This window comes from Nonomuraea sp. CX421 (assembly GCF_059358955.1).
Genome location: NZ_JCADBK010000013.1, coordinates 113720 through 170706 on the forward strand (window position 1 = coordinate 113720; position 56987 = coordinate 170706).

The window sequence follows — 56987 nt, forward strand, 5'->3', positions numbered from 1 at the left end:
CTGCTGATCCGCCCCCTGGAGGCATGATGGCCCAGATCATCGAGACCGCGACGGAGCCGCTCGCCCGCGTCGCCGTCGATCCCATCACGCTCGACATCGTCGAGAACGCCCTGCGCAACGCCCGCTACGAGATGGACGAGGTGCTGTTCCGCACCGCGCTGTCGCCCGGCATCCGCGAGCAGCACGACGAGTTCCCGTTGATCGGCGACCCGACCGGGCGCATGGTCGTGGGCCAGTTCGGGCTGTCCATCCCCGCGCTGCTCGACCGGTTCGACGGGACCATCGAGGAGGGCGACGTGCTGCTCACCTCCGACCCCTACTCCTGCGACGGCGCCATCAGCCACGCCAACGACTGGCTGGTCGTCATGCCCATCTACGTCGACGGCCGGGTCGTCGGCTGGTCGTCGATGTTCGGCCACATGTCCGACGTCGGCGGCAAGACCGCCTGCTCGATGCCGACCGACGCGCGCACCATCTACGAGGAGGGCGTGGTCATCCCGCCCTTCAAGCTCTACTCCAAGGGCGTGCTCAACGAGGCCGCGCTGGGCATCATCCTCAACCAGGTGCGCCAGCCCGACTGGAACCGGGCCGACCTCAACGGCATCGTGGCCGCCTGCCGCACCGCGTCCCGGCGGATCCAGGAGCTGTGCGCCCGTTTCGGCGCCGACACCTACACCTCCGCCCTCGACGCGCTGCTGCAGCGCAACTACGACGCGATGAAGGTGCTGCTCGCCACCCTCTTCGAGGACGGCGAGACGCTCACCTTCTCCGACTACATCTGCGACGACGGCCGGGGCAACGGGCCGTACAAGCTGACGCTGTCGCTGACCCGCACCGGCGAGAAGGTGCTGCTCGACTTCTCCGGCAGCGACCCGCAGGCCGAGGGGCCGATCAGTTACTTCCTGAACGAGAACCTCGCCAGGATGTTCTTCGGCATCTACCTGATCACCGTGGCCGACCCGCAGATCCTGTGGAACGACGGCTTCTACCCGCTGGTGGACGTGCACATCCCCGAGGGCAGCTTCTGGAAGCCGCGCTTCCCGGCCGCGCTCAACGGCCGCAACCACGGCATCGGCCGGCTGTTCGACCTGTTCGGCGGGCTGCTCGGGCAGAAGACGCCCGACCTGCTCAACGCCGCCGGCTTCTCCTCCTCACCCCACTTCATGTACGCGGGGGAGGGGTTCCAGCTCTACTCCATCGGCTTCGGCGGCATCCCCGGCAGGCCGATCGGCGACGGCCCCGACGGGCACTCGCTGTGGCCGTCGTTCACCAACATCCCGTGCGAGTTCCTGGAGTCGTACTATCCGCTGCGGATCGAGCGGTGGGAGACGGTCGCCGACACCGGAGGCGCCGGCCTGCACCGGGGCGGCAACGGCGTGGACGTCGCCTACCGCTTCCTGAAGCCGGGCACGATCGCCATCCACGACGACCGCTGGCTCACCTACCCGTGGGGCGTCAACGGCGGCGAGCCCGGAGCGCGCGGCCGCAAGTGGATCGAGCGGGCCGACGGCGGCGTCGAGATCCTGCCGAGCAAGGTGCACGACGTCGAGGTGCATCCGGGCGATCTGCTGCACTTCGTCACCTGGGGCGGCGGCGGGTGGGGCGACCCGCTGGCCCGCGACCCCGAACTGGTCGCCCTGGAGGTCAGGCGCGGCCTGGTGACCGCCGACGGGGCGCGCCGCTTCGGGGTGGTGTGCGCCGCCGACGGCACGCTCGACGCCGAGGCCACGGCCGAGCTGCGCGAGCGGCTGCGCGCGGACCGGGGCGAGCTGCCGGTGTTCGACATGGGCCCGCCGCTGGAGGAGCTCCTCGCCCGCTGCGAGGACGAGACCGGCCTGCCCGCTCCGACGCCGCCGGCGCGCGTGTGACCAGGCCCCACGAGGAGGTGTTCGGGCGCTCGCTGGAGTTCGGCGAGCGCCCGGCGCTCATCCTCATCGACCTGATGCGGGCCTACTTCGAGCCGGGGGCCGAGCTGTACATGGGCTCGCGCGACTGTCTCGACTCGGCGGCCCGCGTGCTGTCCGCCGCCCGCGCGGCCGGCGTGCCGGTCGTGCACACCCGGGTGGCGTTCGGGCCGGGCGGCGTCGACGGCGGGCTGTTCTTCCGCAAGGTGGCGCCGTTGCGTCACCTGGTCGGCGACGGGCCGCTCGGCGAGCTGATGCCGGAGGTCGCGCCAGAGCCGGGCGAGCTGGTGATCGTCAAACAGTACGCCAGCGCGTTCTTCGGCACCTCGCTCGCCTCGACGCTGACCGCGCTGCGGGTCGACACGCTGGTCATCGCCGGGGTGTCCACCAGCGGGTGCGTGCGGGCGACGGCCGTGGACGGCATCCAGCACGGGTTCGCGCCGATCGTGGTGCGGCAGGCCGTCGGGGACCGTGACCCGGCGCCGCACCAGGCCAACCTCTTCGACATCCAGGCGAAGTACGGGGAGGTGTGGGACGAGCCCGACGTGATCGCCAGGCTTTGACCCCCGGCCCCCGACCCCCGACCCGCGCCCCCGGCCGGAGGCACGGCCGGTGATCGCCTGGCTGGGCCCGTCAGTTGCGGCGTAGCAGCAGCATCGCCGCGTCGTCGAGCAGCGGGCCGCCCACGTGCGCGACCAGGTCGCCCCGCACCGTGTCGAGCGCGGTCTGGGGGTCGTCCTCCTTCAGCAGCACGCGGGCCCGCTCGGTCAGCGGGTAGAAGGTGCCGTCGCGGTCGCGCGCCTCGATGACGCCGTCGGTGTAGAAGAGGATCTGGTCGCCCTCGCCGAAGGCGACCCGGTGCGGCTTGGTCCGCTCGGTGTTGAGCGAGCCGAGGCCGAGCGGCAGGGCCGCCTCCGGCGGCTCGGCCAGGCTGACCCGCCCGTCGGGGGAGATCAGCAGGGGCGCCGGGTGGCCGCAGTTGACCAGGGAGATCTCGTCGTCGTGCACCTCCGCGACGATCGCGGTGACGAACTGCTCGCCGCCCAGGTGCCTGGTCAGGCTCACCTCCAGCCGCTCGCCGACGTCGGCGAGGTCGGCCTCGTCGTACGCGGCCTCGCGGAAGGCCCCCAGCACCCAGGCCGCGGTCTCGACGGCGGACAGGCCCTTGCCCTGGACGTCGCCGACCAGCAGCCGCACGCCGTGCGGAGTGGTGACGACTTCGTACAGGTCGCCGCCGATCCGCGCCTCGGCCGCGGCGGAGGTGTAGGACAGGGCCACCCGCAGGTCGCCCGCCCGGCGAGGCACGGGGCGCAGCAGCACCCGCTGGGCCGCCTCGGCGACCCGCCGCACGTTGGCCAGCTCGCGCTCGCGCTTGAGCCGCAGATGGCTGGCCACCATGCTGGCCGCGGTCACGCTGACGATCGTGGCGATCGTCAGGTTGTTCTGCCAGGTGAGCAGCAGGTCGAAGTGGTAGGCGAGAGGAACGCAGATGGCCAGCGCCGCCACGCCGACCATCGCGGTGCGGCGGACGCTGCCCGACACGGAGGCGAACGTCGGGCCCAGCGTGAGCAACGGCAGGAAGCCCAGGGCCGGCCCGGCGAGCAGGTCGGTCAGCGCCACAGCGAGCATGACGGCGAACGGCAACCAGCGCAGGGCCTGCTGCGACCTCATCCGGCGCTCCCCGACGCGGCGTGCGGTGTCTCTCGTGCCGCCAGCACTGTCCTCCCCCGTGCGCCGATCAAAGGCCATCGCGGGGGCGACGGCCGAACAGTCAATATGGGTCTCGCGTGGGCGCCGGGGGGCAGGCGGATGTCATTCTCTCAGCTTCCGCACCGCCTCGCACCCCCGGCGAGGTCCGATTCCCGAGCTCTATTCTGCACAACACAAGATCTCCTAGGAAGTGCGCGAGGCGGCCACCGCCTGGGATCACGGCGGCAGGCGGGCGTTGAAAATTTCATGGATCAGCCGATAATTTCAGTGCCCCAACTGCGGAGACGAGGTCGATCGTGAGCCGGCATTGACCGGCCTTCCAGCGGGTCAATAGCGTCCGGGTGGATCCCTGAGGGATAGAAACTTTCGGAAACGCTGCCCCGGAGGTGGAAGGCCCGTGTCACCGTCCCCGCTCATCACCCCGCCGGTCCGGATCAGGACCTTCGCGGCGGTCGCCCTGCTCGGGCTGCTCGCCGTGTTCCTCCTGCCCAGCGCCCCGGCCGACGCCTCGGCGTCGCTGCGCCAGCACGCCGCCGCCCGGGGCAAGTTCATCGGCGCCGCGTTCGCCACCTCCCCACTCGCGAACGAGGCCGCGTACCGGACCATCGCGGCCACCGAGTTCAACCAGGTCACCGCCGAGAACGCGATGAAGTGGGACGCCACCGAGCCCAGCCAGGGCCAGTTCACCTTCGGCGGCGCCGACGCCGTCGTCGGCTTCGCCACCCAGAACGACCAGCAGGTGCACGGCCACACGCTCGTCTGGCACAGCCAGACCCCCGGCTGGGTGCAGAGCCTCGGCGCCACCGCCATGCGCTCGGCGATGCAGAACCACATCAGCCAGGTCGTCGGCCGCTACGCGAACAACCCGGCCGTGGTCTCGTGGGACGTGGTCAACGAGGTCTTCGACGACAACGGTAACCTGCGCACCTCGTTCTGGTACAACACGCTGGGCCAGAGCTACATCGCCGACGCCTTCAGGGCCGCCCGCGCCGCCGACCCCGACGCCCGGCTGTGCATCAACGACTACAACGTCGAGGGCGTCAACGCCAAGAGCACCGCGATGTACGACCTGGTGCGGTCGCTGCGGCAGCAGGGCGTGCCGGTCGACTGCGTGGGCTTCCAGGGGCACCTCGCCATCCAGTACGGTTTCCCGGCCCAGGTGCGGCAGAACATGCAGCGCTTCGCCGACCTCGGCGTGCAGGTCAGGGTCACCGAACTGGACGTGCGCATGACCCTGCCGAGAGACACCGCCAAGGACGCCACGCAGGCCACCTACTACCGCGACGTGGTCGACGCCTGCCTCGCGGTCAACGCCTGCGCCGGGGTGACCGTCTGGGGCTTCACCGACAAGTACTCGTGGGTGCCCGAGACCTTCCCCGGACAGGGCGCCGCGCTCCTCTACGACGAGAGCTACCAGCGGAAGCCCGCGTACACGGCGGTCCACGACGCGCTCGCGGGCGGCGCGAGCCCCGACACCACCCCGCCGACCACCCCCGGCGCGCCGTCGGCGAGCGGCGTCACCGCCGGCTCGGCCACGCTGACGTGGACGGCGTCCACCGACTCCGGGGGCAGTGGCCTGGCCGGCTACGACGTCTACCGCGAGCAGGGTGCCACCGACCCCGTGCTCGGGCGGAGCGGCACCAACTCGATCACCCTGACCGGGCTCAGCGCCGCCACCCAGTACCAGGTGTACGTGCGGGCGCGGGACGGCGCGGGCAACCTGTCCGGCAACTCCGCCACGGTCACCTTCACCACCACGACCGGAGGCGGCGGCGGGCCGTGCTCGGCCACCGCGACCGTGCAGACCCAGTGGAACAACGGCTACGTGGTGCAGCCGGTGACGGTGGCCAACACCGGCACCTCGACGCTGGCCGGCTGGACCGTCACCTTCACCCTGCCCGCCGGCCACAGCCTGACCGGCTCCTGGAACGCCACCCTGACCACCAGCGGGCAGACGGTCACCGCCCGGAGCATGGGCTACAACGGCACCCTCGCGCCCGCCGCGAGCACGAGCTTCGGCTTCCAGGCCGCCCGTCCCTCCGGCGACACCCAGACGCCGTCCGGCTACACCTGCGCTTCCCCCTGAACGTCTCCTTTGACGATCTCCCCTGACGTACGCCACCGACGTACGCCACCGACGTGCGCCACCGATGGCGCCACCGATGGCGCCACCGATGGCGCCACGGACGTACGCACGGACGACGAGGCACGGCATCGGTGGATGCCGTGCCTCGTGCAGGTTTTCGAAAATTTCCCTCTCGGGCGATGAGTCTCGGGCCGCTCGCAGGTCTGGACGGGTAACAACACCACGATTCCGGGAGGAAACCATGAAGCGTCCCAGCCTGGACAGCATCCTGCTCGCGAGCACCGACCCCGAGCGGCTGCGCGCGTGGTACGCCGCCGCGCTGGACCCCGAGGAGAACACCGACGTCGACGGCTACGGCGTCCTCAAGTTCGGCGGCTTCCACCTGCTCATCGACAGCCGCGGCGACATCTCCGACAAGAACCCGGAGCCCGGGCGGATGGTCCTCAACTTCGACGTGGCCGACGCCCGTGCCGTGGTCGCGCGGCTGGAGACGCTGGGCGTGACCTGGCTGGCCGAGCTGGAGGACCGCCACGGCAGCCAGTTCGCCACGGCCGTCGACCCCGACGGCAACTACGTGCAGATCATCCAGCTGAGCGACGAGCATCGCGCGGCGATGTGACCACGGAACACCAAGGAGAAGATCATGTTCGGTTCGACGAAGGCGTTCAGCGGGTTCGCCGTGGACGACCTCGACGCGGCCAGGGCGTTCTACGGGGAGACGCTCGGACTCGACGTGACGGAGGAGCACGACCTGCTGACGCTGCGCATCGCGGGGGCCCGCGACGTCCTGGTCTACCCCAAACCCGATCACACCCCCGCCACGTACACGATTCTCAACTTCCCGGTGGACGACATCGAGAAGACCGTGGACGAGCTGGTGCGGCGCGGGGTCCGGTTCGAGCGCTACCCGCAGATGGAAGCTGATGACAGGGGCATCTTCCGTGGCGGGGGTCCGCTCATCGCCTGGTTCACCGATCCGGCGGGCAACATCCTGTCCGTCCTGCAGGAGCAGTAGGCCGCTCCTGCGGGAGCGGCGGGCCGGTCCCGCGGGAGCAGCAGGCCGCGGTCCTGCGGGGGTGGCGGGCCAGGAGAGCACATGGGTGTCCGCTGCCCTGCCCATGCCGCGTGACCGGGAAGTGACCGGCCTGTCAGCGGTCCTGAGCATCCTTCGAAAGGCCGGGCTCGCCGCCCGCGCCGCCGGCGACGGGGACGCCGGCGGACGGCGTGGCGATCCGCCCGGCGTCCAGGTCACCGCGATCCCGTGGTGCGTATCGAAGGAGCGGACACCAGTGAATCGATCTCGACTGGGCGAGAGCGCCAGGACCATGACCCGCGCGACCGGCCGCCGGTGGGCCCTGACGGCCACGACCGTCAGGGCGGCCGGGCTCCGGCGGGCTCTGACGGCCGGGGCCGTGCTGGCCGGCGCCGTCGCGCTGGGCGGAGCGCCCGCCGCCGCCACGACGGGCGCCGTCGCGGCGAAGGAGGCGGCCACGAGCGCCGTCGCGTGCGGCCTCTACCGCGATGAGGACGCCGCGTTGTACAAGAACTGCACCGGCGGCGGGGAGAACATCTTCGTCACCTACATCTGGTCCGCCAACACCTACTACTGCGTGCCGGCCGGCGAGACCAAGCACCTGGGCCGCTGGAGCAACGTCTTCCGGGTCTACAACCGAGGCGGCTGCTAGCGCGGGCACCTTGGCCGGCGCCATACCCACCGTTGCCTTCTGATTACAATCAGTTGTGCGCGGTGGGGGTTTCGAGTTCAAGGTTCTGGGGCCGATCGAGGTGCTGCGCGAGGGCGCCCGGCTGACCGTCCGGGCGCCCAAGCTGCGGATCCTGCTCGCCTCGTTACTCCTCGACGCCGGGCGGGTCGTCACCGTCGAGACACTGGCGGAGCACCTGTGGGGAGACGACCCGCCCGATGGCGCTCGCAACACCTTGCAGAACTACGTCCTGCGGCTGCGCCGCCTGCTTGGCGGCGCGGCGGAGCACGTCCCCCTGGTGACCCGTCCCCAGGGCTACCTGATCGAGCCGGCACCAGGCGCGCTCGATCTGCACCGGTTCGACGCGCTGGTGAGGCGGGCGAGGACGGCCGCCGCCGCCGACGAGATGGGGCAGGCGTCCGCGCTGCTGGAGGAGGCGTTGCTGCTGTGGCGGGGGGAGGCGCTCTCGGACGTTCCGTCGGAGGTGCTACGCCGAGACGTCGCGCCCGTGCTCCACGAGCGCCGGCTGGACGCGATCGAGCTGCGCGTCGAGGCCGATCTGGCTCTGGGCAGGCACGAGAGCCTGGTCGCGGAGCTGCACGAGCTGACCACGGCGCATCCGCTGAGGGAGCGGTTCTGGGCGCAGCGGATGGTGGCGCTCTACCGGTCCGGCCGTCAGGGCGACGCCCTGCGATGCCACCGGACGGTCCGGGATCTCCTGGCCGAGGAGCTCGGCGTCGATCCCGGCGCGGAGCTCCGCGAGCTGCACCAGCGGATCCTGACCGCCGACCCGGCGCTGCTGTGTACGAGAGCGCCCGGCGACCGGGGCAACCTGCCGGCGGAGGTGACCACGTTCGTCGGCCGCGAACGGCAGCTCGCCGAGGTCGGGCGGCTCCTGGCGGCCAACCGCCTGGTCACGCTCACCGGTGTGGGCGGCGTGGGCAAGACCAGGCTGGCGCTGCGGGCAGGCGCGGAGCTGTGCGGCGGGTTTCCCGACGGCGTGTGGCTGTCCGACCTCACCTCGCTGGCCGAGCCCCGACTGCTCGACCAGATCGTGGCGGAGGTCTTCGGCATCCGCGACCAGTCGGCGCGCCGCACCGTGGACATCCTGGTCGAGCACCTGCGCGACAAGCGGCTGCTGCTGGTGCTCGACAACTGCGAGCACGTGGCCGGCGCGGTCGCGGCGCTGGTCGACGTCCTGCTGAGAGCCTGCCCCGGCCTGCGGGTGCTGACCACCAGCAGGCACCGGCTCGGGCTGCAGAGCGAGCACTCCCTGCTGGTGCCCCCGCTAGCGCTCCCGCCGGCGACGGCCACCGGCGCCTGCCGGCCGCTCACCGGCTACGACGCGGTCTCGTTGCTGGCCGCCCGCGCGGCGGCCTCGGCCCCGGGCTTCCGCGTCACGCCGGGCAACGAGGAGTCCGTCGCCCAGCTGTGCAGGCGTCTCGACGGCATCCCGCTGGCGATCGAGCTGGCGGCGGTCAGGCTGGGCACGCTCTCCGTCGAGGAGATCCTGGAACGCCTCGACCACCGGCCCCAGCTTCTGGCCACCACCAACCCCCACGTCACGCCCCGCCACCATCAGACCCTCCATGACGTGATCACCTGGAGCCACGGCCTGTGCACCGAGCCCGAGCGGCTGCTGTGGGCGCGGCTCTCGGTCTTCTCCGGCGGGTTCGACCTGGAGGCGGCCGAGGAGGTGTGCCACGGACCCGGCCTGCCCCGGGCCGACATCCTGGATCTGCTGGCCGGTCTGGTGCACAAGTCGATCCTGATCGTGAGCGCCGGTGGCCGCCGGACGCGCTACCGGCTGCTGGAGACGATCCGCCAGTACGGCCGGCGGCGCCTGGCCGACCTCGGCCTGCACGACGCGGTACGGCTCCGCCACCGTGACCACTACCAGCGGCTGGCCGCCCGCGCCGCGACCGGCTGGTGCGGTCCCGACGAGGTCGAATGGCTGTCGACACTGCGGCGCGAGCTGCCCAACCTGCGGGCCGCCCTGCGCTTCTGCCTCACCCGGCCGGGCCAGGCGGGTCACGGGCTGGAGATCGCCGTCAACCTGACCCGGACCCGGATCTGGTTCTTCAGCAGCACCATCGGTGAGGGGCGCCTCTGGCTGGAGCAGATGTGCGCGGCCCCTTCTCCAGCCCCTTCTCTGGCCCTTTCGGCGCCCTCTTCCGGGCCCTCTTCCGCGCCCTCTTCCGTGTCCCCGGAGCCGCGGCGCGAGGCGGCCGCCGCCCTCCTGGTGTGGATCGCGCTCTGCCAGGGTGACCAGGAGGCGGCCGGGGTGTTCCTGACCCGGTGCCGAGCCCCGAGCGTCCGGCCGTCCGGCGGCGACCTGTCACCGGTCGCCGCCTACATCGAGGGCGCCCACGCACTGCTCGTGCACGGCAGCGACCGCGCCATCGCCCTGCTCGCCCGGGCGCGCACGGCGTTCCGTCACGCCGGAGCGCAGGGCGACGCCCACATGGCGACCATGATGTGGGCGATGGCCTGCGCCTTCCTCGGCGACCGCGCCACCGCGCTCGACGCCGGCGCCGCCTATCTCGCCGAGGCCGAGGAGAGCGGGGGAGCCTGGGCCTGCACGTGGGCGCTGTGGACCCACGGGCTCACCGAGCTGCGGCACGGCGACCCCGACAGGTCCACCGGCCTGTTCCGCGAGGCCCTGCGCCGCCAGTACGACATCGACGATCGCTGGGGGCCCGTGTGGGGTCTCGAGTCACTCGCCTGGGCCGTCGCCGCCACCGGCCGGCACGTCCACGCCGCCGAGCTCCTCGGCAGCGCGTACGCCCTCCGGCAGGTCACCGGGGTGGCGCTGATCGGGCTGCGCCCCTTCCACGACGCCCACGTCGCGGCCGTACGGCTGACGCGCGAGGTCCTCGGGGAGCAGGCGTACGAGGCCGCCTTCGAACGAGGAAGCCAGGTGGACGACATCCTCACGTTCGCGACCACGCGGCAGCAGGGTGATGACGAACCCCCTCGACCGGCCGGTGCGTGACCCTCTCGCCACGCTTGGCGACCCCCACTCCCTGTGTCATGGTGAGCGCAGAGAGTTCACTTCCCCCTGTGAGGTCGATGTGGGCAAGAAGAAGCGCGAGTACGGTGTGATCGCGGAGACGGCCGGAACCCTCGCCAAGGTCGCGCCGCCGGTGATCGGAGCGCACACTCCGCATCCGGTCGCCGGTGCTCTGGCGGGAGCCGCGATAACCGCGAAGTACGGCGACAAGATCGAGAAGGTGGTGAAGGACGTCACCCAGGATCTCGTGGACCACTCCAACAAGGAGTGGGAGAAGCTCACTCCCGAAGATCTCCGGCAGATCGCCCTCAACCAGCAGCTCTACTAGCGACCGCCCGTTCCCGGCGTGAGCGGGGGGCGGCCGTTTCCGGTCGCGCGCGCCCCTCACGCCGAATCAGCTCACCGGCCCTCCTCCGGCGTCACGCGGGGGAGGGCCGGTGCTGCCACGGGGGACGAGGCGGGGGCGCGGTCCTCGACGGCGCCCACCCGCTCGCCGGCGATCAGCGACAGGAGCGTCCGCGCCGCGTGCGCCCCGTAGGCGGGAACTCAACGACTGCTGGCCGGTCACCTCCTGGTCGGCCGTCGACGGCGACGGCCGGCGCAAACCGCTGCGGTACGCGCTGCGCCGCGCCTACGCCGACCGGCTGCTCACCGTTCAGGACGGCGAGCAGGGCGCCGAGGTGGCCGTGGTCAACGACGCCGACCGGCCGTGGCAGGGCGAGCCGCTCGTCGCCCGGCTCGGAGACCGGCGCGCCGTGTCGTTCTTCGCCGAGGACACCGCCGTGGCCTACCCCCGCGCCGCCTACGACGCGGCGGCCGAACCGGTCGAGGGCGGCTACCGGGTCACGGTGACCGCCCGGACGCTGCTGCGCGAGCTGGCCCTGTTCCCCGACCGGCTCGACCCGGCCGCGTCCGTGGACGACCTGCTCCTCACGCTGCTGCCCGGCGAGGTCGCGGCCTTCCACGTCGCCACCGAGCGGCCGCTGGACCCCGGGGCGCTGACCACGCCTCCCGTCCTACGCTGCGTCAACGAAGCCGGAGTCGACGGGGCCGGAGTCGACGGGGCCGGAGTCGGCCGGGCCGGGCCGTGAGGCGACCTCCACCCGGCCGCCGCTGACCCGCGTCGCGTAGGTCGGCACCACCACCCCCGGCTGGTCCAGGCAGACACCGGTGACCAGCGAGAACACCTGCTTGTGCAGAGGCGAGGCCACGGTCGGCTCGTCCTCTCTGCTGCCCACGATGCCGCGCGAAAGCACCTGGGCCCCGCTGAACGGGTCCAGGTTGCCGATCGCCCGCACCGAGCCGTCGAAGACGCGGAACACGGCCACCTGCCGGCCGTCCACCAGCGCGCACACGCCACGCTCGGGCAGCAGGAGGCCGTAGTCGCACACCGGAACCCAGGAACTCATCGGACCACCGCCGGCTTGATCTGGTCGCGTTCCCGCTCGAACACGATCGACGGGTCGGGGACGCCCGGCGCGTTGACGAAGCTGACGAAGCGGCTCAGCTTCTCGGGGTCCTCGATGGTCGCCCGCCACTCGTCCTCGTAGCCGGCGACGTGTTGCCGCATCCGTTCGTCCAGCTCGGCGCACAGGCCCAGCGAGTCGTGGACGATCACCTGGCGGACGTGCTCCAGGCCGCCCTCGATCGACTCGATCCAGGCGGCGGTGCGCTGCAGCCGGTCGGCCGTGCGGATGTAGTACATGAGGAACCGGTCGATGGTCGTGACCAGCTCGCCGGTGGTCAGGTCGGCGGCGAACAGGTCGGCGTGCCGCGGCCGGAACCCGCCGTTGCCGCCGACGTACAGGTTCCAGCCCTGCTCGGTGGCGATGATCCCGAAGTCCTTGGAACGGGCCTCCGCGCACTCGCGGGCGCAGCCGGACACGGCCGACTTGAGCTTGTGCGGCGCCCGCAGGCCGCGGTAGCGCAGCTCCAGGGCGATGGCCAGGCCGACCGAGTCCTGCACGCCGTAGCGGCACCAGGTGGAGCCGACGCACGACTTCACCGTGCGCAGCGCCTTGCCGTAGGCGTGCCCGGACTCGAAGCCGGCCTCGACGAGCCGTCGCCAGATCTCCGGCAACTGTTCGACCCGGGCGCCCAGCAGGTCGATCCGCTGCCCGCCGGTGATCTTGGTGTAGAGGCCGAAGTCGCGGGCCACCTCACCGAGCACGATCAGCCGGTCCGGCGTGATCTCACCGCCCGGGACGCGCGGCACGACCGAGTAGGTGCCGTTCTTCTGGATGTTGGCCAGGAAGTGGTCGTTGGTGTCCTGCAGAGCGGCCCGTTCCCCGTCGAGCACGTGCCCGTTGTGCAGCGAGGCCAGGATGGAGGCGACCGCGGGCTTGCACACGTCGCAGCCCCGGCCCCGCCCGTGGGCGGCGATCAGCTCCGAGAACGTGCCGATGCCACGCACCCGGACGATGTCGAACAACTCCGCCCTGGAGTGGGCGAAGTGCTCGCACAGCGCCGTGCCCAGCTCGACGCCCGACGTCTCCAGCAACCGCCGCAGCATGGGCACGCAACTGCCGCAGGCGCTGCCCGCCCGGGTGCACGTCTTGACGCCCGCGACGTCGGTGAGGCCCTCGTCCGCGATGGCGGTGCGGATCCGGCCCGCGCTGACGTTGTTGCACGAGCACACCTGCGCGTCGCCGGGCAGCTCCAGGTCCGCGCCGGCGCCGCTGAACAGCAGGTCCGACGGCGGCGCGGGCAGCGGCTTGCCGACGAACGGGCGCAGCGCGCCGTACGGCGAGGCGTCGCCGACGCAGATGCCGCCGAGCAGCGTCCGGGCGTCGTCGCTGATGAACAGCCGCTTGTAGACGCCGCCCACCGGGTCGGTGTAGGTGACGTCGAGCGCCCCCTCCATGGCGCCGAACTGCGCCACCTCGACCCCGAGCAGCTTCAGCCTGGTCGACAGGTCGGCCCCGTCGAAGGTGGCGGCCCCGCCCAGCACGCGGTCGGCGGCCACCTCGGCCATGGTGAAGCACGGCCCGGCCAGGCCGTACACCAGGCCGCCCGCCAGCGCGCACTCGCCGATCGCGTAGATCGCCGGGTCGGACGTGCGCATGCCCGCGTCGACCACGACGCCGCCCCGCTCGCCCACCTCCAGCCCGCACCCTCGGGCCAGCTCGTCACGCGGCCGGATCCCGGCGGAGAAGACGACGAGCTGCGCGTCGATCAGCGTGCCGTCCGGTTCGCGCAGCCCGGTCACGCCGCCGGCCTCACCGGTGACGATCTCCTGGACGCCCGAGCCCGCGTGCACGCTCAGCCCGAGGGCCTCGATGTGCCGCCGCAGCACCGCCCCGCCGCCCTCGTCGACCTGCCGGGGCATCAGCCAGGGGCCCATCTCGACGATGTGGGTGCGCAGACCCAGCCCGCGCAGCGCGTCGGCGGCCTCCAGGCCGAGCAGCCCGCCGCCGACCACGACGCCCTCCGTCGCGTCCTTGGCCGCCGTCCTGATCGCGTCGAGGTCGTCGATCGTCCGGTAGACGAACGCGTGCTCGGCCCCCGGCACCGATGGCACGAACGGCGCCGACCCGGTCGCCAGCACCAGCACGTCGTACGGCTCCGCCGACCCGTCGGCCAGCGTGACCGTGCGGCCCGCCCGGTCGATCCCGGTGACGCGCACGCCCAGCCGGGTCACCGCCCCGGCGGGCGCCGGATAGCTGAGCTCCTCGACGCCGGTCCCCGACAGGTAGGAGGTCAGCGCGACGCGGTCGTAGGCCGGCCGGGGCTCCTCCCCGATCACCGTGATCCGGCCGCCGAAGCCCCGCTCCAGCAGGGTCTCGACGAACCGGTGGGCTGCCGGGCCGTAGCCCGCCACCACGATCCTGGTCACGTGGCCTCCTGCGCCGATGAGTTCGTTCCGTCCGGTCACGCCGGCACTCCTTCCTGCTCGCACAACCAGCCGACGAGGCCGGCCACGGCGTCGCGGCAGCTTCCGCAGCCGGTCGTGGCCCTGGTGCCGGCCGCTATGCCCGGCACGTCGCGGGCGCCGGCCTCCCAGCAGGCCCGGATCCGGCCCTTGGTCACGTTGTTGCAGTGGCACACCGTGGCCGCGTCGGGCATTAGCGTCGGGTTGTCGGCGACCGGCGCGGCCGACAGGCCCGGGAACAGCAGCCCGGCCCGATCACCCGGCACCGGCCCGCCTCGGTCGAACAGCTGGGTGAGCGTGCCGACCGCGTCGCTCTCGCCCAGCAGGATCGCGCCCACCAGCCGGCCGTCCCGGATGACCAGCTTGCGGTAGGTGCCCCGGGCCCGATGGCTGAAGCGCACCACCTCGGCGTGTTCCTCGGTGAGCTGGGTCTCGCCCATCGCGGCCAGCTCCACGCTCGTCGCCTTCAGCCTGGTCACCAGCCGCGAACCCCGGTAGAGGAGCTTGCCGCCGGTGATGACGGCGGCGGCCACGGCCGCCTGCTCCCACGCGGGCGCGACCAGGCCGTACACGGTGCCGTCGTGCTCGGCGCACTCACCGATGGCGAAGATCGCCGGGTCGTCGGTGCGCAGCTCGTCGTCCACGACGACGCCCCGCCGCACCTCCAGGCCCGCGTCGGCGGCCAGACCGGTCACCGGCCGGACCCCGCAGGCCAACACCACCAGGTCGCCTTCGACCAGCTCGCCGCCCGCCAGCCGTACGCCCTCCTCCAGCACCGCCTCGGCGGCCACGCCGGTGCGGGTCTCGACGCCCAGCCCGGCCAGCGTCTCGCCGAGGACCTCTCCCGCCTCGACGTCGAGCTGCCGTTCCATCAGATGGCCGGCCAGGTGCAGCAGCGTCACGGGCAGGCCGCGCCCGGCCAGCCCGCGGGCCGCCTCGACGCCGAGCAGCCCGCCGCCGATCACCACGGCCCGGCGGCTCCGCTCCGCCGCCGCGAGGATGCGCCGGCAGTCGCCGAGCGTCCGGAACGGGATCGCCCGCTCCACGCCGGGGATCGGTGGCACGACCGCCTCGCTGCCGGTCGCCAGGACCAGCACGTCGTACGGCTCGCGCCGCCCGTCCGCCGTCAGCACCGTCCGGGTGTCCCGGTCGATCAGCTCGACCGGGCTGCCGAACACCGCCCGCACCCGGTGCGTGCCGTACCAGGAGGGGTCGAGCAGCCGTACCTGCTCGGGCCGGGTGGTTCCGGCGAGCACGTTCGACAGCAGCACCCGGTTGTACGGCGGGCACGTCTCCGCGCCGAGCACCGTGACGTCGATCCGCGGATCGCGCGCCCGCACCTCGCTCACCAGCCGCGAGCCGGCCATGCCGTTGCCCACCACGACGAGCCTCATGTGACCCTCTCCACCCTGACCGCGCAGACCTTGAACTCCGGCATCCGGGACGTGGGGTCGAGCGCCGGGTTGGTCAGCCGGTTGACCCCCTCCCAGTGGAACGGCATGAACACCGTGTCCCGCCGGATCGCGTCGCTGATCCGGGCCACGACCTGCTCCTCGCCCCGCCGGCCGCGGACCCGCACCAGGTCGCCGGCGACGATCTCCAACTGCTCGGCGAGGTCGGGATGGAGCTCGACGTACGGCTCGGGCACGGCCTCGGCCAGCGGCCCGATCCTGCGCGTCTGCGCGCCGCTCTGGTAGTGGGCGAGCACCCGCCCGGTGGTCAGATGGACGGGGTAGTCGTCGTCGGTCTCCTCGGCGGGCGGCCGGTGCTCGACGGGCACGAACCTGGCCCGGCCGTCGGGCGTGGCGAACCCGTCGAGGAACGGGCGCGGCGTGCCGGGATGGCCGGGCGCGGGACAGGGCCAGAACACGCCCTTCTCCTCCTCGATCCGTTCGTAGGTGATGCCGGAGTAGTCGGCGGGACCGCCCGCGCCGGCCCGGCGCAGCTCGTCGAACACCTCGCGCGGCTCGGCCGCGAACCGGTGGCCGAACCGCGCGGCCAGCCCTTGGATGACCTCCAGGTCGGTGCGGACGTCCGGGGGCGGCGCGACGGCGCGGCGGCGCAGCAGCACCCGTCCTTCCAGGTTGGTCATCGTGCCGGTCTCCTCGGCCCACTGCGTTACCGGGAACACCACCTCGGCCAGCGCGGCGGTCTCCGACAGCACCACGTCGGCCACGACCAGCAGGTCGAGCGCGCCGAGCCGGCCCGTCACGTGCGCCGAGCGGGGCGCGGACACCACGGGGTTGGAGCCGAACACCAGCAGCGCCCGCGGCCCGGCCGGCCTGCCGAGCGCGTCCAGCAGCTCGTACGCCGAGCGTCCGGCCCCCGGCAGGTCGCGGGGATCCACGCCCCACACCGCGGCGACGTGCTCGCGGGCCGCCGGATCGTCGATGCTGCGGTAGCCGGGCAGCTGGTCGGCCTTCTGGCCGTGCTCCCGGCCGCCCTGCCCGTTGCCCTGCCCGGTCAGGCAGCCGTAGCCGGAGCCGTGCCGGCCAGGCAGACCCAGCGCCAGCGCCAGGTTGATGTACGCGGTGACCGTGTCGGTGCCCTTGGCGTGCTGCTCGGCGCCCCGGCCGGTGAGCACCACCGCCCGGCGGGCCGCCGCCAGGGCGCGTACGGCCTGCCGCATCCGGGGGACCGGCACCCCGGTGATCCGCTCGACCCGCTCCGGCCACCACGACGCGAGCGAGGTGCGCACCTCGTCGAACCCGGCGGTCCGTTCGGCCACGTACGGCTCGTCCACCAGCCCTTCGGCGACGGCCAGGTGCAGCAGGCCGAGCGCGAGCGCGAGGTCGGTGCCGGGCGCGGGCTGCAGGTGCAGCCAGGCCGGCCGCGCCGTCGGCGTGCGGCGCGGGTCGACGACGATGAGCCGCTCGGCCGGCAGGTGGCGGACGAACGGCGGCATGGTCTCGGCGACGTTGGCCCCGGCCAGCAGCACCACGTCGGCCTCGGCCAGGTCCGTGATCGGGAACGGCAGCCCGCGGTCCATGCCGAACGCCCTGATCGAGGCGGCCGCGGCCGACGACATGCAGAAGCGGCCGTTGTAGTCGATCTGGCTGGTGCCGAGCACCACCCGGGCCAGCTTGCCGAGCTGGTAGGCCTTCTCGTTGGTGAGCCCGCCGCCGCCGAACACGGCCACGGCGTCGGGGCCGTGTTCGGCGCGGATCGCGGACAGCCGGGCCGCCACGTGGTCGAGCGCCCGCTCCCACGAGGCCGGCCGGCCGTACAGGAGGGGGGTGGTCAGCCGCTCGCCGTTGGTCAGCAGCTCGGCCGCGGTCCAGCCCTTCTGGCAGAGCGCGCCGGCCGCGTTGGCCGGGATGTCGGTCCGTGGGGCGATGGCGAGGTCGGCGCCGATCGTCATCCCGCACTGCAGGGCGCAGTAGGGGCAGTGGGTCGCCACCGGGCCGGTCGCGGGGCCGACCGCGAGGCTGGTCGCAGGGCAGGTCGCGTGGGCTGTCACGGGAGGTGTCACACCCGGGCGTGGGCGAGGCTGGCCACGCGGGAGACGCCCACGGTGCGCACGTAGCACCCCCAGGTCAGGGCGAAGCACGCCAGGTAGAAGACGCCGAACGCGGCGAACGCCGTCGCCGGGCCGCCGGTCGCCGCGAACGACATGCCGAACGCCCGGTTGATGAGGAACCCGCCGAGCGCGCCGACCGCCGAGATGATGCCGATCGCCGCGGCGGCCTGACGCTTGCCGTGCAGCAGCGCCTCCTCGCTCTCGCCGCGCTCGGCCACCGCCTTGGCCTGGAAGATCGCCGGGATCATCCGGTAGGTGGACCCGTTGCCGATGCCCGCCGTGAGGAACAGCGTCAGGAAGGCCAGGAAGAACAGCCAGAACGCGCCCGAGGCGCTGCCCAGCCAGACCAGCGCCACGCCGGCGCCCATGGCGGCGAAGTTCCACAGCGTCACCGGCGCCCCGCCGAGCCGGTCGGCCAGCCAGCCGCCGACCGGCCTGATCAGCGACCCGGCCAGCGGGCCGGCGAACGCCACGGCCGCCCACGGCGAGCCGGGGAACAGGCTCTTGCTCAGCAGCGGGAACGCCGTCGAGTAGCCGATGAACGAGCCGAACGTGCCGATGTAGAGGAACGACATGATCCACGTCTGGACCCGCCCGGCCACCGCCAGCTGCTCACGCGAGCTCGTCCGGGCGCTGGTCAGGTTGTCCATGAAGAACCACGCGCAGGCCGCGGCCAGCACCACCAGCGGCACCCAGAACCAGCCCGCCGCCGCCAGCCCGAACCCGCCGATCACCAGCGGCATGACCAGCTGCACCGAGCTGACCCCGATGTTGCCTCCGGCGGCGTTCAGTCCGAGCGCCACGCCCTGCTGGGAGCGCGGGTAGAAGTAGGTGATGTTGGCCATGCTGGAGGCGAAGTTGCCGCCGCCGACCCCGGCCAGCGCCGCGATCAGCAGGAACATCCAGTACGGCGTGCCCGGGTCGCTGACCGCCACCCCCAGCAGCACGGCGGGGACGAGCAGCAGCAACGCGCTGACCGTGGTGAAGTCGCGTCCGCCGAACCGGGCCGGCCCGAACGTGTAGGGCACGCGCAGCGCCGCCCCGATCAGGTTGGGCAGCGCCACCAGCCAGAACAACTGGTCGGTGGAGAAGTCGTAGGCGCCCATCTGGGCGGCCACGATGCTCCACAGGGTCCAGACCGTGAAACCGAGATGCTCGGCGAAGATCGAGAAGATCAGGTTGCGCCGGGCGATCCTCTTGCCTGTCGTCTCCCAGAAGGTCTCGTCGTCGGGGTGCCACTCGTCTAGCCAGCGCGCCATCGTGCCCTCCTACGCTCCGCTTCAGGACCGTGAGCGTAGGAAGGGCCGGTTACGCGCGCTGACGCCGCGTGGCCGTGCCCCCGTTACCGGTGACGCACCGCTGTAACGAGCGACACACATGCATCACAGGGGAAACACACCCGTAAAGAACGGGTTGTGAGAACTTTCTCTGCCGCTTGCGTCTCACGTGGCCTCCGGCGTGAGCAGGTCGCTGCTGACGTGCGAGACGACGATGTGCGCGAGGCCGCCCTGGAGGCCGCGACTGCAGACCTGGGCACCGGCGGCCGAATTCATCTCGCTGACCTCTTCACTGTCACGACCTTGCCTCGCTCCGTATTCTCGGTCAGCAAGCTCCGCACCTGCTCGAAGATCGGGGCGTCTCGCGACCATACCTGGACCTCGATGTAACGCCCGAGCTCCTTACCGTCGAGATGTTCGGGAAAGCCGCCGGTGTCGATGATCGCTCTCATCTCCCCGGCGTTGAGAACGTGCGAAGCCGGAGGTTCGTCAGATCAACCTGATCCCTGCGCGTGGGATCCCTCAGCATGTAGTTGAAAAAGCTGTCCTCGATCGTCATGGTCATGTGCTCGGCCGGTATGGCCTCAGCCGGTATGTTGATGGTCACGAATTCGTCGCCAAGGCTGCCCGAGGGTCGTGAGTTCAGCATGAAATACAGGGGTGGAATGTCGCCGTTGAGCTCCTGTCCTTTTTTTCGCCCTTCATTTATCAGCCACTCCTCTATCATGCGGCGATATTCTAGATAATCGCCGTCGAATTTCTTTCCTGTCGCCGCGACGAGTTTTTCCGCGTCTCCTCGATTCGCGAACTCCGTGATGGATCTGAATGGGTCGAGCCCGTTGCCTGAGAGAGATCTGCGGGTGAGCCACAGTCCTGCCAAGGGATGGATGTCTCTTGGCAGGTCTGCGGAGGCCGTCTCCACCGAGGAGCGATGGGGGCCCGAGGCGCTGAGGATGCGGCGGAGGCGGGCTTCAATGCGGCACGAAAGGGTTTCGCCGAAGAACCGTTCGAGTGCGTGCCGAGTGACGGTCGCCCAACGCTGGACGATCCAGCGCAGGACCCTGAGGTTCGTCCGTATGACAAGTACGGCGATGCCTCCGGCGAAGGCCGTGGTCAGCAGGATGGCCACGGCCTTGGCGGCGGTGACAAGGGAGTTCTTGAGGGCCTCGACAAGGTTGGCTGCCTGATGGTGACCGTCGGCGAGTGCCCTCAATATGGTGGTGAGGCTGGGTAGGTAGGAAGTGTCACACGCGTCGTCTTGATACTTGGCCCAAAATACCTCGAGCGCGTCGATGTCGTTTCCTGCGTTGTGGGCTCTCACGTGCTGGACGGCGCCGTGCGCGGTTGGAGTGACATCGGCGGCAAGTGTGGTAGCGCAAGCTCGATAAGAGTCCGCGCACTGGCGTAACCCATCTTCGTTCTGACTGGGCCACGGTATGCCCAGCACCCCGAATGCGACCTCCAATTCCGCTGGAAGCATCACCGCCAATGGTCTGGCCTCCCGCGGCTCTCCACGATCAGCGCAGTCGGGCTCATCTGTGAGAGGTCGGCATGCCTCACGGGAGGAACGAGTGGCCCGGCTCGGGCCGAGCCCCGTGCAGGGGGGAGTCCGCGTGCTGGTCGATGGGCGGGAAGAGGGCGGTGGAGGCCTGTTCGCCGGTGCTGTGATGTTCACGCATCGCCTCGATGCATGTGCTGCTCTGGTGGAGACGGGTGGACAAGTGGCGGCACGCCTGGCCCACCATCTCGTTGATCTGGTTCATGACGATGCCGATGGTCCCGTCTCCCCAAGGGGAATTTCCACCACCGGCGACGGCGGACATGAGCACGTCGGTGTCGCTCGCGAAAACTCCGGCTGCATCCCGCATGCCCCGCGCGGCTTTGGTCAGCGACGTCCTGTCGACTCTCAGTTCCGCTTCCACGTCCCTCCAGCAGTGCAACCGAGCCGCCAGGGCATAAGTTATCACCCGCTTCGTGCTTGCTGGAGCCTGGCTAATACCCCTGCTGACGTGCATGGATAGAGCGAAAAGAAATGCCGTACAGCTTGTCGCGCTTCCTGGAGGCCCAGAGGCCGCTGTCAGGTCGATCATGCCCAGAGGGTGACAACCGAGCGTCGCGCCGCGCGGTCACGAGCCAGTCGCCGCTCCTCAGTCGATGCGGCCGCGCAAGCGGTCCGTGGCGATGATCACGACGGCGCCGAGGACGGCCAGGGCCAGGTTCGCGAAGAGCGGGTACGCGGCCAGGAGGTCGACGCGGGGGATGACAACGCGGTTGAAGAGGTTGAGGACCGCGCCCATGAAGGGCTGCGCCCACAGATGGTCGATGGCGCCGCTGACGCCCTGCAGGACCATGACGAACCCGGCGAACTGGATGGCTTTCTGCATGATCAGGACAGTACGGATTCGCCACCCGTCACGGATCGGTCCTCGGCCTGCGGGCCACCCTACTTCGGTAGCCGGAACAACCGACCAAAGGAGGGGCCGTATGGAGCCTGTGGCGGCGGGCAGGGTGGCCGGATGAACGTGGTGGTGCTGTCCGACACGCACGCGCCCCGCCGGTGGCGCTCCTGCCCGCCCCGGGTAGCCGAGCACCTGCGCGGCGCCGACATGATCCTGCACGCCGGAGACGTGTGCGTCGCCTCCGTGCTCGACGAGCTGTCCGCGTACGCGCCGGTCCACGTGGTCAAGGGCAACAACGACGGTCCTGACGTGGCCGCCCCCGAGACGCTGGAGCTCACCCTCCACGGCCTCCGGATCGCCATGATCCACGACAGTGGCCCCGTCCAGGGCAGGCTGCGCCGGATGCGCCGCCGTTTCCCCGAGGCGGACCTGGTGGTCTTCGGCCACTCCCACATCCCGATGGACGAGACGGGCGAGGGCCTGCGCATCTTCAACCCGGGCTCGCCGACCGACCGCCGCCGTCAGCCGCACGGCACCCTGGGCCTGCTCACCATCGAGCACGGCGCCCTGCGGGAGGCGAGGATCGTCCCGGTCACCTAGAGCCGGGCTCGTCCGGCATGGTGCGGGAAACCGCCATGGGAGTCGGCGGATCGCCCCCATGGCGGGCGGAGGGCCGGTTTCCTAGCGTGGACCACGTGATCAGCCTTGACCGACTCAGCAAACGCTATGGCGACCGGATGGCCGTCGACGGCCTGACGCTCCGGCTCAGGACCGGCGCCGTCACCGGCTTCCTCGGCCCGAACGGCGCCGGCAAGTCCACCACGATGCGCATGATCCTCGGGCTCGACCGCCCGACCGAGGGCCACGCGCTGATCGGCGGCCGGCCGTACCACGAGCTGGAGAACCCGCTCCGGACGGTGGGCGCCACTCTGGACGCGCGAGCGGTGCACCCGGGCCGCTCCGTCCGCGCGCACCTGCTCGCGCTGGCCCGCGCCAGCGGCATCGGCCGGGCCCGGGTGGCCGAGGTGCTGGAGATGGTCGGCCTCGACGCCGTCGCCGGGAAGCGGGCGGGGACACTGTCGCTGGGGATGAGCCAGCGGGCCGGCATCGCGGGCGCGCTGCTCGGCGATCCCGAGGTGCTGATGTTCGACGAGCCCGTCAACGGGCTCGACCCCGATGGCGTGCGCTGGGTGCGCCGCCTGATGCGCTCGCTGGCGGCCGAGGGGCGGACGGTGTTCGTCGCCAGTCACCTGATGAGCGAGATGCAGCTCACCGCCGACCACCTGGTGATGATCGGGAAGGGGCGGCTGATCGTGGACGCGCCCCTTAAGGAGGTGCTGGCGGCCGGCGCGGTGCTGGTCCGCAGCCCGCACGCGGGCGACCTCGCGCTGCTGCTGGCCGCCGAGGGCGTCGCCGTCGAGCGGCGGGCCGAGAACGAACTGGTCGCCACCGGCGCGCCGATCGAGCGGATCGGCGACCTGGCGCACGAGGCCGGGATCCGCCTGCACGAGCTGAGCGCGCGCGAGGCGTCCCTCGAACAGGCCTACCAGGAACTGACCGCGAACAGCGTCGAGTACGGGAGCGCGCGATGAACGAGGCGGGGATCGAGGAGACGGCGGCGCCCCCGGGGCCTCCGGCCTCGGCGGGCGCGCGGGCGGGCGTGGTGGTCGCGGTGTCACGGGGCGTGGCGGCGGAGTGGGGGAAGTTGTGGTCGGTGCGGTCGACCTGGTGGTGCGTGGCGGGCACGGTCGCGCTGACCGTCCTGGCCGCGCTCACGCTCGGCGGCTCACGGGTGACGGAGCTGCTGCGCGACGGCGTCACGACGGTCCGCCTGCCCGCCACCGACGCGGCGATCTCGGCGATGGTGTTCGCCCAGCTCACCCTGGTCGCCCTGGCCATGCCGGCGATCACCTCGGAGTACGCGTCCGGCTCCATCCGGAGCACGCTGCGGGCCACCCCGATCAGGGGCCGGATGCTGGCCGCGAAGGCCCTGGTGGTCGCGCCGGCGGCGTTCGTGATCGGCGTGTTGTCGGGCGTGGCCGCGGCGGCCGCCGCCTACCTGGTGCTGTCGGCCCCGATCTTCGGCGGGCTCGTCACGCTGCCCGCCGGGCGCGCCGCCGTGGACCTGCTGCGGCTCGGCGTGTTCTGCGCGCTGGTGTCGGTGCTGGCGCTCGGCCTCGGCACCGCGTTGCGGAACGCGGCCGGCACGCTGACCGTGGTGTTCATGCTGCTGCTCGGGCTGCCGCTGCTGCTGCTCATGTCGGGCGCGCCGGTCGCGATGGAGCTGGCGCTGCGGCTGCCGATGTTCGCTGGGCTGGCGTTCATGGAGAGCGCCGACAACCCGACCGGCGGTCCGCTGCCCTACGGGTCGTGGGAGGGCCTGGCCTGGCTGGCCGGCTGGACGGTCGCGGGGCTGGCGGCCGGGCTGGCCGTGCTGCGCCGGCGCGATGCCTAGACTGCGCGGCGTGACTGCCGTGGTCCTTCGCAGGCTCGCCGGCGTGCTGGCCGGGACGTTCACCGGCGCCGCCGCGCTGGCCCTGCTGCTGCTCGCCTGGCCGTGGCGATCCGGGTGGGCGCCCCGGCTGGCGGCGGTCGAGCGGGCCCGCTCGTCGGCCTGGCTCGGGCACCACCTCCCGGACGGCGTCCCCGCCGCCGGCTACGTCGCGCTGCGCGGTCTGATCGGGGTGCTCGGCGGCTACGTGGCGCTGGTGCTGACGTTCACCGGGCTGCTGTTCGCGTCGGGCGGCCTCTGGGCCATGACGTACGGCCAGAGCAGCCCCGTGTCGCTGAACCTCCCCGGCGTCCGGCTGACGACGGAGAGCTGGGCGGTCGGCCTCACCTGCGCCGTGGTGATGCTGGCGCTCGCCGTGGCCTGGTGCCGGCTGGTCGCCGGAGCCGAGCGGCGGCTGGCCGTACGGTTCCTGGGCCCCGGCCCGGAGGAGGTGATGCGGCGGCGCATCGCCGAGCTGACCAGCACCCGGTCCGGCATCGTGCGGGCGGTCGACGACGAGCGGCGGCGGATCGAGCGTGACCTGCACGACGGTGTGCAGCAGCGCGGCGTCGCGCTGGCCATGCTGCTCGGCCGGGCCCGGCACAGCCCCGGCGCGGCCGCCGAGCTGGTCGACCAGGCCTACCTCGAGTCGCGGCAACTCCTCGACGAGCTGCGCGGCGTGGCCTGGCGGATCTATCCGACCGCGCTCGACGAGCTGGGCCTGCGCGCGGCGCTGGAGGGCGTGGCCGAGCGGTCGAGCGTCCCGGTGACGGTGCACTACGGGCTGGCCGGGCGGCCGGTCTCGGAGGTGGAGACGGCACTCTACTTCGTGGCGCGCGAGGCGATCACCAACGCGGTCAAGCACGCGGAGGCCCGTGACATCCTGGTCGTCCTGGAGGAGGACGAACGGGAGGTTCGGGTGACCATCTCCGACGACGGGCGCGGCGGGGCCGATCCGGCGGGCGGCGGGCTGTCGGGGCTGGCCCGGCGGGTGCTCGCGCTCGACGGCGGGTTCGAGGTGGGGCCCGCGACGGGCGGCGGCACCCGGGTGCGCGCCTGGCTGCCGAAGCAGGCGCCGTGCGGCTGATCCTGGCCGACGACGCGGTGCTGCTCCGCGAGGGCCTGATCCGCCTGCTCGAAGAGGCGGGCCACCAGGTGGTGGCGGCCGTGGGCGACGCGGAGGCGCTGGTCGAGGCGGTGGCCGCCGACCGGCCCGACGTGGCCGTGGTGGACGTGCGGATGCCGCCCGGTCACTCAGACGAGGGGCTGCGCGCCGCCCTGGAGATCCGCCGGCGCTGGCCCGGCGTCGGCATCGTGGTGCTGTCGCAGTACGTGGAGAAGACCTACGCGGCCGAGTTGCTCACCGAGGCCGCCGAGGGCGTGGGCTACCTGCTCAAGGACCGGGTGTCGGAGGTGGCCGACTTCCTGGGGGCGCTGGAGCGGGTCCGGGCGGGCGGCACCGTGATCGATCCCGAGGTGGTGCGCCAGCTGCTGGCCCGCACCAGCCACGCCGACCCGCTGGCCACGCTCAGCGAGCGCGAGTCGGAGGTGCTGCGGCAACTGGCGCAGGGCTACGCCAACTCCGCCATCGCCGGCAACCTGCACGTCTCGCTGAGCACGGTCGAGAAGCACGTCAACGCCATCTTCGACAAGCTCGACCTGCCGCGGACCCTCGTCTACAGCAGGCGAGTGCTGGCCATCCTGCGCTATCTCGACGGCTGAGCCGTCATCGGCTCCGTGGCAGCGCTCCTGACCAGATCACATCTCATGACATGTCAAGTTTTAGTTAGTCGGCAACCCTTGCAAAGCGGACACGTTCTCTTCACTCTCTCTCCATAGGCGTAAAGATCAGCTCGACCCCGGCGGGCTTCCGCCGGGCGTTAAGGAGAGCGAGTGCCGAACACCCCCCGCTGGCGTGCGATCCTGACCGGGGTCATCGCCGCCACCACCCTCATGTTCCCCGCGGGCGTCGCCCAGGCCGCGCCCGATCCCGACAAGATCAGCGAGGCCGTGCAGGCCGACCTCGACACCGACGGCAAGGCCACCTTCTGGGTGCGCCTGAAGGGCAAGGCCGACCTCACCGCCGCCCGCCGGGCCGCCACCAAGGACCAGAAGGCCGAGCAGGTCTTCGAGGCCAAGACCGGGCAGGCCACCAGCTCCCAGGCCGAGCTGCGTAAGCTCCTCGACTCCCAGGAGGCCGACTACACCTCCTACTGGATCGTCAACGCCGTCAGGGTGACGGCCGGCCCCAAGCTGGCGGCCGAGATCGCCGCCCTGCCGGACGTCGACCGGATCGACCCGGTACGCAGCGTGTCGCTGCCCAAGCCCATCACCGGCACCCCCGAGGCCAGGGTCAACGCCGTCGAGTGGAACATCGACCGGGTCAACGCCCCCCGTGTCTGGTCCGAGCTGGGCGTGCGCGGCGAGGGCATCGTGGTCGGCGAGATCGACACCGGCGCCCAGTTCGACCACCCCGCGCTGGCCGCGAACTACCGGGGCAAGAACCCGGACGGCTCGGTCGACCACGCCTACAACTGGTTCGACCCGGCCAGGGTCTGCCCGACGTCCGCGCCGTGCGACAACAACGGCCACGGCACCCACGTCATGGGCACCATGGTCGGCGCCGACGGCATCGGCGTCGCGCCCGGCGCCAGGTGGATCGCCGCCAAGGGCTGCGAGAGCAACTCCTGCAGCGACGCCTCCCTGCTCGCCGCCGGCCAGTGGATGCTCGCGCCCACCGACCTGAACGGCGAGAACCCCCGGCCCGACCTGGCGCCCGACATCATCAACAACTCCTGGGGCGGCGACGGGTTCGACCCCTGGTACAAGGAGACCGTCGAGGCCTGGGTCGCCGCCGGCATCTTCCCCGCCTTCGCCAATGGCAACGAGGGGCCCGCCTGCCGTACCAGCGGGTCGCCCGGACAGTACGTGATCAGCTACAGCGCGGGCGGCTTCGACATCAACAACGCCGTCTACGGCAACTCCAGCAAGGGCGAGGGCGAGAACGGCGAGATCAAGCCGAACATCGCCGCGCCCGCCGTGAACGTGCGCTCGTCCCTCCCCGGAGGCGGCTACGGCACCGGCACGGGCACCTCGATGGCCTCGCCGCACGTGGCGGCCACGGTGGCGCTCATCTGGTCGGCGGCGCCGGGCCTGCAGGGCGACATCGCCGCCACGAGGCCGGTGCTCGACGGCACGGCCGTCGACGTCAACGACACCAGCTGCGGCGGCACCGCCACCGACAACAACGTCTGGGGCGAGGGCCGGCTCGACTCCTTCGCCGCCGTCCAGGCCGCCCCCCGCGACGGGGTCGGCGACCTCACCGGCACCGTCAGCGCCGGCGGCACTCCCGTGGCGGGCGCCACGGTCGTCGTCACCGGCCCGATCACCCGTACGGTCACCACAGGCGAGGACGGGACGTACGCCATCGCCCGCCTGGTGCCCGGCGACTACCAGATCACCGCCGACCGGTTCGGCTACGCGCAGGGCACCGCGACGGCGACGGTCGTCGCCGGGCAGAGCGTCACCGCGGACGTGACGCTGGCCCGGCAGGCCACGGCCACGCTGTCCGGCACGGTCACCACGGCCGGCACACCGGAGCCGAACGCCAAGGTCGAGGCGCTGGGCACGCCGGTCGCCACCGTGACCGACGCGCAGGGCCGCTACCGGCTCACGCTGCCGGTCGGGGAGTACAGCATCCAGGTCACGGGCTCCCGTTGCTCCCGGGGCGCCACCGTGGGGCTCAACCTGACGGCCGACACGACCCAGGACATCGAGCTGGCGTTGCGCGGCGACAACTTCGGCTACACCTGCCGCAGCGGCGCCGAGGCGTACGTGGCGGGGACCGACAAGCTGGCCCTGACCGGTGACGACGAGGCGGTGCAGGTGACCCTGCCGTTCGCGGTCCCGTTCTACGGGACGGGCCAGAGCAGGGTGTGGGTCGCCACCAACGGGTTCGCCACCTTCGCCGCCGACCGGGTCGTCACGGCCGGCAACGGCAGGCTCCCGACCACGGGTACCCCCAACAACGCCGTCTACCCGTACTGGGACGACCTGGTCGTGGACGCCCAGAGCGGCGTCTACACCGGCGTCGTGGGCACCGCCCCGCACCGGCGGTTCGTGATCGAGTGGCGCAACGTCACGTTCTACAGCGACACGACGCAGCGCATCTCGTTCTCGGCCCTGCTGGGCGAGGACGGCACGGTCGGCTACCGCTACAAGGACATCGAGAGCCAGCGCGAGCAGGGCGCCAGCGCCACGGTCGGCGTCGAGAACGCGGCCGGCAACGACGCGCTGCTCTACTCCTACGAGGAGACGGTGCTGTCCAGCGGCCAGAGCCTGACGATCACCGCGAGCAGGCACGGCCTGGTCACCGGCACGGTCACCGACGCCAACGACGGCGAGCCGCTGGCCGGGGCGACGGTCAAGGTGGGCGACGTGGCCACGTTCACCACCGGCGCGGCCGGCACGTTCTACGGGCAGGTGCTGGCCGGCGACTACCAGGTGGAGGTGTCCAAGGAGCACTACGGCACGTTCACCAAGGAGGTCACGATCGCCCCGTCCGCGCCGACCCGGATCGACACGGCGCTGGTGACCGGCCGGGTCAGCCCCTCCACGGCCGAGCTGACCGTGGTGATGCCGGGGGAGGCGAGCAGGACGCGCTCGTTCGAGCTGACCAACCTTGGCTCGCCCACCGCCTACACCGTCACCACCGACCCGGCCCAGGGCTGGCTCGGCGTGACGCCCGCCGGCGGTGAGCTGGCCAAGGGCCAGACGGCGAAGCTCGACGTCACCGTCTCCAGCGCCGGAGTCCAGCCGGGCACGATCCGCTCCGGCAAGGTGATCGTCCGCTCCGCCAGCGGACGGCAGCCGGTCATCGAGGTCGCGGTCACGGTCGTGGTGCCCAAGCACCAGGTGGCCGTGGATGTCGGCGGCGGCAAGGCACTGGTCGACTCCGCCGGCGACGCCTGGACCGCCGACCGGAAGTACACCCAGGGCGGCCACGGCTACGTCGCCAACTCCAGCAGGACCCACTCCACGACAAGGACCATCGCCGGCACGCAGGACCAGGCGCTGTTCCGGACCGCCCGCGAGGGCATGCTGGAATACCGCTTCGACAACGTGCCGGCCGGCACCTACACGGTGGAGCTGGGCTTCGCCGAGACCAGGTCGATGAAGATGGGCAAGCGGGTCTTCGACGTCCTGGTCGAGGGCCAGCTCGCCATCCCGGCGCTGGACCTGGCGCTGGAGGCGGGCACCTACACGGCCGTCAGCAGGCAGTACACGGTGAAGGTCACCGACGGCCAGCTCAACGTGCGGTTCGCGACCCGCGAGGGCGCGACGATCGTGAACGCGATCCGCGTCTCCGAGCGTCCGGACCGGGCCACGTCCTGACGCTCCCCGGCCCGCCTCGCCGATCCGGCGGGGCGGGCCGTTCGCGTTCCCGATCTGATTTGTTTGCCATCCCCGCATGCTCGGCTGAGCATCGCCGATTCTCCGTCCGGGTATCTCCGTCTGCGCATCGCGCACCAGGCACCGCCCGGCCGGCGGGGTGTCCGCGCGCGCCGGCGTGCGGAGCGACAGGGATTGTGAGACCACTCGCCCGATGGGGGCCATGCCATGGTTCGACAGACACGTCCGGTCAGGCCGAGGGTCGTGATCGTGGGGGCGGGCTTCGCCGGGCTGAACGCGATGCAGGAGCTGGGCCGGGGCGACGCCCAGGTCACCCTGGTCGACCGCAATCCCTACACGACGTTCCAGCCGTTGCTCTACCAGGTGGCCACCGGGGCGCTCTCGGCCGGTGACGTGGCCTTCCCCCTGCGGGTGAGCGCGTCAAGGTTCCGGAACGTACGCGTACGGGTGGCCGGCATGACCGGCCTGCGGGCCGCCGAGCGGCAGGTGGAGCTCGACGACGGCACCACCCTCGACTACGACTACCTCGTGCTGGCCACCGGCGTCACCACCAACTGGGCGCGCATCCCCGGCGCGGAGGTCAACTCCATGCCGATGTACTCGCTCGACGACGCGATCAGGATGCGCGAGGAGCTGCTGCGCTGCCTGGAGGACACCGCGGCGGGCAGGCGCCGCTCCAGCCACGTCGTGGTCATCGGCGGTGGAGCCACCGGGGTCGAGATGGCGGGCACCATGGCCGAGCTGCGCCGGCGCTGGATCCCGCTGACCTACCCCGAGATCGCTCCCAAGCAGGCGAGCGTCACCCTGGTGGAGCGGTTCGACCATGTGCTCTCGCCGTACCGGCCCCGGCTGCGCGCCAAGGCCGCCAGGGCGCTGCGCAGGCGCGGCGTGCGGATGATGCTCGGCAGCACGGTCGCGTCCGTCGAGCACGACATGGTCGTGCTGACGGACGGCACCCGGCTCCCCAGCGACGTGACCGTGTGGGCGCTCGGCGTCGCCGCCCCCGCGCAGATCGGCGGCTACGGTCTGCGCCAGGGCAAGGGCGGCGCCATCGTGGTCACCAGCGCGCTCAACGTCGAGGAGCACCCGGAGATCTTCGTCGCCGGTGACCTGGCGAGTCCGCCCGACCCGCTGCCGCAGCTGGCGCAGCCCGGCATCCAGATGGGCAGGCACGTGGCCAGGCAGATCCTGGCCGCCGCCCACGGCCGGCCGCTGACACCGTTCGTCTACCACGACCTCGGCACCATGGCCACGGTCGGCCGCTGCGAGGCGGTCCTGCAGTTCGACAACGGGTTCGGGCTCAGCGGCCTGCCCGCCTGGGTGGGCTGGATCGCCGTGCACGTCGCCCAGCTCCTGGGCGGGCGCAACCGGCTCACCGTGCTGATCAACTTCCTGTGGAGATACTTCGGCCCGCGCCGGAGCGCCGCTTCCGTCGCCAAGTGACCTCGCCAAGTGATCCGTACCGCCACGTCCATGCCGAAGCCGCCCGCCGGGAGTCGGTCGAGGCATTCGTCCTACGGCCGGGCGGGCAGGCGCAGCTCGGCGAACACGCCCCGGTGGTCGGTGCCCGGCACGTCCAGGATCTCGGCCCGGGCCACTCCGGCCCGGCGGTCGGCCAGGACGTGGTCGATGGTGATGAGCGGCGGCATCCACCGGCCGTTGGGCCAGGTCGGCACCAGCCCCTTGCCGACCTGTTCGGCGGCGTCGTGGTAGCCCCGGTCGAGCAGGTCGCGCAGGGCGCGGTGGTCGAGGCTGGCGTTGAAGTCGCCGGCCAGCACCCGCACCACCTCGTCGGAGGCGGGCGGAAGGGCCTCCATCGCGGCGTACCAGTCGGTGGTCATCCGGCCGAGCGGCGGGTTGGGGTGGACGGCGACGATCTGGGCGGTCATCCCGTCCGGCAGGCTGACCGTGGCCGCCGGCATGTTGTGCCCGATCGGGGTGAACAGCCCGTCGAGCGCGGTCAGCGGGTGTCTGGCGTACAACCCGCTCCCGGTGGCGCCGAAGTCGGCCTGCAGCACCCGGTGCGGCATCAGCGTGCCGAGCCCGGCGGCGTCGAGCGCCGCCACCTGGCGGTGGGTGAGCTCCAGCGCGCTGAACACGTCGGGGTCGTACGCGCGGACCAGGTCCACCACGCTCGCCGGATCGGCCCGCCCGAAAAGGTTGATCGTCAGCACCCGCAGCGGGGTCCCCTCCGCAGCGGCCGGCCCGGCGAACGCCCTTGGGGCGACGGTGGCCGTGAAGGCCACGCAGGCGGCCAGGGCCAGGCAGGCGGCGGGCCGGTTGCGGGCCACCAGCAGCAGCGCCGTCAGCGCCGACACCACCACCGCGAGCGGCGTCAGCGTCATCAGCTGCGTGACGAACGACCCCTGCTCCAGCCCGGTCAGCCGGACGACCGCCCACAGAGCGAGGAACGTGGCGAACGTCCAGGACGGCCAGCGGCGCCCGTGCCGCTTCGGCCGCGCCCGGCCGCCTTCGTCCTTCGCCGCCCGCGCACGTCGCGTGCCGGCCATGATGCTCACCCGCGTTGCCCCGCCCTCGCTTGATCCGCGCTTCCCGATCGACCCTAGACGGCTCGCGGGGAAGATGAGTCCGCCCGCTCGGGCCTTGGCCGTGCCCTCCCCGTTGAGCTGCGCGAACGCCCGCGGACTTCCTGGCAAACCTCTCAGCTTCGGCGGGGCCGCCGGGCCCGTTAGGGTGCTGGCATGCCTACCGCACTGATCACCGGCGCCACCTCCGGCATCGGAGCCGCCTTCGCCCGCCGCCTGGCCGCCGACGGGTTCGACCTCGTCCTGGTGGCTCGTGACGAGACCAGGCTGGCCGAGACCGCCGACCGGCTCAAGCTCAGGTACGGCACGGCCGCCCAGACCCTCGTCGCCGACCTCGCCACCGAGGAGGGGCTGACCCGGGTCGAGGCGCGGCTGCGCGACCGGATCGACCTGCTGGTCAACAACGCGGGGTTCGGCCACCCCGAGTCGTTCCCCGGCGTGCCGGTCGAGGACGAGGTCCGCATGCTGAAGGTGCACTGTGAGGCCGTGCTGCGGCTGACCCTGGCCGTCCTGCCCGGCATGAGGGAGCGCGACCGGGGCGCGGTGATCAACGTCGCGTCCGTGGCCGCCTTCTTCACCCGTGGCACCTACAGCGCGTCCAAGGCGTGGGTGGTCAACTTCAGCGAGTCGGCCGCGGCGGAGCTCGGAAACCCGCGCATCAGGATCATGGCGCTGTGCCCGGGGTTCGTACGGACCGAGTTCCACCAGCGGGCCTCGATGGACATGTCGGCGATGCCGTCCTTCATGTGGCTGGACGCCGACAAGGTGGCCGCCGAGGCCATGCGCGACCTCGCGCTGGGCAGGCGCGTGTCGGTGCCCGGCCTGCTCTACAAGACGGTGGTGGCCGCCGGCCGGTTCGTGCCGCGCGGGCTCGTGGGCAGGGTCTCCGCGCGGATCGGCCGCTGACCGGCACCCGGCAGCCGAAGGTCTCGGGACAAAAGGTCTCCGGGCAGGCGCCTGGCGGGCAAGGTCTCCGGGCAAAAGGGCGGGCCCCGCCGCGGGAGGGGGTCGCGACAGGGCCCTGACGGCCCGAATGTGCTCGGGCCGGGCGTGGGGGAGCGCGGTCAGGCGCTCGTGTTGGCCTCGTGGCCGATGGCCAGGCCCGAGGTCGGGTCGAAGAAGTGCAGGTTGTGCGTGTCGAGGACCAGGTCGATGTGCTGGCCGGGACGCACGTGGCTGCGGGCGTTGACGCGGGCGGTCCAGAGCGACTTGTCGCCCACGAGCGGCAGCGTGGCCTCCTCGTCGTCACCCGTGTCGGCGGCGGCGACGGTGTCCTTGTGCTCGACGGGCGGGGCGTCGATCAGGAACAGCACGTTGATCTCGGAGCCCAGCTCCTCGGTGACCTCGGCCTTGACGGGAAGGGTGGCCCAGCCGTTGGCGTGGCTGCCGGCCGAACCGGCGTCCTCGAAGTCGGACGGGCGGATGCCGAGAATGACCTTCTTGCCGATGTACCTGTCGAGGCCCGGCTTGTCGGCGAAGGTGGAGTCGGGGATCGACAGCTTGATGCCGGCGAAGGTCACGGCGGCACCGCCGTCGCGGACCAGCTCGGCCGTGACGAAGTTCATCGACGGCGAGCCCATGAACCCGGCGACGAACAGGTTGACCGGCTTGTCGAACAGGTTCTGCGGGGTGTCGACCTGCTGGAGCAGGCCGTCGCGCAGGACGCAGACGCGGTCGCCCAGCGTCATGGCCTCGACCTGGTCGTGGGTGACGTAGACGGTCGTGACGCCGAGGCGCTCGTGCAGCGTGTTGAGCGAGGCGCGCATGGAGACGCGGAGCTTGGCGTCGAGGTTGGACAGCGGCTCGTCCATGAGGAACGCCTGCGGCTCGCGGACGATGGCGCGGCCCATCGCGACACGCTGGCGCTGACCGCCGGACAGGGCGGCCGGCTTGCGCTTGAGGTAGGTGTCGAGGCCCAGCATCTTGGCGGCCTCGTTGACCCGCTTCTGGATCTCCGGCTTGGGCATCTTGCGAAGCTTGAGGCCGAAGGCGAGGTTCTCCTCGACCGTCATGTGCGGGTAGAGCGCGTAGTTCTGGAAGACCATCGCGATGTCGCGGTCCTTGGGGGGCAGGTGGTTGACCACCTTGTCGCCGATCGCGATCTCGCCGCCGCTGATGTCCTCCAGCCCGGCGATCATGCGGAGCGCGGTGGACTTCCCGCAACCCGAGGGGCCCACCAGCACCATGAACTCGCCATCCTTGATCTCAAGGTTGAGCCCGTTCACGGCCTTCGCGCCACCGGCGTAGATCTTGTCGACATTCGTCAGAACGATGGAAGCCATGTCAGTCCTTCGCGCTCTCCAGGGCGGTGGCCCGGATGTTGTGCGGGGGTGCACTTTTGTGGATACGTTTTCAAGCATCTCACCGTGAATCACCCCTTGGTGTCAATACCCCTTACAGACAAGGGCTTTCTCGGCTCGCGGGGTTCCGGAAGCAGTGGAACCATGATGGAATCGTTTCCATGGATGCCAAGCGAGCGACCATCAAGGACGTGGCGAAAGCGGCCGGTGTCGGAGTCGCCACCGTGTCCAGGGTGCTGTCCGGCGGCTCGGCCAGCCCGCGGACCAGGGAGCGCGTGCTGGCCGTCGCGGCGCAGCTCGACTACCGCCCGAGCGCGCTCGGCCGCAACCTGCGCCAGCGCCGCACGGGCGGCATCGGCCTGCTCGTGCCCGACCTGACCGACTCCTTCTTCGGCCGGTTGGCCGAGGGTGTGCTGGCCTGCGCGCGCTCGGCCGGCGAGCCGGTCGTGGTCGGTTCCACGGGCGACGACCCCGAGCAGGAGGCCGAGCTGATCGGCATGCTGCTGGAGCAGAGCGTCGACCGGCTGATCGCGGTGCCCTCGGGCGACGCCGACGCGTGGGGCCCGGCGGTCAAGGCGGGGATGACCGTGGTCTTCGCCGACCGGCTGCCCTCGGAGGCGCCGGGCGAGGACGACGACAGCGCCGCCACCGCCGACCTCATGCTGCTCGACGGCCTCGCGCCCGCTCCGGTGGCCCGCTCCGCCGACCTGCCCGCCGTGCTCGCCGACGATCGGGCCGGCATCCGTACGGCGGTGCGCTATCTCAGCGGGCTCGGCCACCGGCGCATCGCGTTCCTCGGTGGCCCCGGCCACGACCGCAGGGTGGCGGCCTTCCGCGAGGCGGTGGGCTCGCCGGTGGACGAGGAGCTCGTGGTGTTCGCGACCGGCAGCCGCGACTCGGCCTACGCGGCCGCCTCGGGCCTGTTCCAGAGCCGCCCCGACCTGACGGCCGTGCTCGCCGCGGGCAACGTGCTCGGCGAGGCGGCCGTGCTCGCCGCCCGCGAGCTCGACCTGCGGGTGCCGCGTGACGTGTCGCTGGTGATGTACGACGACGTCCCGTGGGCGGAGCTGTGCGCGCCGCCGCTCACGGTGATCGCCCAGCCCGCGCGCGACATCGGCTACCGGGCGGCCGAGCTGGTGCTGCGCTCGGGGAGCCGCCGGCCGCGCGGCGTCGTGCTGCCGACGGAGCTCATCGTGCGCGGCAGCTGCGGCCCCCGGCGCTGACCCGCGGGAGGTTACAGGACTTTCTCGATGGCCGCGACGACGGCCGGGTCCTCGGGCGTGGTGGTCGGGCGGAACCGGGCGACGACGGCGCCGTCCCGGTCGAGGAGGAACTTCTCGAAGTTCCACTGGACGTCGCCGGCCTGGCCGTCGGCGTCGGGGGTCTCGGTCAGGCCGGCGTAGAGCGGGTGCCGGTCGGGGCCGTTGACGTCGGACTTCGCGAGCAGCGGGAAGTCGGCGCCGTAGGTGGTCGAGCAGAACTCCTGGATCTCCTCGGCCGAGCCGGGCTCCTGGCCCATGAACTGGTTGCAGGGCACGCCGACGACGGCGAAGCCGCGCGGGCCGTACTCCTGGTGGAGCTTGACCAGGCCGCTGTACTGCGGCGTGAGGCCGCACTTGGAGGCCACGTTCACGATCAGGACGGCCTGCGGGCCGACCAGCTCGCCGAGCGTGGTGGGGGCATCCGCGAGGGTGCGGACCGGGATGTCACGAAGGCTCATGATCCGACCCTACAGAACGGGCCGCCCCCAATTTTGTGATGCTTTACACATTTTCCAGACATAGGCCCTGAACAGGGATATATCGAGATCTTCAGCAACGATTTCTTTTTTCATGGTCAATTAGCGACAAACAGCGTAAGTCCGGCAGGGTGGCGCGGTCCCCGAACCCGTTCGAGAGGGAACCCGCATGCCGATGCTCCGCCGTACCTCCGCTCTGCTCCTGTCCGCCACGCTGGTGGCGACAGGCGGGGCGACGGCCGCACAGGCGCAGACCTCCCAGGCGAGCAACCGGAACAAGATCATCGCCAAGCCCATGGCGGCCAAGCGCGGCTGGACGAAAGGCCAGTTCGCCTGCCTGGTCAAGCTCTGGTCGAGGGAGAGTGGCTGGAACCACCGCGCCGGCAACCGCTCCGGCGCCTACGGCATCCCGCAGGCGCTGCCCGGCCACAAGATGGCCACGTCGGGCCGTGACTGGCGCACCAACCCGCGAACCCAGATCGCCTGGGGCCTCGGTTACATCAAGAAGAGGTACGGGACGCCGTGTCGCGCGTGGGGTCATTTCCAATCCCACCGCTGGTACTGATCCAAACTCCAGGCGCGTCCCCGTTTCCCGCAAAGCCGCGGCTTGCCCGCCGCCGGGCCGTGCCACGGTGGTCCAGCGAGACGGCCACGAGTGCCGAACGATCAGGCAAATACCTGTCCGCCGCGTGTCACAGTGTGTGACCGATGGCCACGGAGCGTAATAGAAACCCGCTAGAGGACACGTCGCGGAGCCCTCCGGGCCGCCCAGCGAGATCGGGCGGTTCCAGGATTCCGGAGCGGCCGCGCGGACCCTCCACGTCCGAGCCACGGACGCGGACCGGCAGGGCGCCCGGACAGCCGGGCGCCCGTTCGCACGCGACCCGACAGCGAGGATCGCAATGGACAGCACACACGCTCTGCGCGGCGCACTCGTCGTGATGGCGACGGTCACCGCGTTCGGCGGGACAGTGACGACGGCCCAGGCCGAACCCGAACTCCATCTCCATACCGTGACGACGGGCCGGGCCGAGTCCGAGCCCCACATCCATGAGGGACTCTGGAAGGCCCCCGTCGTCAAGCAGCGCGTCTGGCGGACCACCGCCGTGCCCGCGGTCGTTCCAAGGCGGCCGCTGAGCAGAAACAAGAAGATCGCCCTGGACCACGTCGTCCAGAGGTCCTGGTCCTACCGGCAGTTCCGTTGCCTCGACAATCTGTGGACCAGGGAGAGCGGCTGGAACCACCGCGCACAGAACTCGTCATCGGGCGCCTACGGCATTCCGCAGGCCCTCCCCGCCGGCAAGATGCAAGGGGCGGGCAGCGACTGGCGCTCGAATCCGGAGACCCAGATCCGCTGGGGCCTGACCTACATCAAGGGAAGGTACGGCCGCCCCTGCGGCGCCTGGGGGCACTTCAGGTCGCACAACTGGTACTGACGGCAGCCGCACAGGGGAAGGTGCGGCTGCCCGGACGGAGGGCATCCGGGCTCACCGGGTGCCCTCCCTCCTCTGCGGATGCACGGCGATGGCCTGGATCAGCAGCTCCACCCCGAACTCGTACTCGGCCTCGTGGTCGCAGCTGCGCAGCAGCGACGACAGGGCGCTCACCTCAGGGAACAGCGTGGCGTCGACCTTCTCGACCGGGTGCCGGTGGTCCGGCGCGAACGTGGGCGTCACCCCGACCTCACGCAGCAGCGACCCCACGATGAAGGCGATGAACATCCGCAGCACCCGGACCGCGTGCACCCCGTCGAACCCGGCGCTGCGCAGTGTGGCCAGTGCCCGCTCGACCGGCAGCAGCCCGGCGGTCGAGTGCAGCTGGCGGGTGACGACCAGCATGGTGGAGCGGGGATGGCCGTGGGCGATCTGCCGGAACGCGCGCGCCTGCATCCGCACCCTGTCGGTCCAGTGGGCGTCGGGGTCGTCGGTGAACTCGATCTCGCTCAGCACGGTCTCGGCGACGCCGTCGAGCAGCGCGTCCTTGTTGGGCACGTGGTTGTAGAGCGACATCACGCCGAAGCCCAGCTCGGCCGCGATGCGCCGCATGGACACCGCGTCGGCCCCCTCGCGCTCGATGAGGTCGATCGCCGCCGCGATGATGCGCGCCCTGGACAGGGGCTCCGTGGCCAATGAAACTCCTCGGGCGCGAAGAACGTGATCCGCGGCGGGATGATTGCCGCCGCCTCCTGGAGTATAAGAGCGCCCCGTGGGGCCGCGGCCGACCTATTGACGCGTGTACGGCGTACGTGCAAGCCTCGAAGCGACGTACGGTGTACGTAACCCCCCTGCGGAGGTCAGATGTCGACGCACGATCTCTACACGATCCCCGCCGAACTCTCCACCTGGGACGTGGAGATGGCCGGCACCAGCAAGTTCACCTGGGAGTACGACGACGGCCGGGATCGCATGCTCGCCTTGTACCAGAAGGGCAAGGACAAGCAGTGGGACTCCACCAAGCGCATCGACTGGGACCTCGAGGTCGATCCGTACAACGTGCTCGGCATCTCCGACCAGACGATCGCCATCTATGACACGCCCCTGTGGCACAAGCTGAGCGAGCAGCAGCGCAAGGACGTCCGGTTGCACGGCGCCTCCTGGCAGTTCTCCCAGTTCCTGCACGGCGAGCAGGGGGCGATGATCTGCTCGGCCAAGATCGTGGAGTCGGTGCCCGACCTCGACTCGAAGTTCTACGCCGCCACCCAGACCATGGACGAGGCCAGGCACGCCGAGACCTACGCCCGTTTCCTGCAGGACAAGGTGGGTCTGGCCTACCCCATCAATCAGCACCTCAAGGCGCTGCTGGACTCCACGCTCAGCGACTCGCGCTGGGACATGCCCTATCTCGGCATGCAGGTGCTGATCGAGGGGCTGGCGCTGGCCGCGTTCGGCGTGATGCGCGACATCACCACCCAGCCGCTGCCGAAGCAGATCCTCGCCTACGTCATGCAGGACGAGGCCCGGCACGTCGCGTTCGGGCGGATGGCGCTGCGCGACTACTACAAGAACCTGTCGGAGACCGAGCTGCGTGAGCGTGAGGACTTCGTCATCGAGGGCTGCTACCTGATGCGCGACCGGCTGCGCGGCGCGGAGAGCTGGGAGCACCTGAACCTGTCGAAGCAGGAGCACGAGGACGTCATGCTGGCCACGGAGAACTCCGACTACCTCCGCCTGTTCCGCTCACTGCTGTTCAGCCGCATCGTTCCGTGCGTCAAGGACATTGGTCTGTGGAGCCCGCGCCTGCAGCAGGCGTACGCGGACATGGGCGTGCTGGAGATGGCGGGACAGTCGCTCGACGCGCTGATGAAGCAGGACGAGGACATCGCGGACCGGCTCGACGAGGCCCGGTTCGCCGAGGAGGAGGCCGAGCGGCACGAGGAGGTCGCGGACACGATCTCTCTCGGCGCCTCCTAGCCGCGCGGGTCAGACGAGGTCGTCCTGCGGGGCGGCGGCCTCGGCGGCGATCCGGCGGCGCGTCCGCCGGCGCCGCATCCCGAGGAGGATCGCCGTGCCGAGCAGGACCGGCAGCCCGGTCAGCGTGAGCACCAGCGCCGGGGGCGAGTCCAGCGAGGCGGCCAGCCCCCAGCCCCCGGCCGCGGCCGGGAAGGTGAGCGTGCCGTCGGCCGTGCGCTCGACCCGGCCGCTGCGCAGCGTGAGAGTGAACTTCCACGGCCCGTCCGGCAGGTCCTCGCCCAGCATCGCCGAGACGTTGGCGCGGTCGCCGGGCGCCAGGGTCGTGCCGCGGTCGACCGGGAACGGGCCCGCGCTGAGCTCGCTCGGGCCGTCGGAGAGCGTGATCAGCCCCTCGACGTCGATGGCGCGCTCGCCGGTGTTGGCCACCTCGGTCACGATCTGCGGGTGGCCGTCCTCGGTCCGGTGGGGGACGATGTCACCGATCTCGAAGTCGGTGGGCGGCTCGCCTCCCGGTCCGACGTCGAGCAGCGTGCGGATGCCGATGCGGTTGACCAGCGCGACGTTCTTGTCCTGGGTCGCGGGCCCGGACGACACCTGCGCCCAGATGACGGCGTAGCGCTCTCCCTTGCTGGCCCACTCCGGCACGGTGATGGTGGCCTTCACCGTCTCGCTGCTGTGCGGCTTCACGACGATCTCGGGCCGGTTGAGTGAGACCCACGAGGTGAGCTCGTTGGTGACGCCGGCCGGCTCGAAGGTGAAGCGGCCCTTGCTGATGCCGGCGGCGCCCGCGTAGACCTGCGCGCGCACGGGTTTCGGCGAGGTGCTGGTGACCTCGACGCGCCTGGTGAAGGTGGTGCCGGGGTTGACGTGGTCGACGATGTAGTTGCGGGCCCGGGGGTCGTCGACCCGGCTGGCGGGGATCTCGACCAGCCTGATGCCGATGGTGCCGTTCTCCGGTCGCTCCGGACCGTCGGCGAGGGCGGCGGGGGCGGTGGCGAGCCCTTGGAGGAGGAGGGCGAGCAGCGTCGCGGACGCCGCTCGCCGGATGCGCGGGTCAGGCAACGGAGTGGTTCACCGTTCCGGTGTAGGTGCCGGCCACCGCCTGGGCGGGGACGTCGACTTCGATGGTCGGAGCCCAGGAGGCCGAGTTGTTGCCGGAGCCCGAGACCTTGCTGAACGCGGTGCGCGGGTTGTTCAGCGACTGCCGGGAAGCCGCGTTGGGCTGACCGGGCACGAACGCGGCGGCGGGGGCGCCGGAGATGCTCGTGGCGGGGCCGGACCAGTAGAAGACGCTGCTGGCCGGCACCGTCTCGGCCGGCGTGCCGCCGCCGGTGGTGAAACTCGTGGCCGAGACCGTCGCGGTCCAGGTGGCCGAGAGCGCGGCCCGCGTGTCGTCCACGGTGACCGTGCCGATCGGGCCGCTGATCAGGCCGCCGGGAGCGGCGCCCCCGATGCTGACCGGGCCGTTGGGCACGGTGATCGTCAGCCCGTCACCGGAGGAGACGGCGAAGGTCACCGTCGTCGGGCAGGTGGTGGACTGCGGGCAGATGTCGGCGCCGGCCGGCATGGCCACCGCCACGGCCGCCAGTGCCACGGCGACCCCTATTCCTCCGGTAACGAAACGGCTCATCAGCACTGCCGATCCCCTCATTGAGCTCCGGCCTGGTCATGGCCGCCCGTATGTGATCACATCCTGCTCCTGTGGTGCTGATCGGAAACCGTGACCTCCCGCATCTGACAACTCCTTTGTCATGATCTGGTGCTCCTTGGCGATCAGGCGAGCGCGCACGATGGTGGCAGACCAGCCTTATGTCCGGCTTTCGCCGTATTGCGCCGTGGGCGGCGTGAACAGCGTCTTATCCCACCGTGTAGGTGAACCATTACTTTCCGGCTTGCCGGTGAATTTACTTTCCACGAAGGAGATTCGAGAAAGCCGCGTCCGTGACCGCCTCTAAGCTGCCATCGGCTTTCACCCGTGCCATCGAGGGAAAACGCGTTGATTCTGGAGAGGTTCCGAGGGGCGTCATTGAGGAGGGCGGTGCGGACCACCCGGTCGCTGATCGCGTCGACGGCCCTGGTGGCCGCGCTGGGTGCGCACCCCGCTCACGCTTCCGCCTCGCGAGCCGGCTCGACCGTGCCGGCCACGTCACCGGGCCAATCGCTGACGATCACCGTTCCCACCCTGGTCCTGTTCGGCGCCCGCGTCCCGGGCACCGTCTTCAACGGCAACCTGGGCACGGTGACCGTGGTCGACGCCCGGCCGGGCAACCGCAGCTGGACGGCGACCGTCGCGTCCACGAACTTCACCACGGGCAGCGGCACCGGGCCGCAGACCATCTCCAGGGACAACGTCTCCTACTGGTCCGGCCCGACCACCGCGCAGACCGGCGGCGGCACCCGTCTTCCCGGGCAGCTCACGGCCGCGCAGCGGGTGTCCCTGTCGGCATCGAGGACGGCGTTCCGGGCGAGCAAGCCGCAGGGCACCTCCACCACGAGCTGGCGGCCGACGCTCGTCATCACGATCCCGTCCTCGGCGGTCACCGGCTCCTACACGGGCGTCATTACCCACTCGGTCGCCTGACCGCCGCCTGACCGCCGCCTGTCCGTCGCCTTTGTGCCGTCAGTGCCGCCGCCGGCGGCGTTTCCGGCAATGCCCGAAACGCGGGGCCTCTTGTGGATTTTCCATCGCCACCGGCAGCGGCCCGGGAATTGGCGGAGTTGTTACGCACCACGAAGTCAGGCCCTCGGGACGAGCGACCGCGGCGCGAGATATTTGGACGGCTGGGCCGGGCCGCCGCGAAAACTCAGGACCGGGCTCTGTGTGAAATTCGAGGGCGCATATCCGGATTTTCCGCACAGCTGTCCGATGGTGATTCCGTGAAACGGCTCGAACCACCCAGTCGCAACCCGCGTTCTTTCTCGTGGAAGGATGTCATGAGTCACCGCTCTCGATTTCTGCTCTACCCGCTCACGGCGATCGCCGTGGTGCTCGCGGCGGGCCTGCCCGTGTCGGCGTCCGCTCCGGAGCCCACCCCGGAGCCGGCGCCACAGGCCGTGGCCTCGTCGCTCCCTTCGTCGGTCACGCCCCCGTGGGTGAGGTTGTGCCGGAAGCTCAAGCAGCAGCGGCGCCACCGGCACATCCGGTGCCACAACCCGCGCGCCAGGGACCACCGGGTCCCGCTCCGGGCGGCGGCCGCACGGACGCCCACGCTCAGCGAGCTGACCATCCCGACCAACCCCGCGACGCCCGTCGGCATCGTCACCGGACCCGACGGCAACGTGTGGTTCACCGAGGCCTACGGCAACAAGATCGGCCGCGTCACCACTGGCGGCCTGTTCACCGAGTTCTCGCTGCCCAACGAGGAGTCCATGCCCACGGGCCTGACCGTCGGCCCGGACGGAGCGCTGTGGTTCACCGAGTCGATCGGCAACCGGATCGGGCGCATCACCACATCCGGCACGATCACCGAGTACACGATCCCGACCGCCGCCTCCTATCCCTGGGGGATCACCGCCGGCCCCGACGGAGCGCTGTGGTTCACCGAGTCGGACGGTAACAAGATCGGGAGGATCACCACCTCGGGGACGTTCACCGAGTACGCCCTGCCCACGTCCACCGTCTATCCGATGGAGATCACCACGGGCCCGGACGGCGCCCTGTGGTTCGCCCAGGCGCTCGGGGGCGGCATCACGCGCGTCACCACGTCGGGCGTCTTCACCGAGTACAACTCCCCGACGACGGGCTCGATGCCCATCGGCATCACCTCGGGCCCGGACGGCAACCTGTGGTACACCGACGGCAACGGAGCCGTCGGCAAGGTCACCACGTCGGGCGTCTTCACCGAGTACCCACTCAGCAACGCGAACGCCTTCCCCTGGGGCATCACCGTGGGCCCGGACGATGACCTCTGGTTCGTGGAACAGGTGACCGGGAAGGTCGCCACCGTCTCCACCTCCGGGACCATCACCGAGTACGCGCTCCCAGACGCGTTCTCCGGGCCGTTCCACATCACCACCGGGCCCGATGACAAGATCTGGTTCACCGAGGACTACATCGACAAGCTCGGCATCCTGACGCTCTGACGCCCGGGGCCGGTGGTCGCGCCCCGGAAACGGCGCGGCCGCCGGGATGGACGCACGGGAGTCATGCGCCGAACGCCCCCTGGAACACGCGGACCGAGATCCACGAGGTCAGTCTGGAGGGCGTGTCAATCGGATGGGGCCGTCCTGACGGTCGTGATCAGCTCCTCCACCTGGGAGTTCAGCCGGGCTCCCCGGGCCCAGCCGGCGTAGTGGGTCAGGAAGACCACGACCTCGCGCAACTCGCTCTCGGTGAGCGCGCCGGTGCGCAGGCCGGCGTCGAGCTGGATCCCCACGCCGTCGTCCATCCCCTGGCCGACGAGCAGGCCCAGCAGGAGGAGACGGCGTTCCTTGACGGAGAGCACGTCGCGGGACCACACGTCGGCGAACCGGTGTTCGGTCGTCAACCCGAAGGAGTCCACGGTCTCCAGCGGAGGTTCGGTCATGGCACGCTCCGGGTTGTGGGGGATGCTCACATCTTTCGCTACTTCCCGGGTTGAGCCAATGGGGGTTGCGCGAACGTTGTACGCCGGGTCAGGCGATTAACACAATGTTCACATATGGGCAAAAACCGGGAAACGGCCATCCAGAAGACTCGGCGTGGCTGAGAGAAATCCCGAAAGGACCCCGGTTGTGAGCTACAAGGCTGAGTACATCTGGATCGACGGCACCGAGCCCACCGCACTGCTGCGCTCGAAGACGAGGATCCTGGCCGATGGGGCCGAGCCGCCGGTCTGGGGTTTCGACGGATCCAGCACCAACCAGGCCGAGGGCCACGCGTCGGACCGAGTGCTCCGCCCGGTTTTCACCTGCCCCGACCCGATCCGCGGCGGTGCGAGCCTGCTCGTCCTCTGTGAGGTTGAGGAGATCGACGGCGCGCCGCACGCGAGCAATACCCGTGCCTCCCTGCGCGGAGTCGCCGAGCAGTTCGCCGACCAGGAGTCGTGGTTCGGCATCGAGCAGGAATACACCTTCTTCAAGGGCAGCCGTCCGCTCGGCTTCCCCGACGGCGGCTTCCCCGCCCCGCAGGGCCCCTACTACTGCGGCGTGGGCGCGGACGCCATCTTCGGCCGCGAGATCGTCGAGCTGCACCTCGACCGCTGCCTCGCCGCCGGCCTGGCGGTCTCCGGCATCAACGCCGAGGTCATGCCGGGGCAATGGGAGTTCCAGATCGGCCCGGCCGGTCCGCTGGAGGTCGCCGACCACATGTGGATCGCCCGCTGGCTGCTCTACCGGACCGCCGAGGAGTTCGGCGTGGAGGCCACGCTCGACGCCAAGCCCGCCCGTGGCGACTGGAACGGCGCCGGCGCGCACACCAACTTCTCGACCAAGGCCATGCGCGAGGGCTACGACGCCATCATCACCGCGTGCGAGGCGCTCGGCGAGGGTGACAAGCCCATGGAGCACGTCTCCCAGTACGGTGTCGGCATCGAGAGCCGGCTGACCGGCGCCCACGAGACCGCCCCGTGGAACAAGTACTCCTACGGCGTGTCCGACCGCGGCGCCTCCGTCCGCATCCCGTGGCAGGTCGAGGTGGACAAGAAGGGCTACATCGAGGACCGTCGCCCCAACGCCAACGTCGACCCGTACGTGGTCACCCGCCTGCTGGTCAACACCTGCTGCGCCGCCCTGGAGAAGGCCGGGCAGGTCTGACCCGAAAAGGACCGGACAGGAGGAACGCGGGCACCCCCGATGCGGGGCCCGCGTTCCTCCTTTCCGGTCAGGCCAGCCGTGCCCGGTAGACCCGGCGGGCCTCGTCCATCACCGCCAGGTAGCCGGCGCCGGCCCGGTCCTTGACCAGCTCCTCCAGCAGCTCCAGCCAGCGCAGGCAGAACGTGACGTCCTCCTCCCTGGCCACCCGCCGGTGCTGGACGTCGAGGTAGACCGGGCTGGTGTGCGCGAGCACCTGCCCGCCTCCCTCGGCGACCGCCACCACGTACGTCGGCCAGACGACCGTCAGGCCGGCGCTGAGCTCGCCGGGCCCGCCCGAGGCCAGCTCGCCGTCGGCGGTGAGCAGCCGCACCGTCTCCACCCGGGGGCCGATCACCCGGGCGCAGGCCCGCACCCGGTCGCCGGGAGTCAGGTCGATCGTGGTGCCCGGCCCCTGTCCGTCGACCGACAGCTCCAGGAACGGGCCTGTCGTCGCGAACGTGCGGCCCCGGCGCACCGCGTCGGCGTAGGACTCGGCGGTCAGCGGGCCGGCCACCTGGGCGTAGGTGCGTTCGCGGCCGATGGGGCCGAGCCGGTGAGCGGTGCCGGCGACGGCGGCGATCCGGTTGCCCGCGCCGATCAGCCGCCGGTAGGCGCGCGCCGAGCCGATCGCGGAGGAGAAGCTGTCGACCAGTCCGAGGGCCGCGTCGACCACCGACAGGCGCGCGTCGAACCCCGGGTCGCCGGCGCCGACGAGCTGCTCGGGTGTCTCCACCGGCCCGCGGAAGGCGTTGGCGTAGCCGATGAGCAGTTGCTTGTCGCGGAGCGCGCGGCCGGGCGGCGAACCTCCGTCGAGGCCCAGCGCCTGGTGGGCCAGACCGACCCGGGCCACGTGCGTGTCGTCGGACCAGGGCAGGTCGCGGCCCTGCCACTGCCCGGCCGCCTCGCCGTCGCCGGGCAGCAGGTTGACGACGTGCAGGTCTTCGCCCAGCTGTGAGGCGGCGACCCACGGGGACGGCCGGTTGAGGTGGACGTGCAGGTCGCCGCCGTACCAGCCGCGCGCGGCGGCGTCGTAGATGCGCTGGGGAGCCAGCTCGACGAGCGTCTCCCCGGCGCCGGGCACGAGCGTGGTCTCGGCGTGACCGTACTCCATGCCCCTGGCCGCCCTGACCCGCAGTGGCTCGGCGGGCACGTCGAGGACGATGTCGTCGCCATGGAAGTAGGGCAGGCCGTCGTGATCGCGCGCCGGAGAGGTGTCGCGCGGGAAGTATCCCTGCCCGTCGGCGCTCCAGACGCTCCAGCGGCAGGGGAAGCCGGCCCGCAGCCGGAGCGTCCGAGTCGTGGTGAGTAACTCCAGATTGTCACGCATTGGCTTCTCCCCGTAATCGAAAGGCGCCTCATCGTGACACGGTCGTCACTCTCCGGGAAGACCCATGTTTTCGGGCGGTGTGGCTTTCTTCCCTCCTGGGTGGAAAAGATCTAGAGCCGGAAATCCAGGTCCGGGGTGATGTCCACCACGTCCATCTGGGCCTTCTGGAGCCGGCCTGAATGATCCCAGTTCATCGCCTGCCAGCGGGTGAACTGGTCGAGCACCCACATGCCCGACTGCCGGCTGCCGTTGCCCGACTTGCCGTTGCCGCCGAACGGCAGGTGCGCCTCGGCCCCGGAGGTGGAGTTGTTGACGCTGACCATCCCGGCCGAGACACCCTCGCGGAAGCGGAAGGCGTGTTTGGGGTCGGTCGTGTAGATGGAGCTGGAGAGCCCGTAACCGGGGAGGTTGGCCAGCTCGACGGCCTCGTCGAAGGTCTGGAAGCCGGTCACGCCGACGATCGGCCCGAACGTCTCCTCCAGGAACAGCCGGTCGGTGGCCCGCACGCCGTCGACCACGACCGGGTGGTAGTAGAGCCCCCCGTCGCCGGTGAAGTCGCCGCGCGGGTTGTCGGGCGTGATCCTGCCGACCTCTCCCGGCACAACCCGGTGGTGGGGCTGGATCCAGGTCAGGTACTCCTCGTAGCGGTCGGCGAACTTCTGGTCGAGCAGCGGCCCGGCCAGCACGTCCTGCGTGGGGTCGCCGATCCTGGCCTCGCGCACGGCGCGGCCGAACCGCTCGACGAACTCCGCGTGCACGCTCTCGTGCGCGATGACCGTGCCGAGGCTGGTGCAGCGCTGGCCGGCGGTGCCGAACCCGGCGAACAGCGCCCCCTCGACGGCGAGGTCGAGGTCGGCGTCCGGCATGATCACCATCGGGTTCTTGCCGCCCAGCTCCAGGCAGGCCGACTGCAGGTGACGCCCGGTAAGCTCGCCGACGCGCCGGCCCACCTCACTCGACCCGGTGAACCCGACCTTGTGCACCGTGCCCTCACCGAGCGCCCGCTCCAGCCCCTCGAACGTCTGGTCGCCGTCGGCAAACACGATGTTGAGCACCCCGTCGGGCAGCCCGGCCGCCACGAACAACTGGTACATGGCGTGGGCGGAGGCGGCGGCGTACTCGGCCGGCTTCCACACCACGGCGTTGCCGCACAGCAGTGCCGGTACGAGATACCAGGACGGCACCGCGACCGGGAAGTTGCCCGCCGTGATGACCGCGGCGACCCCCACCGGGGTGCGGAAGGTGAACAGGTTCTTGTCCGGCATCTCCGACGGCACCGTCTGCCCATAGAGGCGACGCCCCTCGCCGAGGAAGAAGTCGCACGTGTCGACGATCTCCCGCACCTCGCCCAGCGCCTCGGCGTACGGCTTGCCGATCTCCTCGGTGACCAGCTTGGCCAGGCTCTCGGCGTTGGCCTCGACCAGCCGGCCGATCGACGCGATCACCCGCCCGCGGACCGGCGGCGGCACCTTGGCCCACTCCCGCTGCGCCTCCTTGGCCGTACGGCAGGCGTCGGCGAAGGCGCCGGCGTCGGCCAGCCCGACGTCGGCGACCACCTGGCCGGTGCGCGCGGGGTTGGTGGACTGGTAGGCGCCGGCGCTGGGCACGTCCTTACCGCCCACGACGGAGACAATCTGACGGGTCACCGGGGTCCTCCTCGTAGTTACTCCGGACAGACAATCATCTCGCCGCAAAATACCCAAGACGCCACGATGTCAGCCCCGACGGTCGAGTCCGAGCGCGTCGGCCGGCTCCCGGCTCCCTGCTCCGGGCGGTGCCCTCGAATTGCTTACGGTGTAAGCTATTGTTTCGCCGACAACTCCTTACATCCTAAGGAATTAGATGATCTCCACGACCACGGCCAGGCTGCACGATGGCGCCACTATCGAGATCGAGGTGCACGGCGACGGCCCCGCCTTGCTGCTGCCGGTCGATCCCCGGCCGGTCGAAGGGCCTCAGGCGGACGAGATGCGCCGGTGGGGGGCAGACCCCGCCCTCGGCCGCTCGCTCATCGACGGGCTCCGCGACGCCTTCCGGGTCGTCGCGTTCGACTACGAGAAACACGTCCTGGCCGCGCCCAAGCCCGGCACGCTGACCCCCGCCTACATCGCCGCCGACCTGCTCGCCGTCGCCGACGCCGCCGGGGCCGACCGGTTCGCCTACTACGGCTACTCATGGCTGGCCCTCAGCGGCCTCCAGCTGGCGATCCGCACCGACCGGCTGTCGGCCCTGGTCATGGGCGGCTATCCGCCGCTCGACGGGCCGTACGCGGAGATGCTGGCCGTCACCCTGGCCGCCCACGCGATGTCCACCGCCCCTGAGACCGCCCCCGACCCCGAAAGCGGCACCAAAGCGACCCCCGAGACCGGCCGAGAGATCGGCCCAGAGACCGGCCCAGAGACCGGCGCGAGCGCCGGCGACCAGACGGCCTCCGGCGAGCCTGACTGGTCGACCGTCGAGGTGGCGACCACGCCCGACCAGACGCAGCAGTTCGTCACGCTGTACGAGGCGCTGCGCGGGTTCGACGACCGGGCCGCGCAGCCGGCGGTCCGCTGCCCGCGCTTGTGCTTCGCCGGCTCCGCCGACCAGATCGTCTACGACGAGCGCTGGGGTGGCGTGACCGTGGATCTTGGCGGCCCGCTCGTCCGCCGGCGCGCCGAGCTGGAAGCCCTCGGCTGGGAGGTGCGGGTGCTGGACGGGCTGGACCACATGACCGGCATGCAGGCCGCCGCCGTGCTGCCGGTCATCCGGCCCTGGCTCGCCGCGGCCGTTCAGGTGTAGTAGCCCTCGACGGGGACGCGGCCCTGCTCCGGCAACGCCGGGCCGTCCAGGCGCACGCCGGGCGCGGTAGCGGGCGGCTTGAGGGCCGTGAGCTGCTCGGTGGACAACGCGTACACCACGCGGCCGAGGAAGGACCGCTCGATGGCGCCCATGCACATGCCGCACGGCTGGCAGCTGGTGTACATGGTGGTGCCGGCGGCGGTCGGCGGATCCAGCTCGCGGCCCGCCCACCGGGCCAGCTTCAGCTCGGGGTGGGCGGTGATGTCGCTCTCGGTGACGCTGGTGTTGCGATCTTCGGCCAGTACGTCACCGTCGGGGCCGACCAGCAACGAGCCGAAGGGCGGGTTGCCGCCCGCCCGCGCCTCGTTGGCCAGCTCGATGGCCCTGAGCAGGAAGCGTTCGTCGTCGGGCGTCATGGTCTCTCCATCGGCAGGTGGGCGCGTACGGTGGCGAGGGCCTGCCAGGCCACCTCGGGGTGCAGCGTCTCGTCCGGGTCACCGGCGAACGGGTCGAGCACCACGGTCTCGGCGCCGAGCAGGCGCAGTTGCCCGAGGTCGTCGACGACCTGCTCGATGGTGCCCTCGCCGGCGAGCCGGTCGTCACCGGTGATGGGCGTCTCGGTGAGCCGCAGCATGATCCTGGGCACCAGCTCGGGCACCGGCCGCCCCAGCTCGTCGGCGACGGCCTTCATCCGGGCCACCGCCGCCCGCAGCCGGGACAGCGGGAGCCGCAGCGGGTGCCACGCGTCGCCGAGCCGCACCGCCCGGCGCACGCCGGCGTCGCTGTTGCCGCCCACCCAGAGCGGGATCCGCCCCGCCCGGTAGTCGGCGTCGTCGGCCCAGGCGTCGCGCATCGCCCGCAGGTGCTCGTCGGTCAGCGCCCCGCGCCGCTCGAACGGCACCCCCAGCGCCTCGAACTCCTGCCGCGCCCAGCCGACGCCCACGCCGAGGACGAGCCGCCCCCCACTGAGCTGGTTGAGGTTGGCGGCCATGCGGGCGACCAGCAGCGGGTGCCGGTAGGGGACGATGAGCACCGTGGTCCCGAGCCGGATCCGGCCGGTGACGCCGGCCAGCCAGGACAGCGTGGTGAACGGCTCGTAGAACGGCGCCGGATACTGCTCGGCCACGTCGGGCGTCACGGCGATGTGATCCGACACCATGAGCAGGTCGTAGCCGAGGCCCTCCACCGTGCGCGCCCACTGACGCAGCACGCCGGGGTCGGTCCCTGGTCCGAAATTGGGAACGTTCACTCCTAGTCGCACCGATTCAGGCTATCGACCCGATCATCGGCGCTGGAAGAGAACTATCCCCGGGTACGTCATGATTCGCCGTGGATATCCCGGTAGCTTGGCCGGATGGCCGCTAATCTCGATCCGACCGACTGGGCGATCCTGGCCGAGCTGCAGCGAGAGGGCCGCCTGCCGCTCACCGAGCTCGGCCGCCGGGTCAACCTCAGCCCTTCGGCGGCGACCGAGCGCGTGCGGCGCCTGGAGACGGCCGGCGTCATCACCGGCTACCGGGCCGACGTCGACCTGGCCAAGGTGGGCCTCACCGTGCTCGCCGTGGTCCGTCTCAAGTACCCCGGCAGCAGTCACCAGCCGCTCCACCGGCTGCTCGCCGAGCGCTCGGAGATCCTGGAGTGCCTGCGCACCACCGGCGACGACTGCTACACCCTGAAGGTGGCCGCCACCTCCCTCACCCACCTCGAACGGATCATCGACGAGCTGGCCGAGTTCGGCAGCACCACCACCAACGTCGTCTACAGCCAGACCCTGGCCTACCGGGGCCCCGGAAGCTCCTGACATCGAGGGCACCGGCCGGGGGCGCGAAAACCGTGAGACGCTCGCCGGTCGTCGCTGAGCGCCTCCAGCACACGGGCGAACGGGGCGATCAGCCCGCCGGCGGCATCAGGACGCGATCCCGGGTCAGCCGGTGGTGATCCCGGCTCAACCGGTGGCCCTGCCGGGATCGTCCATGGCCGAGGGGCGGTCGATCCGCACGTCGGCCGCCATCACCCCGCCGGGCTCCTTGTCGGGGCGCAGGCCGCGCCAGGAGGGATGACGGAGCCGCCCGTCGGCGGTCACCTCGGCGTAGCGCACCTCACCCACCAGACGCGGCTCCACCCAGTGCGCGTCGCGGGCGTACTCGCGGGGGACCGGCTCGGTGAACGGCGAGTCCGGCCGTTCCAGCGGCGCCAGCCGTTCCCGCAGGTCGGCCAGCATGGCGTCGGTGAAGCCGGTGCCGACGTGCCCCACGTACAGCAGCCGGCCCGCCGGGTCGTGCGCGCCCAGCAGCAGCGAGCCGATCCGGCCGCCCCGCCGACCCGTCCCCGGTTTCCAGCCGCCGATGACGACCTCCCGGTGGGAGACGTTCTTCACCTTCGTCCACTCCGGGCTGCGCCGCCCGGGCCGGTAGGGGGAGGTGCGCCGCTTGACGACCACGCCCTCCAGGCCCAGCTCGCGGCTGGCCGCCAGCGCCGCGCGCGAGCCGCCGCGGAAGGCCACCGGCGTCTGCCACCGGAAGCCGGGCGTGACCAGCCGTTCGAGCAGCTCGCGCCGCTCGTCGTAGGGCAGCCGTACGACGCTGCGATCGTCGACGTGCAACACATCGAAGATCATGTACGTGACGGGTACGGCCCTGACCAGCTGGGCCACCTTGAGCGGGTTGCGCTGCTGCATCCGGGGCGCCAGCGTGCCGAAGCTGGGCCGCCCGGCGTCGTCGAAGGCGATGATCTCGCCGTCGAGCACCACGTCGTGACCGCCGACGGCCCCGGCCATCGGATACAGCTCCGGATAGGACGCTGTCATGTCCCTGCCGGTGCGCGACACCAGCCGCAACGCCCCCGCCTCGACGTAGGCCAGGGCTCGCACTCCGTCCCACTTCATCTCGGTGCTCCACGCGTCGTCCTGCGCGGCCGGCGGCAGGGAGCCGAGCTGGGCGAGCATCGGGTGGTAGGTGGGCAGGCGCCCCATGCAGGTGGGCCTTCCCCGCCCCTTCCGCGCCTACGGTGAAGGCCGGGGCAAGTCCCGGTAATGCCGGTGGGAGCGCTCAGCCGGTGCTGAAGTCGGCGAAGTCGAAGCCCGGCGACACGACGCAGCTCACCAGCACGGCCTCGTCCCCGGCCGGCCGGGCCGACTGCCGGACGCCGCCGGGCACCACGGCCTGCGGCACCTGTCCCGCCTCGACCAGTGGCCCCAGCACGACCGTCTCGTCACCGACGGTAAGCGACAACGGCCCGCCCCGGTGCCACAGCCACACCTCGTCCGACCGGACCCGGTGCGGGATCGACTCCTCGCCCGGCTGGAGCAGGAAGTAGATGCCCGTGGCGCTGGCCCTCGGGCCCGGGTAGCCGCCGGGCCGCACCTCGACCGGGGACCTCCAGGTCTCCCTGAACCAGCCGCCCTCCGGGTGCGGCAGCAGGTCCAGGGCCCGTGCGATCGGCGGGCGTTCGGCGAACCCGACGGGCGCGCCGGTCACGTCTCGGCGCAGGAAGCGGGTGCCGTCGAGCACCAGCTGCCCGTCCAGGCCGCTGGCCAGCGCCTCGGCCTCGTCGGCCACCTCGACGGCGGGGCCGTCCGGATAGATCGTCAACTCCACGCCGGCGAGTCTACGACCGACCCGCGCCCCCGCCTCGACCCCCGCGTGTCGTGGGCCGTCTGGTGGGCGGAGAACGAGGAGGGAGGGATCATCTGGAATAGGTACGAATTGTCGGTCGTCCTGGCTAGTGTGCGGCGAGTGTTCAAACGGTGGAGCCGTGATCAGGTGCTCGCTCTCGCCCCTGACGCGTCGTCACAGAAGGCGGCTCAGCGCGTGGCGGGCCCGGGCTCGTGGCCGGCGTGCGGCGCGGCCGGCGACGTGGTGTTCGGCGAGTGCAAGGGCAGCGGCGCCAAGCCCTACCTGGCCTGCGTCGACCTGAGCGAGCCCGCGTTCCGGTGCAGTTGCCCCAGCAGGAAGTTCCCGTGCAAGCACGCGCTCGGGCTGCTGCTCCTGTGGTCGGCGGGGGCCGTGCCCGACGCCGAGCCACCGGCCTGGGCGGCCGAGTGGCTCGCCCAGCGTGCCGAGCGCGCCGCCAGCGAGGTCGCCGCCGACGAGGGTGGCGCCAGGGCGCGCGCCGCCGGTACGGAGTCCGCGCGGCACGCGCGCGTGACGGCGGGGCTGGCGGAGCTGGAGCGGTGGCTGGCCGACCAGACGCGCCAGGGGCTGGCCGGAGCGGGTGAGCGCGACTGGGACGAGCTGGCCAAGCGGCTGGTCGACGCCCAGGCGTCCGGCGTCGCGAGCGCCGTGTCGCGGCTGGTCCAGGTGCGCGCGGAGGACGACTGGCCGGGGCGGCTGTTGGAGGAATACGCCCTGGTCAACCTGCTGGCCGTGGCCTATCGGCGCCGCGCCGAGCTGCCGGAGGCCCTGGTCGCGACCGTGCTGACCCGCGTCGGCTTCCCGGTGACGCGCGAGGACGTGCTGGCCGGTCCCGTGGTGCGCGACCGCTGGGACGTGCTGGGCCGGCGCGACGAGGAGCAGGACCGCCTGACGGCCCGCCGCGTGTGGCTGCGCGGCCGTGGCACGGGCCAGGCCGCCCTGGTGCTGTCCTTCGCTCCCCAGGGGCAGGCGCTGGACGCCTCCCTGGTCACGGGCGTCACGATCGACGCCGACCTGGCCTTCTATCCCAGCGCCGCGCCGCTACGCGCGCTGGTCGCCGCCCGCCACGTCCCCGCTTCCCGCGGAGGACCTGCGCCGGGGATCGCGTCCGGTGAGGGGACGCCGCCGGGGATGACGCCCGGCCAGGCGATGGACGAGGTCGCGGCGGCGCTGGCCGCCGACCCGTGGACCTCGTCCTGGCCGGTCGTGCTGGCCGGCGTGGTGCCCGATCGGACGGCGCTCGGCGGCTTCCCACTGCACCCGGAAGAGCGCGACCCGTGGCGGCTGCTCGCCGTCGCCGGTGGCCATCCGGTCACGGTCGCGGCCGAGTGGACTCCGCGCGGCCTGCGCCCCCTGACCGTCTGGGACGACGAGGGAATGGCGGTGATCCTGTGAGCGACTCCGTGAGCTGGGACACGCTGACGTCCACGGCCCTGGTCGGCACCGCCCGCAGGCCGTACCAGGGGAGCCTGCTGGAGGACGCGGCCGTGGAGGTCGCGCGGCGGCGCGCCGGTCGCGGGCCGGTCAGCGCGCCGGCCACCGGGCGTCGAGCCGAGGACGGTGGGCACGAGCCGGTCGCCGAGGCCGAGGACCGCACGCAGGTACATCCCGGGGACGCGCCCGAGCGGGGCCGGACCGAGGACTGCGGGCGGGCGCCCGAAGAGGAGCAGGCGGCGGTCGGGCGGGCGGCGGCCGAACGGCTGGCGACGATCATGGCCGGCCGGCATGAGCGGCTGTTGCCCGAATGGCTGGCCGAGGCGGCGCGCGGCGGGCGGCGGGTGCCGCCGTTCGTGCTGCCCGAACTGCTCGACCGGGGCAGGCGCGACCGGTCGATCCGGGCGCACCTGGGCGTGCTCGCCGGGCAGCGCGGCCGGTGGCTGGCCGGACGCAACCCGGCCTGGGCCTACCTACTGGAGGAGCCGACCGGCGAGACCTGGGAGCTGGGCGGCACCGCCGACCGCCGTGCCCACCTGCGCCGGCTCCGCGTGTCCGACCCGAAGGCGGCCAGAGAGCTGCTGGAGGGCACCTGGGAGCAGGAGACTCCCCAGGACCGGATGGAGTTCGTCGGCGTGCTGGCCGCCGGGCTGTCCATGGACGACGAGCCGTTCCTGGAGCACGCCCTCGACGACCGCCGGCTTGAGGTGCGCCAGCAGGCCGCCAACCTGCTGACCCGCCTGCCCGGCTCGGCCCTGGCCGGGCGGATGGCCGCCCGCGCCCGCGACTGCGTCACCATCACCGGCGCCACGATCACCGTCGACGCGCCCAAGGCGTGCGACAGGGCGATGGAGCGCGACGGCATCCGGCCCAAGCCGCCTCGCGGCACCGGCGAGCGGGCCTGGTGGCTGCAGCAGGTCATCGCCCGCGCCCCGCTGGCCATCTGGGAGCTACCGCCGGACACGCTGCTCGCGATGCGCATCCCCGAATGGGACGCCGAGATGAAGGCCGGCTGGATGCGGGCCGCGGTGCTGCAGCGCGACCCGGAGTGGGCGCGGGCGATGTTCGCCTGGGACCCGATCGCCGACCTGCTTGAGGCACTCGGTCCCGAGGAGCAGCAGCGGCTCGCCGCCGACTTCGTGAAGAGGCACGACCTGGACAGTCAGTTGATCATGGTGCTGGGCGGGGTCTCCCCGCACTGGCGGGAGGGACTGGCCACGGCCGTGCTGCGCAAGATCCTCAAGGTGGCCGGCACCCAGCCGTGGAACCTCGGCGAGCTGGTCAGGCTGGCGGGCGAGCGCATCGACCCCGGCCTGGCCGACCTGGCGGGGAGCTACTCGCCGGAGCCGCCCATCCAGGAGGTCGCCGCCCTGCTGCGGTTCCGCGCGGACATGATCAAGGAGCTCACGTGAGCGAGGGAACGATGACGACCAGCACCACGGCCACGGGGCCGGCGAAGGAGGCCTCATGACCGTCCTGCGGCCACACGCGGAAGACCAGTACGCCGAGGAGCTGTCCCTCCTCGCCAAGGACGACGACCGGCCGAGGCCGCCGGGCTGGCGGCTGTCGCCGTGGGCGGTGACCACCTACCTGCTGGGCGACGGCGACCGGATCACGCCGAAGTACGTGGGCGCCCGCCGCATCGTCGAGGTGGCCGTCGCCACCCTGGCCACCGACCGGGCGCTGCTGCTGCTCGGCGTGCCCGGAACGGCCAAGACCTGGCTGTCGGAGCACCTGGCCGCGGCGGTCAGCGGCGACTCCACGCTGCTCGTGCAGGGCACGGCCGGCACCGCGGAGGAGGCCATCCGCTACGGCTGGAACTACGCGAGACTGCTGGCCGAGGGCCCGTCGATCGAGGCGCTGACCCCGTCGCCGGTGATGCGGGCGATGGCCGAGGGCCGCGTCGCTCGCGTCGAGGAGCTGACCCGGATGCCGTCCGACGTGCAGGACGCGCTGATCACCGTGCTGTCGGAGAAGACACTGCCGATCCCGGAGCTCAACCGGGAGGTCCAGGCCGAGCGCGGCTTCAACGTGATCGCGACCGCCAACGACCGCGACCGCGGCGTCAACGAGCTGTCCAGCGCGCTGCGCCGCCGCTTCAACACGGTCGTCCTGCCTGTCCCCGCCACGGCCGAGGAGGAGGTGGACATCGTCTCGCGGCGGGTCACCCAGCTCGGCCGCTCGCTGGAACTGCCCGAGACCAGCACCGGCCTGGCCGAGATCCGCCGCGTGGTGACCGTCTTCCGCGAGCTGCGCGCCGGGGTCACCGAGGACGGCCGCACCAAGGTCAAGTCACCGAGCGGCACCCTGTCCACGGCTGAGGCGATCTCCGTGCTGACCAGCGGCATCGCGCTGGCCGCGCACTTCGGCGACGGCGTGCTGCGCCCGGCCGACGTGGCCGCCGGGATCGTCGGCGCGGTGGTGCAGGAGCCGGTGTCCGACCGGGTGGTCTGGCGCGAGTATCTGGAGACCGTCGTGCGCGAGCGTTCCGACTGGCGCGACTTCTACCGGGCCTGCCGAGAGGTGTCGTGAGCGTCTCGGTCCTCGGCGTACGCCACCATGGCCCGGGATCGGCCCGGGCCGTGCGCGACGAGCTCCAGCGGCTCCGGCCCGACGTGATCCTGATCGAGGGCCCGCCGGAGGCCGACGCGCTCGTGGAGC

General features: G+C 71.7%; 53 protein-coding genes (2 of these 53 running past the window's edge). 31 read left to right on the forward strand and 22 right to left on the reverse strand.

The features are described from left to right. The 3 genes in view from AC5L3X_RS23385 to AC5L3X_RS23395 are tightly spaced (each overlapping or abutting the next) and all read left to right on the forward strand, a layout consistent with a single transcriptional unit that may run on beyond the window. On the forward strand, positions 1 to 27 hold the final stretch of the coding sequence (locus tag AC5L3X_RS23385) for a hydantoinase/oxoprolinase family protein (RefSeq protein ID WP_494859579.1). It extends 1992 nt beyond the left edge of the window; 27 of the gene's 2019 nt are visible here — the last part of the coding sequence; its start codon lies beyond the left edge, outside the window; its stop codon occupies positions 25 to 27. After that, the gene (locus AC5L3X_RS23390) at positions 24 to 1868 is read left to right on the forward strand and encodes a hydantoinase B/oxoprolinase family protein (protein WP_494859581.1); all 1845 of its coding nucleotides are present in this window, start codon (positions 24 to 26) and stop codon (positions 1866 to 1868) included. Before AC5L3X_RS23385 ends, AC5L3X_RS23390 begins: the two co-directional genes overlap by 4 nt. Next, a complete protein-coding gene (locus AC5L3X_RS23395) occupies positions 1865 to 2467 on the forward strand; it encodes an isochorismatase family protein (protein WP_189126443.1) in 603 nt (200 codons plus the stop codon). The genes AC5L3X_RS23390 and AC5L3X_RS23395 overlap by 4 nt, the downstream gene beginning before the upstream one ends. A gap of 70 nt (positions 2468 to 2537) precedes the next feature. On the opposite strand, the gene AC5L3X_RS23400 is transcribed toward AC5L3X_RS23395, so the two are convergent. After that, a complete protein-coding gene (locus tag AC5L3X_RS23400; protein ID WP_494859582.1) occupies positions 2538 to 3575 on the reverse strand; it encodes a PP2C family protein-serine/threonine phosphatase in 1038 nt (345 codons plus the stop codon). 436 nt (positions 3576 to 4011) lie between these two features. Here AC5L3X_RS23400 and AC5L3X_RS23405 point away from each other — a divergent pair, with 436 nt between their 5' ends. From AC5L3X_RS23405 to AC5L3X_RS23435, 7 genes are all read left to right on the forward strand, one after another. After that, a complete protein-coding gene (locus AC5L3X_RS23405; protein ID WP_494859584.1) occupies positions 4012 to 5700 on the forward strand; it encodes an endo-1,4-beta-xylanase in 1689 nt (562 codons plus the stop codon). Positions 5701 to 5941: 241 nt separating this feature from the next. Further along, positions 5942 to 6319, forward strand: a complete 378-nt coding sequence (locus AC5L3X_RS23410) for a VOC family protein (RefSeq protein ID WP_494859586.1) — start codon at positions 5942 to 5944, stop codon at positions 6317 to 6319. Between the two features lie 24 nt (positions 6320 to 6343). Further along, positions 6344 to 6715, forward strand: coding sequence for a VOC family protein (locus AC5L3X_RS23415; protein ID WP_494859588.1), 372 nt, complete (start codon positions 6344 to 6346; stop codon positions 6713 to 6715). A 274-nt stretch (positions 6716 to 6989) separates the two neighbouring features. Then, complete coding sequence (locus AC5L3X_RS23420; protein ID WP_494859590.1) at positions 6990 to 7385, forward strand: DUF6355 family natural product biosynthesis protein; 396 nt, start codon at positions 6990 to 6992, stop codon at positions 7383 to 7385. A gap of 55 nt (positions 7386 to 7440) precedes the next feature. Beyond that, the gene (locus AC5L3X_RS23425) at positions 7441 to 10398 is read left to right on the forward strand and encodes an AfsR/SARP family transcriptional regulator (RefSeq protein ID WP_494859591.1); all 2958 of its coding nucleotides are present in this window, start codon (positions 7441 to 7443) and stop codon (positions 10396 to 10398) included. Between the two features lie 79 nt (positions 10399 to 10477). Then, positions 10478 to 10744, forward strand: a complete 267-nt coding sequence (locus AC5L3X_RS23430; RefSeq protein WP_494859593.1) for a hypothetical protein — start codon at positions 10478 to 10480, stop codon at positions 10742 to 10744. Between the two features lie 109 nt (positions 10745 to 10853). Further along, positions 10854 to 11507, forward strand: a complete 654-nt coding sequence (locus AC5L3X_RS23435; RefSeq protein ID WP_494859594.1) for a hypothetical protein — start codon at positions 10854 to 10856, stop codon at positions 11505 to 11507. On the opposite strand, the gene nirD is transcribed toward AC5L3X_RS23435, so the two are convergent. The 8 genes from nirD to AC5L3X_RS23475 form a co-directional block, all read right to left on the reverse strand. Next, the gene (gene nirD, locus AC5L3X_RS23440) at positions 11433 to 11825 is read right to left on the reverse strand and encodes a nitrite reductase small subunit NirD (RefSeq protein ID WP_494859596.1); all 393 of its coding nucleotides are present in this window, start codon (positions 11823 to 11825) and stop codon (positions 11433 to 11435) included. The two genes, AC5L3X_RS23435 and nirD, sit on opposite strands and share 75 nt — an antisense overlap. Beyond that, on the reverse strand, positions 11822 to 14251 hold the full coding sequence (nirB, locus tag AC5L3X_RS23445) for a nitrite reductase large subunit NirB (protein ID WP_494859700.1): 2430 nt from the start codon (positions 14249 to 14251) through the stop codon (positions 11822 to 11824). The genes nirD and nirB overlap by 4 nt, the downstream gene beginning before the upstream one ends. A gap of 35 nt (positions 14252 to 14286) precedes the next feature. Then, entirely contained in the window at positions 14287 to 15681 is a 1395-nt protein-coding gene (locus AC5L3X_RS23450; protein WP_494859597.1) for an FAD-dependent oxidoreductase, read from the reverse strand. Next, the gene (locus tag AC5L3X_RS23455; protein WP_494859599.1) at positions 15678 to 17747 is read right to left on the reverse strand and encodes a molybdopterin oxidoreductase family protein; all 2070 of its coding nucleotides are present in this window, start codon (positions 17745 to 17747) and stop codon (positions 15678 to 15680) included. The genes AC5L3X_RS23450 and AC5L3X_RS23455 overlap by 4 nt, the downstream gene beginning before the upstream one ends. An 8-nt stretch (positions 17748 to 17755) precedes the next feature. Next, a complete protein-coding gene (locus AC5L3X_RS23460; protein WP_494859600.1) occupies positions 17756 to 19066 on the reverse strand; it encodes an MFS transporter in 1311 nt (436 codons plus the stop codon). A gap of 466 nt (positions 19067 to 19532) precedes the next feature. Next, the gene (locus tag AC5L3X_RS23465) at positions 19533 to 20564 is read right to left on the reverse strand and encodes a WXG100-like domain-containing protein (protein WP_494859602.1); all 1032 of its coding nucleotides are present in this window, start codon (positions 20562 to 20564) and stop codon (positions 19533 to 19535) included. Between the two features lie 76 nt (positions 20565 to 20640). Beyond that, on the reverse strand, positions 20641 to 21006 hold the full coding sequence (locus AC5L3X_RS23470; protein ID WP_494859603.1) for a hypothetical protein: 366 nt from the start codon (positions 21004 to 21006) through the stop codon (positions 20641 to 20643). 225 nt (positions 21007 to 21231) lie between these two features. Then, a complete protein-coding gene (locus AC5L3X_RS23475; RefSeq protein ID WP_494859604.1) occupies positions 21232 to 21468 on the reverse strand; it encodes a hypothetical protein in 237 nt (78 codons plus the stop codon). Between the two features lie 132 nt (positions 21469 to 21600). Here AC5L3X_RS23475 and AC5L3X_RS23480 point away from each other — a divergent pair, with 132 nt between their 5' ends. From AC5L3X_RS23480 to AC5L3X_RS23510, 7 genes are all read left to right on the forward strand, one after another. Further along, entirely contained in the window at positions 21601 to 22083 is a 483-nt protein-coding gene (locus AC5L3X_RS23480) for a metallophosphoesterase family protein (protein WP_494859605.1), read from the forward strand. 95 nt (positions 22084 to 22178) lie between these two features. Then, complete coding sequence (locus tag AC5L3X_RS23485) at positions 22179 to 23075, forward strand: ATP-binding cassette domain-containing protein (protein ID WP_494859606.1); 897 nt, start codon at positions 22179 to 22181, stop codon at positions 23073 to 23075. Further along, complete coding sequence (locus AC5L3X_RS23490; protein WP_494859608.1) at positions 23072 to 23938, forward strand: ABC transporter permease; 867 nt, start codon at positions 23072 to 23074, stop codon at positions 23936 to 23938. Before AC5L3X_RS23485 ends, AC5L3X_RS23490 begins: the two co-directional genes overlap by 4 nt. A 10-nt stretch (positions 23939 to 23948) precedes the next feature. Beyond that, positions 23949 to 25061 (forward strand): sensor histidine kinase, encoded by a 1113-nt coding sequence (locus tag AC5L3X_RS23495; protein ID WP_494859610.1) that lies wholly within the window; start codon positions 23949 to 23951, stop codon positions 25059 to 25061. Continuing rightward, entirely contained in the window at positions 25052 to 25696 is a 645-nt protein-coding gene (locus AC5L3X_RS23500; RefSeq protein WP_494859611.1) for a response regulator, read from the forward strand. Before AC5L3X_RS23495 ends, AC5L3X_RS23500 begins: the two co-directional genes overlap by 10 nt. A 171-nt stretch (positions 25697 to 25867) precedes the next feature. Further along, entirely contained in the window at positions 25868 to 29368 is a 3501-nt protein-coding gene (locus AC5L3X_RS23505) for a S8 family serine peptidase (RefSeq protein ID WP_494859612.1), read from the forward strand. Positions 29369 to 29593: 225 nt separating this feature from the next. Beyond that, complete coding sequence (locus AC5L3X_RS23510; RefSeq protein ID WP_494859613.1) at positions 29594 to 30829, forward strand: NAD(P)/FAD-dependent oxidoreductase; 1236 nt, start codon at positions 29594 to 29596, stop codon at positions 30827 to 30829. A gap of 71 nt (positions 30830 to 30900) precedes the next feature. Here AC5L3X_RS23510 and AC5L3X_RS23515 read toward each other — a convergent pair whose 3' ends face one another. Beyond that, entirely contained in the window at positions 30901 to 31896 is a 996-nt protein-coding gene (locus tag AC5L3X_RS23515) for an endonuclease/exonuclease/phosphatase family protein (RefSeq protein ID WP_494859615.1), read from the reverse strand. 192 nt (positions 31897 to 32088) lie between these two features. Between AC5L3X_RS23515 and AC5L3X_RS23520 the strand changes: the two genes are divergently transcribed. Then, on the forward strand, positions 32089 to 32838 hold the full coding sequence (locus tag AC5L3X_RS23520; RefSeq protein WP_494859616.1) for an SDR family NAD(P)-dependent oxidoreductase: 750 nt from the start codon (positions 32089 to 32091) through the stop codon (positions 32836 to 32838). A 158-nt stretch (positions 32839 to 32996) separates the two neighbouring features. Here AC5L3X_RS23520 and AC5L3X_RS23525 read toward each other — a convergent pair whose 3' ends face one another. Further along, positions 32997 to 34214, reverse strand: a complete 1218-nt coding sequence (locus AC5L3X_RS23525; RefSeq protein WP_494859617.1) for an ABC transporter ATP-binding protein — start codon at positions 34212 to 34214, stop codon at positions 32997 to 32999. A 179-nt stretch (positions 34215 to 34393) separates the two neighbouring features. Here AC5L3X_RS23525 and AC5L3X_RS23530 point away from each other — a divergent pair, with 179 nt between their 5' ends. Then, positions 34394 to 35455 (forward strand): LacI family DNA-binding transcriptional regulator, encoded by a 1062-nt coding sequence (locus AC5L3X_RS23530; RefSeq protein ID WP_494859618.1) that lies wholly within the window; start codon positions 34394 to 34396, stop codon positions 35453 to 35455. A gap of 11 nt (positions 35456 to 35466) precedes the next feature. Here the strand turns inward: AC5L3X_RS23530 and AC5L3X_RS23535 are convergent, their stop codons facing one another. Beyond that, positions 35467 to 35952, reverse strand: coding sequence for a glutathione peroxidase (locus tag AC5L3X_RS23535; protein WP_494859619.1), 486 nt, complete (start codon positions 35950 to 35952; stop codon positions 35467 to 35469). Positions 35953 to 36139: 187 nt separating this feature from the next. Here AC5L3X_RS23535 and AC5L3X_RS23540 point away from each other — a divergent pair, with 187 nt between their 5' ends. Together AC5L3X_RS23540 and AC5L3X_RS23545 are read left to right on the forward strand one after the other, a co-directional pair. Then, the gene (locus AC5L3X_RS23540; RefSeq protein WP_494859620.1) at positions 36140 to 36535 is read left to right on the forward strand and encodes an aggregation-promoting factor C-terminal-like domain-containing protein; all 396 of its coding nucleotides are present in this window, start codon (positions 36140 to 36142) and stop codon (positions 36533 to 36535) included. 337 nt (positions 36536 to 36872) lie between these two features. Further along, positions 36873 to 37406 carry an aggregation-promoting factor C-terminal-like domain-containing protein gene (locus tag AC5L3X_RS23545; protein ID WP_494859622.1) on the forward strand — a complete coding sequence of 178 codons (534 nt, stop codon included), beginning with the start codon at positions 36873 to 36875 and terminating at the stop codon, positions 37404 to 37406. A 51-nt stretch (positions 37407 to 37457) separates the two neighbouring features. Here AC5L3X_RS23545 and AC5L3X_RS23550 read toward each other — a convergent pair whose 3' ends face one another. Next, the gene (locus tag AC5L3X_RS23550) at positions 37458 to 38099 is read right to left on the reverse strand and encodes a TetR/AcrR family transcriptional regulator (protein WP_494859623.1); all 642 of its coding nucleotides are present in this window, start codon (positions 38097 to 38099) and stop codon (positions 37458 to 37460) included. Between the two features lie 168 nt (positions 38100 to 38267). On the opposite strand from AC5L3X_RS23550, the gene AC5L3X_RS23555 reads away from it, so the two are divergent. Continuing rightward, the gene (locus tag AC5L3X_RS23555) at positions 38268 to 39380 is read left to right on the forward strand and encodes a ferritin-like domain-containing protein (protein ID WP_494859625.1); all 1113 of its coding nucleotides are present in this window, start codon (positions 38268 to 38270) and stop codon (positions 39378 to 39380) included. A gap of 9 nt (positions 39381 to 39389) precedes the next feature. Here AC5L3X_RS23555 and AC5L3X_RS23560 read toward each other — a convergent pair whose 3' ends face one another. Then, a complete protein-coding gene (locus AC5L3X_RS23560; protein ID WP_494859627.1) occupies positions 39390 to 40442 on the reverse strand; it encodes a hypothetical protein in 1053 nt (350 codons plus the stop codon). Beyond that, positions 40435 to 41010 (reverse strand): hypothetical protein, encoded by a 576-nt coding sequence (locus AC5L3X_RS23565; protein WP_189126421.1) that lies wholly within the window; start codon positions 41008 to 41010, stop codon positions 40435 to 40437. Before AC5L3X_RS23565 ends, AC5L3X_RS23560 begins: the two co-directional genes overlap by 8 nt. Before the next feature lie 408 nt (positions 41011 to 41418). Between AC5L3X_RS23565 and AC5L3X_RS23570 the strand changes: the two genes are divergently transcribed. Together AC5L3X_RS23570 and AC5L3X_RS23575 are read left to right on the forward strand one after the other, a co-directional pair. Further along, positions 41419 to 41961: a hypothetical protein gene (locus tag AC5L3X_RS23570; RefSeq protein WP_494859629.1), complete on the forward strand. Its 543-nt coding sequence runs from the start codon at positions 41419 to 41421 to the stop codon at positions 41959 to 41961. A 353-nt stretch (positions 41962 to 42314) separates the two neighbouring features. Next, positions 42315 to 43463 carry a Vgb family protein gene (locus AC5L3X_RS23575; RefSeq protein ID WP_494859630.1) on the forward strand — a complete coding sequence of 383 codons (1149 nt, stop codon included), beginning with the start codon at positions 42315 to 42317 and terminating at the stop codon, positions 43461 to 43463. A gap of 125 nt (positions 43464 to 43588) precedes the next feature. Here the strand turns inward: AC5L3X_RS23575 and AC5L3X_RS23580 are convergent, their stop codons facing one another. After that, positions 43589 to 43906 (reverse strand): carboxymuconolactone decarboxylase family protein, encoded by a 318-nt coding sequence (locus AC5L3X_RS23580; protein WP_189126418.1) that lies wholly within the window; start codon positions 43904 to 43906, stop codon positions 43589 to 43591. Between the two features lie 187 nt (positions 43907 to 44093). Between AC5L3X_RS23580 and glnII the strand changes: the two genes are divergently transcribed. Next, positions 44094 to 45113, forward strand: coding sequence for a glutamine synthetase (gene glnII / locus AC5L3X_RS23585; RefSeq protein ID WP_494859632.1), 1020 nt, complete (start codon positions 44094 to 44096; stop codon positions 45111 to 45113). A 67-nt stretch (positions 45114 to 45180) separates the two neighbouring features. Here glnII and AC5L3X_RS23590 read toward each other — a convergent pair whose 3' ends face one another. Beyond that, positions 45181 to 46479, reverse strand: coding sequence for a CehA/McbA family metallohydrolase (locus AC5L3X_RS23590; protein ID WP_494859634.1), 1299 nt, complete (start codon positions 46477 to 46479; stop codon positions 45181 to 45183). 110 nt (positions 46480 to 46589) lie between these two features. Next, positions 46590 to 48125 carry an aldehyde dehydrogenase family protein gene (locus tag AC5L3X_RS23595; RefSeq protein ID WP_494859636.1) on the reverse strand — a complete coding sequence of 512 codons (1536 nt, stop codon included), beginning with the start codon at positions 48123 to 48125 and terminating at the stop codon, positions 46590 to 46592. Between the two features lie 196 nt (positions 48126 to 48321). Here AC5L3X_RS23595 and AC5L3X_RS23600 point away from each other — a divergent pair, with 196 nt between their 5' ends. After that, positions 48322 to 49260: an alpha/beta fold hydrolase gene (locus AC5L3X_RS23600; protein WP_494859637.1), complete on the forward strand. Its 939-nt coding sequence runs from the start codon at positions 48322 to 48324 to the stop codon at positions 49258 to 49260. Here AC5L3X_RS23600 and AC5L3X_RS23605 read toward each other — a convergent pair. Beyond that, the gene (locus tag AC5L3X_RS23605) at positions 49251 to 49676 is read right to left on the reverse strand and encodes a nucleoside deaminase (protein ID WP_494859639.1); all 426 of its coding nucleotides are present in this window, start codon (positions 49674 to 49676) and stop codon (positions 49251 to 49253) included. The genes AC5L3X_RS23600 and AC5L3X_RS23605 overlap by 10 nt on opposite strands. Further along, complete coding sequence (locus AC5L3X_RS23610) at positions 49673 to 50521, reverse strand: LLM class flavin-dependent oxidoreductase (RefSeq protein WP_494859640.1); 849 nt, start codon at positions 50519 to 50521, stop codon at positions 49673 to 49675. Before AC5L3X_RS23610 ends, AC5L3X_RS23605 begins: the two co-directional genes overlap by 4 nt. 93 nt (positions 50522 to 50614) lie before the next feature. Between AC5L3X_RS23610 and AC5L3X_RS23615 the strand changes: the two genes are divergently transcribed. Next, positions 50615 to 51061: an Lrp/AsnC family transcriptional regulator gene (locus AC5L3X_RS23615; RefSeq protein ID WP_494859641.1), complete on the forward strand. Its 447-nt coding sequence runs from the start codon at positions 50615 to 50617 to the stop codon at positions 51059 to 51061. A gap of 144 nt (positions 51062 to 51205) precedes the next feature. On the opposite strand, the gene ligD is transcribed toward AC5L3X_RS23615, so the two are convergent. After that, positions 51206 to 52231 (reverse strand): non-homologous end-joining DNA ligase, encoded by a 1026-nt coding sequence (gene ligD, locus AC5L3X_RS23620; protein WP_494859643.1) that lies wholly within the window; start codon positions 52229 to 52231, stop codon positions 51206 to 51208. A 76-nt stretch (positions 52232 to 52307) separates the two neighbouring features. Further along, positions 52308 to 52856: a cupin domain-containing protein gene (locus tag AC5L3X_RS23625; RefSeq protein ID WP_494859644.1), complete on the reverse strand. Its 549-nt coding sequence runs from the start codon at positions 52854 to 52856 to the stop codon at positions 52308 to 52310. Positions 52857 to 52994: 138 nt separating this feature from the next. Here AC5L3X_RS23625 and AC5L3X_RS23630 point away from each other — a divergent pair, with 138 nt between their 5' ends. The 4 genes in view from AC5L3X_RS23630 to AC5L3X_RS23645 are tightly spaced (at most 55 nt apart) and all read left to right on the forward strand, a layout consistent with a single transcriptional unit that may run on beyond the window. Then, positions 52995 to 54287 carry an SWIM zinc finger family protein gene (locus tag AC5L3X_RS23630; RefSeq protein WP_494859645.1) on the forward strand — a complete coding sequence of 431 codons (1293 nt, stop codon included), beginning with the start codon at positions 52995 to 52997 and terminating at the stop codon, positions 54285 to 54287. After that, positions 54284 to 55738: a DUF5691 domain-containing protein gene (locus tag AC5L3X_RS23635; protein ID WP_494859646.1), complete on the forward strand. Its 1455-nt coding sequence runs from the start codon at positions 54284 to 54286 to the stop codon at positions 55736 to 55738. Before AC5L3X_RS23630 ends, AC5L3X_RS23635 begins: the two co-directional genes overlap by 4 nt. Before the next feature lie 55 nt (positions 55739 to 55793). Next, a complete protein-coding gene (locus tag AC5L3X_RS23640; protein WP_189128848.1) occupies positions 55794 to 56858 on the forward strand; it encodes an ATP-binding protein in 1065 nt (354 codons plus the stop codon). Next, positions 56855 to 56987, forward strand: partial view of a DUF5682 family protein gene (locus AC5L3X_RS23645; RefSeq protein WP_494859648.1) — the 5' end (the start) only. It continues 2153 nt past the right edge of the window; 133 of the gene's 2286 nt are visible here — the first part of the coding sequence; it begins with the start codon at positions 56855 to 56857; its stop codon lies off the right edge, out of view. Before AC5L3X_RS23640 ends, AC5L3X_RS23645 begins: the two co-directional genes overlap by 4 nt.

Coding starts and splice junctions, on each gene's coding strand:
- AC5L3X_RS23580 (WP_189126418.1), bottom strand. CDS start 43,906: ATGACCGAACCTCCGCTGGAGACCGTGGACTCCTTCGGGTTGACGACC.
- AC5L3X_RS23520 (WP_494859616.1), top strand. CDS start 32,089: ATGCCTACCGCACTGATCACCGGCGCCACCTCCGGCATCGGAGCCGCC.
- ligD (WP_494859643.1), bottom strand. CDS start 52,231: ATGGGGCGCCTGCCCACCTACCACCCGATGCTCGCCCAGCTCGGCTCC.
- AC5L3X_RS23600 (WP_494859637.1), top strand. CDS start 48,322: ATGATCTCCACGACCACGGCCAGGCTGCACGATGGCGCCACTATCGAG.
- AC5L3X_RS23400 (WP_494859582.1), bottom strand. CDS start 3,575: ATGAGGTCGCAGCAGGCCCTGCGCTGGTTGCCGTTCGCCGTCATGCTC.
- AC5L3X_RS23475 (WP_494859604.1), bottom strand. CDS start 21,468: ATGCAGAAAGCCATCCAGTTCGCCGGGTTCGTCATGGTCCTGCAGGGC.
- AC5L3X_RS23480 (WP_494859605.1), top strand. CDS start 21,601: ATGAACGTGGTGGTGCTGTCCGACACGCACGCGCCCCGCCGGTGGCGC.
- AC5L3X_RS23530 (WP_494859618.1), top strand. CDS start 34,394: ATGGATGCCAAGCGAGCGACCATCAAGGACGTGGCGAAAGCGGCCGGT.
- AC5L3X_RS23415 (WP_494859588.1), top strand. CDS start 6,344: ATGTTCGGTTCGACGAAGGCGTTCAGCGGGTTCGCCGTGGACGACCTC.
- AC5L3X_RS23575 (WP_494859630.1), top strand. CDS start 42,315: ATGAGTCACCGCTCTCGATTTCTGCTCTACCCGCTCACGGCGATCGCC.
- AC5L3X_RS23525 (WP_494859617.1), bottom strand. CDS start 34,214: ATGGCTTCCATCGTTCTGACGAATGTCGACAAGATCTACGCCGGTGGC.
- AC5L3X_RS23565 (WP_189126421.1), bottom strand. CDS start 41,010: ATGAGCCGTTTCGTTACCGGAGGAATAGGGGTCGCCGTGGCACTGGCG.
- AC5L3X_RS23615 (WP_494859641.1), top strand. CDS start 50,615: ATGGCCGCTAATCTCGATCCGACCGACTGGGCGATCCTGGCCGAGCTG.
- AC5L3X_RS23515 (WP_494859615.1), bottom strand. CDS start 31,896: ATGGCCGGCACGCGACGTGCGCGGGCGGCGAAGGACGAAGGCGGCCGG.
- AC5L3X_RS23460 (WP_494859600.1), bottom strand. CDS start 19,066: ATGGCGCGCTGGCTAGACGAGTGGCACCCCGACGACGAGACCTTCTGG.
- AC5L3X_RS23555 (WP_494859625.1), top strand. CDS start 38,268: ATGTCGACGCACGATCTCTACACGATCCCCGCCGAACTCTCCACCTGG.
- nirD (WP_494859596.1), bottom strand. CDS start 11,825: ATGAGTTCCTGGGTTCCGGTGTGCGACTACGGCCTCCTGCTGCCCGAG.
- AC5L3X_RS23450 (WP_494859597.1), bottom strand. CDS start 15,681: ATGAGGCTCGTCGTGGTGGGCAACGGCATGGCCGGCTCGCGGCTGGTG.
- AC5L3X_RS23465 (WP_494859602.1), bottom strand. CDS start 20,564: ATGCTTCCAGCGGAATTGGAGGTCGCATTCGGGGTGCTGGGCATACCG.
- AC5L3X_RS23640 (WP_189128848.1), top strand. CDS start 55,794: ATGACCGTCCTGCGGCCACACGCGGAAGACCAGTACGCCGAGGAGCTG.
- AC5L3X_RS23545 (WP_494859622.1), top strand. CDS start 36,873: ATGGACAGCACACACGCTCTGCGCGGCGCACTCGTCGTGATGGCGACG.
- AC5L3X_RS23535 (WP_494859619.1), bottom strand. CDS start 35,952: ATGAGCCTTCGTGACATCCCGGTCCGCACCCTCGCGGATGCCCCCACC.
- AC5L3X_RS23605 (WP_494859639.1), bottom strand. CDS start 49,676: ATGACGCCCGACGACGAACGCTTCCTGCTCAGGGCCATCGAGCTGGCC.
- AC5L3X_RS23590 (WP_494859634.1), bottom strand. CDS start 46,479: ATGCGTGACAATCTGGAGTTACTCACCACGACTCGGACGCTCCGGCTG.
- AC5L3X_RS23510 (WP_494859613.1), top strand. CDS start 29,594: ATGGTTCGACAGACACGTCCGGTCAGGCCGAGGGTCGTGATCGTGGGG.
- AC5L3X_RS23390 (WP_494859581.1), top strand. CDS start 24: ATGATGGCCCAGATCATCGAGACCGCGACGGAGCCGCTCGCCCGCGTC.
- AC5L3X_RS23490 (WP_494859608.1), top strand. CDS start 23,072: ATGAACGAGGCGGGGATCGAGGAGACGGCGGCGCCCCCGGGGCCTCCG.
- AC5L3X_RS23540 (WP_494859620.1), top strand. CDS start 36,140: ATGCCGATGCTCCGCCGTACCTCCGCTCTGCTCCTGTCCGCCACGCTG.
- AC5L3X_RS23410 (WP_494859586.1), top strand. CDS start 5,942: ATGAAGCGTCCCAGCCTGGACAGCATCCTGCTCGCGAGCACCGACCCC.